The organism is Lysobacter claricitrinus, from assembly GCF_045866565.1.
Taxonomy (GTDB): domain Bacteria; phylum Pseudomonadota; class Gammaproteobacteria; order Xanthomonadales; family Xanthomonadaceae; genus Cognatilysobacter; species Cognatilysobacter claricitrinus.
Window position 1 is genome coordinate 390,332 of the sequence record NZ_BAAFZV010000003.1, and the last position, 46,324, is coordinate 436,655.

Consider the following 46,324-nt stretch of genomic DNA (forward strand, 5'->3'; position numbering starts at 1 on the left):
CACGCCGTCGATCAACATCCCGACGGTGGGCATCAGCGCCGCCGACGGCGCGCTGATCGATGGGCGCATCGCCGCAGGGCCGACGCAGCTCACGTGGGGCAATTTCCATGTGTCGCAGCCGAACCCGACGGGTGGCCTGATCTCGTCGTTCTCGTCGTGGGGCCTGTCGCCGGATCTCACGCTCAAGCCCGACATCGGCGCACCGGGCGGTTCGATCTACTCGACCTTCCCGCTGGAACTCGGCGGCTACGCCTCGCTCAGCGGTACGTCGATGTCGTCGCCGCACGTCGCGGGCGCCGCCGCGCTGCTGCTGCAGGCGCTGCCGCACACGCCGTCGCAGGCCGTCCGCTCGATCCTGCAGAACACCGCGCAGCCGTCGCTGTGGTCCGGTTCGCCGGGCCTGGGCCTGCTGGAGGCCACGCATCGCGCCGGCGCCGGCATGCTGCACATCGATCGTGCGATCGTCGAAGCGACGCGCGTCGAGCCGGGCAAGCTGTCGCTGGGCGAGGGCGAGGCGGGCCCGCAGACCCGCACGCTCACGTTCAACAACGGCGGCTCCACGCCGGTCACCTACACGTTGAGCGGCGTGCAATCGATCGGCACGTACGGCAGCACGTTCACCCCGTCGTACTTCATCGGCGGTGGCGTCAACGTGGCCTTCTCCGCCCCGACCGTGACGGTCGCGCCGCATGGCACGGCGTCGGTCAACGTCACCATCACGCCGGCGCAGACAGGCCTCGGCATCGACGGCGGCATCTACGGCGGCTACGTGGTGATGACGCCGAACGATGGCAGCAGCACGTTGCGCGTGCCGTTCTCGGGCTACATCGGCGATTACCAGACGCGCCAGGTGCTGGTGCCGACGGCGAACGGCTTCCCGTGGCTCGCCAAGCTCACCGGCAACTCGTACTTCAACCAGCCGTCGGGCGCGACGTATTCGATGGCCGGCAATGACGTGCCGTTCTTCCTCATCCACTTCGACCACCAGTCGTCGGCGATCCGCATGGACGTGCGCGACGCCAATACCGGTCGTTCGTGGCACATGGCGCTGTCGACCACGTACTTCGGCCGCAACTCGTCGGCGACCGGCTTCTACGCGTTCTCGTGGGACGGCACAACGACGCAGGGCCGCAACACCTACGTCGTGCCGAACGGTCGCTACACGGTGCTGCTGCAGGTGCTGAAGGCGAACGGCGATCCGGCGAACCCGGCGCATTGGGAGACCTGGAACTCGCCGGTCATCACGGTCGCCCGCTGACCCGGTGAACAGGGCCGGCCAAGGACGGCCGGCCTGAACCGTACAAATTTTGCTGCGCTGCAGCGTGCATTCCCCATCACGTGTCTTTAACGATAGACATGCACCCGACGTGGGGGAGGGAGCAAGGGCCCGCTGGTGGCAACGCCAGCGGGCCTTTTTTCGTCCCGGCTCCGCAGCGGCCGCATGACAGAATGCCGCGCATGAGCGAACCGACCCGCGCCGCGGATGCCGTCGACGCCGCGGTCGAGCGCGCGGTCCATCGTCTCGCCGTCGACCACGCCGCCCGCGACCGCATCGCCGCGATCGCCCGCACCAGCGACTTCGCCATCGACGTGCTTGCGCGCGATGCCGCGCTGCTCGCGCAACTGCTCGCGGACGACGGCGCAACGCCCGTCGCCGAACCGTCGCTCGATCCCGCAATGCCCGGCGACTGGCCGTCGCAGCTTCGCCGCTATCGCACCGCTGCGTCGACGCGCCTCATCTGGCGCGACGTGCACGGCCTCGACGACGTCGACGCGACGCTGGCGGGCAGCACGCAACTTGCCGAGCGTTGCCTGTCGCTGGCGATGGAGGCGATCGAGGCACAGTTCGTCGCGCGCCACGGCCACGTTCGCGACGCCGACGGCCGCGTGCAGCGGCTGGTCGTGTTCGGACTCGGCAAACTCGGCGGCGGCGAGCTGAATTTCAGTTCGGACGTCGACCTCGTCTACGCGTACGAGAACGGTGGCGACTCCGACGGACCGCGTCCGCTCGACGCGGAAGGCTATTTCACCCGCCTCGGCCAGCAACTGGCGAAGCTGCTCGACGAGGTCACCGCCGACGGCTTCTCGCACCGCGTCGACCTGCGCCTGCGGCCGTTCGGTAGCGCAGGGCGGCTGGCCTGGTCGTTCGCTGCGCTCGAGCAGTACTTCCAGCGCGAAGGCCGCGACTGGGAGCGCTACGCCTGGCAGAAGGCGCGGCCCGTCGCCGGCGACATCGACGCGGGCGAGCGGTTCCTCGAAACGCTGCGGCCGTTCGTCTATCGGCGCTATCTCGATTTCGGCGCGCTCGACGGCCTGCGCACGATGAAGGCGTCCATCGCCGCCGAGGTCGCGCGTCGCGAGCTCGTCGACGACATCAAACGTGGCCCCGGCGGCATCCGCGAGATCGAGTTCCTCGTGCAGGCGCTGCAACTGATTCGTGGCGGCCGCGAGCCCACGCTGCGCGGCCGTCGGCTGCTGCCGTCGTTGCGTGCGCTGGTGGGCGCGGGCCATGTCGACGCCGAAACGGGCGATGCGCTCGCATCCGCGTATCGCACGCTGCGCCGCGTCGAAAACCGCCTGCAGATGCTGCGCGACGCACAGACCCATGCGTTGCCGGACGACGAGGTCACGCGTAAGCGCATTGCGACGGGGCTCGGGCATCGCGACTGGGACGAATTCCGCGCCGCGCTGGATGCGGTGCGCTCGCGGGTAACGACCGAATTCAACGCCCTGCTCGCGCCGCGCGAACGCGCCGCAGCGCCCGATGCGCTCGCGACCTACTGGTGCGCGCTTCCGGGTGGTGGCGATGCCGCGACGCTCGCCGACGCCGGTTTTCCCCAGGCCGACGAGGCCGATGCGCTGCTGCGCGACTTTTCGCGGTCGCCGGCCGTCAACGCGCTCTCCGACGCCACGCGCGCACGGCTCGATCGCGTCATGCCTGCGCTGCTGCACGGCGCTGCGCAGTCGCGCGAGCCGCTGCTGGCGATGCGCAGGCTGGTTGCGCTGGTCGCGAACGTGCTGCGCCGAAGCGCGTACCTCGCGCTGCTCGACGAACAGCCGGCGGCCCTCGAACGCCTCGTCGACGTTGTCGCGCACAACGCACTGCTCGCGGAACGGCTCGCGGCCTATCCGCTGTTGCTCGACGAATTGCTCGACGCGCGCATCGCCGGTGCGCTCCCGACGCGCGACGAGATGTGCGCCGCCTGCGCCGCCGCGGTTCACGACATCGACGACACCGAGCACGCACTGCGCGCCCTGAATGAGGTGCGACAGGCGCTGAGCTTCCGCATCGCGATGGCGGTGCGCGATCGTCGGCAGCCGGCGGACGACAGTGCGCGACAGCTCGCGTGGCTGGCGGATGCGGTGGTCGCGGTCGTGGTGCGCATCGCCGAAAACGAAGTGGCGTCGGCGAGCGGCCGCGTTCGGGGCGCACGTTTCGCGGTGCTCGGCTACGGCAGCCTGGGTGGCGAAGAGCTGGGCTTCGGCTCGGATCTCGATCTCGTATTCCTCTACGACGCGCAGTCGGGCGCGGAATCCGACGGCGCGCGTCCACTCGACGCGCAGCGCTGGTTCGCGCGTCTTGCGCAGAAGGTCGTGGCCCTGCTCGGGGCGGCGACCGGTGCGGGTCGCCTGTACGACGTCGACGTCCGCCTGCGGCCCGACGGCGCAAAAGGCCTGCTCGTATCGAGCCTCGCCAGCTTCGCGGGTTACCAGCGCGAACGCGCATGGACGTGGGAGCACCAGGCACTGGTGCGCGCGCGTTGCATCGGTGGTGATGGCTCGCTCTGCGAGGACTTCGAGCGCGTGCGTGCGGAAGTGCTCGGCCGACCGCGCGATACCGCAGCAGTCATGGAGGACGTGGCCAAGATGCGGCAACGCATGCGCGCCGAACTCGATCGCTCCGACGGCGCGAGCTTCGACCTCAAGCAGGGCGACGGCGGGCTCGTCGATCTCGAATTCGTGCTGCAGGCGCTGGTGCTGGCCCACGCGTCGCGCGCACCCGCACTGCTGCATCCACGCAACACGCGCGCGCTGATCGATGCATGCCGCAACGCCGACGCCATGGATGCGACGGTCGCCACGCCGCTCGCGGAGGCGCATGCGTTGATGCTCGCGCGCGGTCTCGATTGCACGCTCGACCGCCGCGCGCGACGCGTGCCGCCCGACGCCGCAGTCGACGCCGCGCGGGCGATCGTCCGCGAAGCCGCGCAGGGCTGCGGCCTTCGTTTCGCGCAATGACCGCGCGAGGTGGAATGATCATTCGCGCCGCCGATGCCAGCGATGCACCGGCGGTGGCCGCGCTATCGGCGCAGCTCGGCTATCCGGTCACGGAGGGCGACATCCGGATGCGGCTCGAGATGTTGACGGCCGACGCCGGAAGCGTCGTCTACGTTGCGGTGCTCGACCGCGATGTCATTGGCTGGATCGCCGCGTCACGACGAATCACCGTGGAATACGGCGTCGCGCACGAGATCACGGGGCTGGTGGTCGACGCGACCCGCCGCCGCACGGGTGCCGGGCGCGCGCTCGTCGATGCCGCGCATCGGTGGGCCGCGGAGCGCGGCGCCGATGCACTGGTCGTCCGCTCGAACGCCGCGCGCGAGACCTCGCACGCGTTCTACGCCGGCATCGGATTCGCGCGGACGAAGACGCAGCACGTCTACCGACGCGCGATCGATCCGGCGTCGGCCTGAGGCCTACTTCGACGGCGAGGGCAGGCCAAAACGTTCACGCAGCAGCGCGGCGACGCGCTGCGTTTCACGCATCGGCTCGGCCTCGAACGCTTCGAGATTTCGCGACAGCGGACGAATGCGTCCCGCATCGCGCAACGCCTTGACGAAGCGCCGCTGCCGTCCGCGCACCTGTCGATCGCCGGCAACGAACACCGGCGCGCGTGTCGCACAGGCTTCGGACAACATGTTCACCGAATCGGCCGTGCAGACGATGCGGTCCGCCCAGCCGAGCAGCGCCGCGTAGGGGTTGCGACCGTCCACCGACCCGGTCCACACCACGCCCGGCAATCCGCGCAGACGCTTCTTCACCCGCGCGACCATCTTCGGCGGCGTGCGGCGCGACGTCGTCGCCAGCACGCTGCCGCCTTCGGTCTCGATCAGCGCGCGCACGTCGCGCAGCCAGCGATCGAGGCGTCGCATCGACATGCGCATGTTCGATGTCGGCCCGCCGATCAGCAGCGTGGTGCGCGGCCCCGGCAGCGGACCGAATGCTGCGAAGGCCGCGCGCGATGCGCCGAGCCATGTGTCCTGCACCGGGTTGAGCGATCCGATCAGTTCGATCGCGTTGGGCGCACGCAGGCGGTCGTGCGCGGGTGCGATCACCACGTCCCAGTGCGACGTGCGGATGCGTGGATCGAGGATCTGCACCGCGTGCGCGCCGCGTGCGCGAAGCAGCCGCGTCGCCAGCGCCGCCTGCCGCCCGCAGCCGACCACCAGCGTCGTTGCGAGGTCGGGATCGCGCAGGCGCTGCTCGAACTCGGCGCCGAACGCACGCTCGGCATCGCCGACGATGCGCGGCGCGAACCAGCGCCACGGCAGCCGGGCGGTGACGACGAGATCCTGCGTCGGCAGCTTCAGTGCATCGGCCAACGCGCGCGCCTGGCGCACGTTGCCCGCATGGCCGTCGGTGACGACGAGGGTTCGGATGGGGGTTGAACGTTGCACGGGTCGGATCGATCCGTTCTGGGGCCGGCCACGGCCGTTTCGCGGGCGTGACTCTACACTGCGCGCACCCCACGTCGAGGAAACGCCGATGTCGCAGCCGCTGTCGCAGGAGGCGCTCGACCAGCTGTTCGTCACCGCCCGCACCCATAACCGCTTCACCGGCACCGTCAGCGACGAGACGCTGCACAGGCTCTACGAGCTGGTGAAGATGGGCCCGACCACCGCGAACGCATCGCCGGCGCGCTTCGTCTTCCTCAAGTCGGCGGAGGCCAAGCAGCGGCTCGCGCCGGCGCTGGACGAAGGCAATCGCGCTAAGACGCTCGACGCGCCGGTCGTCGTCATCGTCGCTTACGACATGGCGTTCTACGAGAAGCTGCCCTATCTGTTCCCGCATACCGACGCCAAGGGCTGGTTCGACACCAAGCCCGAGGCGCATCTGGAAACCATCGCCCTGCGTAACGGCTCGCTGCAGGGCGCGTACCTGATCCTCGCGGCGCGCGCGCTCGGCCTCGATACCGGGCCGATGTCGGGTTTCGACAATGCCAAGGTCGACGCCGAGTTCTTCGCCGGCACCAGGATCCGTTCCAACTTCCTCGTCAATCTCGGGGAAGGCGATTTCAGCCAGGTCTTTGCCCGTTCGCCGCGCCTGCCGTTCGACGAAGCAGCGCAAATCCTCTAAGCGACACCACCACGGAGTTCCCCATGTTCAAGCGCATCGCCCTCGGTCTCGCCCTGGCCGGCCTCGCCGGCGCCGGCTTCGCCGCGCCGCTCAGCTACAAGATGGACGCCAACCACACGCAGGTCACCGCGACGTGGTCGCACTTCGGTTATTCGCATCCGTTCGCCAACTTCGGCCAGGTCGACGGCGTGATCGTGTACGACCCGAAGAACGTCGGCGCGTCGTCGGTCAAGGTGACGCTGCCGCTCGCCGGTCTCGATTCCACCGTGCCCGCGCTCGACGAACACCTGCGCAGCGCCGACTTCTTCGAAGCCGAGAAGTACCCGACCATTACCTTCAACAGCACGAAGGTGGAAGCCGCGGGCGACAAGAAGCTGCGCGTCACCGGCGACCTCACCGTGCACGGTGTCACCAAGCCGGCGGTGCTCGACGTCACCATCAACGGCGCCGGCCCGCATCCGATGACCAAGCGCGAGGCGGTCGGTTTCGATGCGGTGACCACGATCAAGCGCAGCGACTTCGGCGTCACCAAGTACGTGCCGAACGTGAGCGACGACATCCAGATCCGCATCACCACCGAAGCGATGGTGCCGAAGGCCGACGGCGAGCCGACGCCGCCGAAGAAGAAGTAACGCCATGGTCATCGAGCGCCCGGGCGATTCGCGCGGCCATGCGAGGCACGGTGGTTGGCTCGACAGTCACCACACGTTCTCGTTCGGCAGCTATTACGACCCGCAGTGGATGGGCTTCGGGCCGCTCCGCGTGATCAACGAAGACCGCGTTGCCGGCGGCGGGGGCTTCCCGCCGCACGGCCACGCCAACATGGAAATCCTGTCGATCGTGCTAGACGGCCAGCTCGCGCATCAGGACAGCGCGGGCGGTGGCGGCACGATCGGTCGCGGCGAAGTGCAGTGGATGAGCGCGGGCCACGGCGTGCAGCACAGCGAGTTCAACGGCTCGAAGACCGAACCGGTGCACTTCCTCCAGGTCTGGATCCAGCCCGACCGCGTGAACGCCGAGCCCGCCTACGCGCAGCGCCCGCCACAGCCCGGCGACGAGAGCGGTGACTGGGTGCTGCTGGCATCGCCCGACGGCGCCGACGGCAGCATCCCGATCCGCCAGGACGCCCGCCTGTACCGCATCACGCTCGCCGCCGGTGCCAGCGCGCACCAGGCGCTCGACAGCGACCGCCGCTACTGGCTGCAGGTCGCGCGCGGCACCGTCTACGCCGCCGAGCGCGTGCTGCGGGCGGGCGACGCACTGGGCTTCGTCGACGAGGGCGAGCCGATCGCCATCGAGGCCAATGGCGACGCCGAGGTCCTGCTGTTCGACCTGCCGCACTGACGGAGCGTCGCGGGGCGGCTGGTAGAATTCGCGGCCTCACCGCACCGTCCCAGCGTCCATGACCGACCGCATCGCCACCAGCGCCCCGCAGACCGCCGAACCGGCCAATGCCCGCCAGCGCTACGTCGTCGGCCAGAAGGACCTGCCGCTGAGCTGCCCGCTGCCGGAAATGGCGCTGTGGAACTCGCATCCGCGCGTGTACCTGCCCATCGAGGCCGAGCGCGAGTGCCAGTGCCCGTACTGCGGCGCGCACTTCGTGCTGGAGGACTGAGGCGTCCGCGGCCTCGCCCGCATGACGTCCGTCCCGCATCGCCGCCTCACCGTCGTCCAGCTGCTGCCGGCGCTGGAATCGGGCGGCGTCGAGCGCTCCACCCTGGAAATCGCGCAGGCGCTGGTCGAGGCCGGGCATCGCGCCGTCGTCGTGTCGCGTGGCGGGCGGCTGGTGCCGCGGCTTGAAGCGATGGGCGCGGAGCACGTGACGCTGGATATCGGGCGCAAGTCGCCGATGGTCTTTCGCCACGTGGGCGCATTGCGACGCGCGATGGATGGCGCGGACATCGTGCACGCGCGCTCGCGCATGCCGGCGTGGGTCGGGCTGATGGCGCTGCGCGGCATCGATGCGTCGCGCCGCCCGCATTTCGTTACCACCGTGCACGGGTTGAATTCACCATCGCGCTACAGCGCAGTGATGACCCGTGGCGAACGGGTGATCTGCGTGTCGCGCACCGTGCGCGACTACGTGTTGCGCCACTACCTGTCGACCGACACGGCGAAGCTGCGCGTGATTCCGCGCGGTATCGATGCCAGCGCATTCCCGCGCGCACCGCAGCCCGATCGCGACGCACGCGCCTGGGCGGCATCGCAGCATTCCGCGCTGCAGGGTGCCGGCCCGCTGCTGTTGCTGCCCGGTCGCGGCACGCGCCTGAAAGGACATGGCGACGGCCTCGCGCTGCTCGCGAAGCTGCGCGCCGACGGTATCGACGCGCGCCTGTGGCTGCCCGGCGCGCGCGAAGCCGGTCGCGAGGCCTACATCGCCGAGCTCGAACGCGAGGCCGCGCAACTCGGCATCGCCGACGCGATCGCATTTACCCCGCCCACCGACGCCATCGCGCGTGCGTACGCCGCGAGCGACCTCGTGCTGCAGCTGTCGCGCAAACCCGAATCGTTCGGGCGCACGGTGATCGAGGCGTTGTCGGTGGGTCGACCGGTGCTCGGATGGGCGCATGGCGGCGTCGGCGAACTGCTCGACGAGTTCGAGCCGCAGGGCTCGGTCGCCCCATTCGATCTCGACCGCCTGCACGCCGTGGCGCGCGATCTTCTCGCGCAGCCCCCGGTACTGCCGGCTAGCATTCCGCTCACGTTGCAGGCCATGCAGGAGGCGACGCTTGGCGTCTACCACGAACTCGCCGGCTGACGGCGTGCCCGAAACCGGCTGGCGCTGGGCGCCGGCGTGGGTGCTTGCGTTCGTCGCGCTGTGGCCCGCGCCGGGTTACGCCGAGACGGTGCTGGTGCTCGGTGCGCTGATCGCGATGTACATGCTGGTGCGCGCGCGCTTCCGCGGCGGCACGCGGCTGCTGAGCGGGCAGGCCTGGGCGCTGACGACGTTGATGTTCGCGGCCTACTGGGTGCCGCGCCTCGTCTCGGCATTCGACACCTTCGACCCGCCGCGCTCGTTGCTCGACGCCGCCGCCGACCTGCGCCACCTGCCGTTCCTGTGGCTGGTCGCGGCATCGGTCGCGAATGCCCAAAGCCGGCGCATCACGTTCGCGGGGCTCGGCTTCATCGTGCTGGTGTGGGTCGGCGATGCGTTGCTGCAGGCGATGACCGGCGGCAGCCCGATCTTCAACCTGATCGACCATGCCAAGCACGCGATCAGCGGGCACGGCATGTGCCCGGCCGACGCCGCGTTCGCGGTCGACCGGCTCAGCGGTTTCCTCGGGCCGTGCAACCTCAAGCTTGGCCAGGTCGTCGCGAGCCTGTCGCCCTTCCTGCTGTACGAGGCGGCGCGACGTTTTCGCGCGACCGGGTGGCTGGTGGCCGCGGCCGGCGTGGGCATCGTGATCGTGCTCGCGGGTTCGCGCGCGTCGTGGATCACCTATGGCCTTGTGCTGGTGCTGTCGGGCTGGCGCCTGCTGGGCTGGAAACGCCTGATCGGCGTGTTCGCGTTCGGCGCTGTGGCGCTCGCGCTGGCTACGGTGAGCGTGCCGCAGGTGCGCGAGCGCATCGAACGCACCGCGCTCGTGCTCGCGGGCGACCATCGCGACGTCGACAGCGCGCTGTCGGGACGCGGTCGCATCTGGTCGGCGGCGACGTGCATGGTGCGCGAGCATCCGTTCAATGGCATCGGCGTGCGCCGCTTCCGCCAGGCATTCCCGTCCTGCGATCCGCTTCCCGGACAGCGCGCCGAATGGGGCGACGGCCCGGCGCTGCACGCCCACCAGATCGTGCTCGAAATCCTCAGCGAAACCGGCATATTCGGCCTGGTGCTGTGGCTCGCCGGCGCTGCGCAGGCGTGGCGCGCGTGGCGATACGCGGACCCGGAAGCGCGACGGCATGCGCGGCCGGCGATGTATGCGCTCGTCGTCACCGTGTTCCCGCTCAATACGCACCTCGCGTTCTATTCGACGTTCTGGGGTGGGCTTACGCTGATGTTGTTCGCGCTCTACGCCGGCAGCCTGTACGCGACCGATCGCAACGCGACGGCGAACGTCGACGCATGAGCGACGCAGCGAGCCCGACGTCCGCCGGACCGGTGCCACGCGGCGCGCGTCACTGGCCGATGCGTGCGGGCATCGCGCTGCTGGTCGGCCTCGCGCACCTGCCGTGGTGGTTGCAGCGCGCGCTCGGTGGCGCGCTCGGTGCGGTGGCGTTCGTGCTGGCAACGCCGCGACGGCACGCGGCGCGCGTCAACCTGCGCCTGTGTTTCCCCGAGCTCGACGAAACAACCCGCTCGCGCCTGTTGCGCGACACTTTCCGCGACTTCGGCATCGGCCTGTTCGAATTCGCGCGCGCGTGGTGGGGCGGGATCACGCCGATGCGCCGCGACGTCGTCATTGAGGGCCTCGACCAGCTGCGTGCGCTGCAGGCGCAGGGTCGGGGCGTACTGATGATCTCCGGCCATTTCATGACGCTGGAAATGTCCGGTCGCCTGCTGTGCGACCACGTGCCGCTCGCCGGCATGTATCGGCGTTATCGCAATCCGGTGATGGAGTGGGCGGTGAAGCGCGGTCGCCTGCGTTACGCGGCAGCGATGTTCGCCAATGACGAGATCCGCGCGGCGATGCGCCATCTCAAGCAGGGCGGGTTCCTCTGGTATGCGCCGGATCAGGACATGCGCGGCAAGGACACGGTGTTCGCGCCCTTCTTCGGCGTGCCGGCGGCGACGATCACCGCGACGCACCAGTTCGCGCGCCTGACCGGTTGCGCGGTCGTGCCGTTCTTCCATCGTCGCGAAGGCGGGCGTTACGTGCTGCGCATCGCACCGCCGCTCGAGGATTTTCCCTCGCAGGATGCCGCGGCCGACAGCGCCCGCGTCAACGCGGCGATCGAAGCGATGGTGCGCGAAGCGCCGTCGCAGTACCTGTGGATCCATCGCCGCTTCAAGCGTCGCCCGCACGGCGAGGCCGCGCCCTACTGATGGACGCCCCTGTCCGCGATCGCCTCGAGCCGCTGCTGCGTGCGCTGTATTCGCTCGCGCTGTACGTGCTGACGCCGATCACCGTCTATCACCTGATCTGGCGCGGCTTCCGGCAGGCGGCGTACTTCGAGCGCTGGAGCGAGCGTTACGCGAATTTCGGCCCGCCGCGCGACCATCGCGTGCTGTGGGTGCACGCGGTGTCGGTCGGCGAAGTGAATGCCGCGATTCCGTTGGTCGATGCGTTGCTCGAACGTCGTCCCGATCTTCGCCTGCTGGTTACCACCATCACGCCGACAGGCTCCGCGCGCGTGCGATCGCTGTGGGGCGATCGCGTGGACCACGTCTACCTGCCGTACGACCTGCCGGGCGCGGTGTCGCGATTCCTGCGGCATTTCCGCCCATACGCCGCGCTGATCATGGAAACCGAGCTCTGGCCCAACCTGCTGTTCGGCTGCCGCGACCACGGCGTTCCGGCCTACGTGCTCAACGCGCGGTTGTCGGCGCGATCGCTGCGCGGCTACCAGGTTCTGGCACCGCTGGTGCGGCGCGCGGTGCGCACGTTGCGTGGCGTTGGTGCGCAGTCGCACGCTGATGCGCGCCGCTTCGTCGCGCTCGGCGCAGTGCAGGAACGCGTGCACGACACCGGCAACCTCAAGTACGACATGACGCTGCCGGCATCCGTCCACGCATTCGGCCGCGACTGTCGCGCGCGCCGTGCGGGCCGCCTCGCGTGGATCGCTGCGAGCACGCACGTCGATGAAGAAGCCGCCGTCATCGCCATCCATCGACGCCTGCGCGAACGCTGGCCCAATCTTTTGCTGATGTGGGCGCCGCGACACCCGGAGCGCTTCCGCGCCGCGTGCGAGCAGTCGACCGCGGCGGGCTTCCGCACGTCACGTCGCTCTCAGGACCGTTGGGCGACGCCCGATTGCGACGTCTTCGTCATCGATACGCTCGGCGAGCTACTGAACTTCTATGCCTGCGCGGACGTCGCCTTCGTTGGTGGCTCGTTGCAGGCCGTCGGTGGCCACAACCTGCTGGAACCCGCGGCGACGGGAACGCCGATCACGACCGGGCCGCACCTGCACAACTTCGCCGACATCTCGCACCGGCTCGCCAGCGCCGGCGCGCTGCGCATCGCACAGGACGAGGCGGGCGTGGCCGCTGCATTGGAGGCGATGCTCGGCGACGACGGACTACGCGCGTCGATGGCGGATGCAGGGCGCGCACTTGTCGAGTCGGGACGCGGTGCGCTGGAACGCACGCTGGCGCTGGTCGATGCGGACCTGCCGGCAAGCATGTAGACGCAGCCGCGCTGGAAGTTGTTCGGCAAACAAAAAGGCCGTCGTTTCCGACGGCCTTTTCATTGGGGCATACCCGACTGGTTTACGGCGTAACCGGGATCGGCGGCGGCGCACTCACCGTCAGCAGGCGATTCACTTCCTGCAGGTCGTCGATACCGAGGGTGCCGACCGACTGCGCCAGCAGCAGGCGCGCCTGCAGGAACGTGTAGCGGGCCTGCGAGTACAGGCGCTGCGCGACGAACACGTTCTGCTGGTTGTTCAACACGTCCAGCACGGTGCGCGTACCGACTTCAAGGCCGACCTGCGACGCTTCGAATGCCGCGCGTGCCGAGATCAGCGCCGCGCGGCGCGATTCGACTTCGGTGATGCCGGCGGCAAGCGCCTGGTAGGCCGCGTTGGTATTGCGCACCAACGCACGACGCTGCTGCTCCACCTGGTCGGCGACGACGTCGCGGTTGGCGATCGACTGGCGCACGCGCGACGACACCGCGCCGCCGGAGAAGATCGGCACGTTCAACGTCACGCCGACGCTCGGGCCGCGGCTCTGGCTGTCGATCGGATTGGTCGACGACAGGCTGCCCGAGCTGAAGGTGCTGTCACCGGTGGTCTTGCGATCACCGTACGAACCATTGAGGTAGAGCGTCGGCCAGTGGCCCGACCGCGCGGTCTCGATGTTCTCGTTGGCCGACGCGAGCTGTTCCTCGGCCGCGTGCAGCGACGGATTGTTCTCGATGGCGCGGGCGACGAACGACTCCACGCCGCCGTGCTCGGGCAGCGTCGGCTGGAAGTCTTCCGGCAGCGCCTTCAGCGCGCCGACCGGCTTGCCGGTGATTTCGGCGAGCGCCTGGTAGGAATCGAGCACCGCATTGCGGGCGACGATCGTGTTGGCGCGCGCGCTGTCGTACTGGGCGCGGGCTTCGTGCACGTCGGTGATCGGCGCAAGGCCGACTTCAAGGCGCTTCGATGCGGCGTCGAACTGCTTCTTCAACGCGGCTTCCGACGCTTCCGCGGCGGTCAGCGTTTCGATCGCGACCAGCGTGTTGAAGTAGGCGGCGGACGTGCGCGTGATCAGCGAGTCGTCCGCAGCCTCGAGATTGAAGTCGCTGGCGCGGCTCAGCGCCTGCTGGCTCTTGAGGATGGTGAAGCGCGAGCGATCGAACACCATCTGCTGCACATCGACGCCGAGCGAACGCGTGGTCGTGTTGCTCTGGGTGTCGCCGCTGAAGCGCACCGGCTCGCCCGTTGTCGGGTCGAACTGCGTCTGCGACGACGGGCCTTCGCTGCGCGACTTGTCGAGCGACGCGCTTCCGTTGATCTGCGGCAGCAGCGCCGCGCGCGCCTGCACCTCACCCTCGCGCGTGGCGAGCCGACCCGACTGCGAGGCCGCGAGCTGCGGGTCGCTGTCGCGTGCGAGCGCATAGACCTGCAGCAGGTCTTCCGCGGAGGCGGCCGCGGGGGCCAGGGCAATCACGAGGGCAAGGACGAGCGGACGGCGGATCATGTCGGGAGATTCCTGGAAAACCGCGCGTTCGGCGCGGCGTCGTCATGGCAAACCGGGATCCGGCGCCCGCATGGTCCCCCTGCGGGCATCGGACTCAGAACTGGAACACCGGCACCGGCGCGGTGCCGGCGAGGTAGGGAATATCGGTTTCGAACAAGGACTCGATGCGCGCGGTGCCGTTTTCGTTGCGGACGCGCACCGCTTCCATCGCCGGCGAATGGCCGCGGACGATGAACATGCGGCCGCCCGGCTTCAGCATCGCGATGAAACGCTGCGGAATCGTGTCGACCGCCGCATTGACGCAGATCACGTCGAAGTGGCGATCGGTCGTCCACGTCAGCGCGTCGGCGACTTCGAAACGGGTATTCGCGACGCCGACATGCTCGAGGCGCGCACGGGCAGCCTCGACGAGGTCGGCATGCCGGTCGATGCTGGTCACTTCGCGCGCGAGCTTGGCCAGGCACGCGGTGACGTAGCCGCTGCCCGTGCCGATCTCCAGCACGTCGTCGGTGTCCTTCGGACGCAGCGCTTCGAGCGCGCGACCGGCGACAACCGGCTTCAGCATGTATTCGCCGTGCGCCAACGGAAGCGCGACGTCGGCGTACGCGGCGCCGAGATACGCCGTCGGCACGAACGCCTCGCGCGGCACGTCGGCCAGCACGTCGATCACGCGCGGGTCGAGCACGTCCCACGGGCGGACCTGCTGTTCGACCATCATTTCGCGGGCGTGGGCGTAGTCGGGCGTCATCGGCGTGGATCGGTGGGAAAAAGGACGGTAATTCTACCGGGACGGGCCCGTGGCTCCGGGGTGTTCAGGATCGCGTGCGACCGCCGAAACGCCCGAGTGCCGGAAGTCACCGGGACTGCGGTCACGATCGGCGCTCATCGGCGGCCGTATGCGCGAAGGAACATGTCAACGCATGCGGCAACGTGTGCGGTGGGCGTCAGGTTGACCTCGTCGCCACATCCGCAGCCGAACACCATGCGCGCATGCGGCTCGCCCTTGAGTAGCGTGAAGAACTGCGACGACGCGAGCGCGGTGTCGGCAATATCGAGTTCGCCCGTCGCCACGCGGCCATCGAGCAGCGCGGCGAAACCGTCCTGCACGCGGCGCGGGCCGGATTCCCAGAACAGCTGCGGCAGGTCTGAATTCGCGAGCTGCGGGCTGCACAGGATGCGGTGGCCGGCGATGGCCTCGGGCGACGAAATCATCGCGTAGAACGCGCTGGCGATCTCCGTCAGGCGCTCGCGCACCGGCGTTTCAGGGCGGTCCTCGAACAGCGACGACGGCATGCCGTTCGCGCAATGCGACTCCACGGCCGCGGCGAACAACGTCTCCTTGTCGCCGAAGTGGCTGTACACGGTGAGCTTGCTGACGCCGGCCTCGGTCGCGATCTGGTCCATCGACACCGCGTCGAAACCCAATTGCACGAACAGCTTCTTCGACGCCTCGAGGATGGCCTCGCGCTTGGCGAGATCCTTCGGGCGGCCGGGACCCGTAGCGCGGACGGCGGCTTGGTCAGTGCGGCTGGGGCGTGGCGTGGCCATTGGTCGGAATCCTACTCGAAATACTGGACCGTGGCGTTCGGTAATTTTACAGTACCGACCGGTTCATTAATTGCCGCTGAGGCTGCCATGCGTCTGCTCCCCCTCGTTACCGGCCTCGCCGTCGCCGCCTCGACCCTCGCCCTCACCGGCTGTGGCGACGCCCCCGCCGCAGCGGAACATCCGCGCCCGGTGCTGGTCGTCCATCCCGATAGTTCCAACGCCGCATCCACCTCGTTCGCCGGCGAGATCCGCGCGGCCGAGGAGACGGTGCTGTCCTTTCGGGTCGGTGGCAACCTGGTCGAGCGCCGGGTCGACGTCGGCGACCGCGTCCGTCGTGGCGACCTGCTGGCGACGCTCGACGCGGGCGACCTGCAGGCGCAAGCGCGCGCGGCGCAGGCCCAACTGGCCGCGGCGCAGGCGCAGCTCGAGCGCGCGCGGTCCGACCAGGCGCGTTACGCGAAGCTCGGCCGCGACCAGCTCGTCAGCCGTTCGACCATCGACGCCCAGAACGCGGCCGCCGCCGCCGCACAGGGCGAAGTGAACGCGGCACGCGAGAGCCTGCAGGTCGCGCGCAACCAGGCGGGTTACACGCAGCTGCGCGCGCCGCGCGACGGCGCCATCGCGACGCGGCAGGCCGAGGCGGGGCAGGTGGTCGGTGCGGGGCAACCCGTCGTCACGCTGGCGGCGGACGGACGTCGCGAGGTGTCGTTCGCCGTGCCGGAAACCGCAGTGCGCAAGGTCCGGCCCGGCGATCCGGTGCAGGTCGAGCTGTGGTCGGCGCCCGGCACGCGCATCAGCGGGCGGGTTCGCGAGATCGCACCCGCAGCGGATCCCGCGTCGCGCACGTTCGCGGTGCGGGCGACGCTGGACAGCGGCGCGTCCGCCGAGCTCGGCGCCAGCGCACGCATCTACCTGCAGCCCGAGGGCAATTCGACCATGAGCGTGCCGCTCGCCGCGCTGCAACGCAGTGCATCGGGCGGCGACGCCGTATTCGTCATCGACCCCCGGACATCGACGGTGCATGTGCGCCCGGTGCAGGCCGGTGCGTTCGGCAGCGACCGCGTGCCGGTCCTGCGCGGCGTCAATGCGTCCGACTGGATCGTCGCCGCCGGTGGGCACCTGCTTCGCGACGGCGAAGCGGTGATGCCGGTCGATCGCGACAACCGCCCCATCCGCCGGTAAGGACACCGACATGCGCTTCAATCTTTCGGAATGGGCGCTGCGCCATCGCAGCCTCGTCGTCTACGCGATGATCGTGCTCGCGATCGCCGGCACGCTCGCGTACATGAAACTCGGCCGCAGCGAGGACCCGCGTTTCACCTTCAAGGTGATGGTTGTGCGCACGATGTGGCCCGGAGCGACCGCCGACGAAGTCGCGTCGCAGGTCACCGACCGCATCGAAAAGAAGCTGATGGAAACCGGGCAGTACGAGTTCATCCGCTCGTACTCGCGGCCCGGCGAATCGCAGGTCATCTTCATGGCCAAGGACTCGCTGCATTCGGACCAGATCGCGCCGCTCTGGTACCAGGTGCGCAAGAAAGTTGGCGACATCAAGCCGATGCTGCCGCGCGACGTGCAGGGTCCGTACTTCAACGACGAGTTCGGCGACACCTTCGGCAACATCTACGCGCTTACCGGCAAGGGGTTCGACTACGCGGTGCTCAAGCACTACGCCGAACGCGTGCAGCTGCAACTGCAGAAGCAACCGGATGTCGGCAAGATCGAACTGTTCGGCGTGCAGGACGAAAAGGTCTGGGTCGAACTCGACAACACGCGGCTGGCCACGCTCGGCGTCCCGGCGCAGGCCGTGTTCGACGCGTTGAATGCGCAGAACGCGGTCGCGCCTGCGGGCTTCTTCGAAACCGGCTCCTCGCGCATCGCGTTGCGTGTGGACGGACGCTTCGATCGCGTCGGTGACATTTCTGCGTTCCCGATCCGTGTCGGCGACCGCACGTTCCATCTCGGCGACATCGCAACGGTGCGCCGCGGCTTCGCCGATCCGCCCGCGCCGCGCATGCGCTTCATGGGGCAGGACGCGATCGGCCTTGGCGTTTCGATGAAGGACGGCGGCGACATCCTCGCGCTCGGCAAGACGCTGGAAGCCCAGCGCGAGACGCTGCAGAAGATGCTTCCCGTCGGCATGGAGCTGCGCAAGGTCTCCGACCAGCCGGCGGCGGTCGAAGAGTCGGTCGGCGAATTCGTGCGCGTGCTCGCCGAAGCGGTGGCGATCGTGCTGCTTGTGAGCTTCTTCTCGCTCGGCCTGCGTACCGGTCTCGTGGTCGCGTTGTCGATCCCGCTCGTGCTCGCGATGACGTTCGCGGTGATGAGCTACTTCGATGTCGGCCTGCACAAGATCTCGCTTGGCGCGTTGGTGCTCGCGCTCGGCCTGCTGGTCGACGACGCGATCATCGCGGTCGAGATGATGGCCATCAAAATGGAGCAGGGCTACAGCCGCATGAAGGCCGCGGCGTTCGCGTGGGATTCCACCGCATTCCCCATGCTTACCGGCACGCTGATCACCGCCGCCGGTTTCCTGCCGATCGCCACCGCGCAGTCGAGCACCGGCGAATACACGCGCTCGTTGTTCCAGGTCGTGACGATCGCGCTCCTGGTGTCCTGGGTCGCGGCGGTAATGTTCATCCCGTACCTGGGCGACCGACTGCTGCCCGATCACGGCCACGCGGGTCCGCCGAAACCCGGTTCCATCGCGGCGCGCTGGCAGGCCTATCGCTTGCGACTCGCCGATCGCCACGCCGCGTTCGCCGACATCATCGCGCCGCTGCCGAAGTCCGACGACGGCCGCGCGCATGATCCGTACGCGACGAAGTTCTACACGCGCTTCCGCGGCTGGGTGCTGTGGTGCGTGCGTCGTCGCAAGACCGTGCTGGCGATCACCGCGGCTGCGTTCGTCGCATCGATCCTGTTGTTCCGCTTCGTACCGCAGCAGTTCTTCCCGGATTCGGTGCGCAACGAACTGATGGTCGACGTCGAGCTCGCGGAAGGCAGCTCGCTGCGGCAGACCGCGGCGCAGGTGGAGAAGCTCGAGAAGATCCTCGCCACTCGCAAGGACCTCGCGAGCTACGTCGACTATGTCGGCACGGGTTCGCCGCGCTTTTACCTGCCGCTCGACCAGCAGCTACCGTCAGCCAACTTCGCGCAGTTCGTGCTGACGCCGAAGGACATCGCTGCACGCGAAGCCGTGCGCGAATGGCTCATCGACGACGTATTCCCGCGCTTTCCGGACCTGCAGTTGCGCGTGACGCGGCTCGAGAACGGGCCGCCGGTCGGCTATCCGATCCAGCTGCGCGTGTCCGGCGAGCACATCGAGGAGGTGCGCCGTATCGCCGGGCTTGTGCGCGAAAAGGTGCTGGCCAATCCGCACGTCACCAACGTCAATCTCGACTGGGACGAGCCTAGCAAGGTCGTCCGCCTGCAGCTGGACCAGGAGCGTGCACGCGCCCTCGGTATCAGTTCATCGCAGCTCGCGCAGTCGTTGTCGGCAGCGCTGTCGGGCACGAACGTCGGTACGTACCGCGAAGGCACCGAGCTGATCGGTATCGACGTGCGTGGTTCGGCGCGCGACCGTGCCGATCTCGATGCACTGCGCTCGCTGATGGTGCCGACTGCGAACGGTCGCAGCGTGCCGCTGACGCAGGTCGCCACGCTCGACTACGGTTTCGAGGACGGCATCATCTGGCATCGCGATCGCGAGCCGACGATGACCGTGCGTGCCGACATCCGCGACGCGCTCACGCCGCCGACGGTCGTCGAACAGCTGATGCCGGCGGTTGAATCGCTGCGCGCGCAGCTGCCGGACGGCTATTCGATCGACGTTGGCGGAACCGTGGAGGACTCCGAACGCGGGCAGAACTCGATCAAGGCCGGCATGCCGCTGTTCGTGTTCGTCGTGTTCACCCTGCTGGTGCTGCAGCTTCGCTCGTTCTCGCGAAGCGTGATGGTCTTCCTGACCGCGCCGCTCGGCCTGATCGGTGTGACGCTTTTCCTGCTGGTGTTCCGCGTACCGTTCGGTTTCGTTGCGATGCTCGGCACGATCGCGCTGGCCGGCATGATCATGCGCAACTCGGTGATCCTGGTGGACCAGATCGAGCAGGATCGCCACGACGGCCGCGATGCTTGGGAAGCGATCGTCGAGGCGACGGTGCGACGTTTCCGTCCGATCGTGCTGACCGCGCTGGCCGCGATCCTCGCGATGATCCCGCTGTCGCGCAGCGCGTTCTTCGGCCCGATGGCGGTGGCGATCATGGGCGGCCTGCTCGTCGCGACCTTCCTGACCTTGCTGTTCCTGCCCGCGCTGTATGCGGCGTGGTTCCGCGTAAAGGTGCCGGCGAATGCGAGCGTGCGCCAGCCTGCGCTAGGCGACGACGCGATGCCGCAGTCGGCGTGACGGAGACGGCGTCCTTTCGGATGCCTGCAGCAGCAGGGGTTCGAAGGGCGCCGGATTCTCGAGAAGCGTGCGGCGCCGTCCGGCAGTACATACCCCAATGCATCGCTCTGAAGGATTCGCAGACGAGGCAGGCGGTGATGCGTCGATCATGCGCAGCGCTCGCCACACGCTGGCGCTATTTCAGCAACACGTCGACCAGAGCGTCGTACGAGGCCGCCATCGGCTCTGCGTTCGCCGGCCGCGCAAGGCATGCAGCGAGCGCGGGTGGTGGGTCGACGCGACGGCCCAGCCGCGCTTCGACGATCGTTTCGAACTTGGCGGGATGTGCGGTGGCGACGACCGCCCAGGGGCGTGCGTCGCCATTCGCGCGTAGTCGTGCGAGCACGTCGAAGCCCGTTGCGGTGTGCGGGCAGATCGCTTCGTCGTGACGCGCATGATGCGCGTCGATCGCGGCGAGGATCCCCGCATCATCGACACTGACGGCGCGCATCGCGTCCCGCAGGTCCGCGTCGCTTGCGTGTCCATGCCGCAGGCGTTCGAAATTGCTCGGTGCGCCGACATCCATCGCGTTGGCGAGCGTCGCGCGCGTGGGGGCCGGCGTGTAGTCCTCGCCGGCGAAGTAGCGCGGCAGGACGTCGTTCGCGTTGCAGGCGAGCACGATGTCGCCGATCGGCAGGCCCATGCGTCGCGCCAGCCAGCACGCGGTCGCGTTCCCGAGGTTGCCGGTCGGGACCACGACGTTCAGCGGCTGGCCGCGTTCGCGGTGGAACGCCAGCGACGACTGCGCGTAGTAGGCGGCCTGCGGCAGCAGCCGGCCGAGGCTGATGCTGTTCGCCGAACCGAGCGTGATCCGCTCGCGCAACGCGGTGTCGGACAGCGCCTGTTTCACCAGGCGCTGGCAGTCGTCGAAGGTGCCGTCGACGCGCAGTGCGCGGACGTTGTCGCCCCAGCAACCCAGCCCATGCGCCTGGCGCGGCGACACGCGGCCGTCCGGATACAGCACCACGACGCGGAAACCGGGACGACGATGGAAGGCGGCAGCGACTGCGGCGCCAGTGTCGCCGGAGGTCGCGACGAGGATGGTGGTCTCGCGATCATCCGGGCGCCGCAATGCGCCGACAGCGCGCGCCAGGAAGCGGGCGCCGAAGTCCTTGAATGCGGCGGTCGGCCCGTGGAACAGCTCGAGGACGAACGTGTCGTTGTCGAGCCGGCGCAGCGGCGCCGGAAAATCGAATGCGTCGTCGCAGATCGCTGGAAGCGCGGCGGCGATCCTTGAATCCTCGAAATACGGAGCGAGTAGCGCGGCGGCAGTACGCGCCAGGCCGCCGGCGGGATCGATCCCGGTTGTGCGCGGAATCGTTTCGGGAACATAGAGCCCGCCGTCCGGCGCGAGACCTGCGGCAAGCGCGCTGTCGACATCCACCGCCGGCGCGTTGCCGCGCGTGCTCACGTACCTCACGCAATGACCTCGGCGCGCGGTCCGTTCACCGGCGACACATAGGCGTGGCTGTCGAGGCCGGCCGTGCGGAACGCGGCAACCATCGCGGCGCCACCGGCCTCGGCGTGTGCGCGCGTGTCGAACCAGCCGAACACGGTGGGACCGGCGCCGGAAATGCTCGCGCCGAGTGCGCCGGCGTCGAGCGCGGCCTGCTTGACGCTTGCGAAGCCCGGAATCAGCGACGCCCGGCGCGGCTCGACGAGAACGTCGCGCAATCCGTCAGCGATCAGCGCGCGATCGCCGCACGCCAGTCCGGTGAGGAAAAGCGCGAGATAGGAGGTCTGGTGCACGATCTCGGCAAGCGGATATGGCGCGGCGAGCACCGCGCGTGCTTCGCGTGTCTCCAGAACGTGTGCGGGATGCACTGCCGCGCAGAACAGATCGGGTGCGTCCAAGCGGATTGCGCGCGTCTCGGCCGCGAGCACGACGCCGCCGAGCAGCATCGGCGCGACGTTGTCGCCGTGCAGGCTGCCGCTTGCCACGGACTCGCCGGCCAACGCGAACGGATACAGCGCCTCGCGCGACAGCGGCGCGTCGAGCAATGCATTCGCCGCGACCAGCGCCGCCACGCACGACGCCGCCGAACCACCGAGCCCGGATCCGAGCGCGATTCCCTTGTGCAGGGTCACCGCGAAGCCGTGCGCCAGACCGAGGTGGGCACGCAGGTCGATCAGCGCGCGTCCCGCGGTGTTGCGCTCGGCGATGAGCGGAATGCGCGACAGGCCCGGCACGTCGCCGTCGATCGCATCGATGCGGACAACGGGCTCGTCGATGACACGCACCGTCGCCGAATCACCGGGGCCTTCGATCGTGTGGCCCAGCAGGTCGAAGCCGACGCCGATGTTGCCGATGCTGGCCGGCGCGAAGGCGCGCGCGACCCGGTGCGGGCCGGCTGCGTCGGCAGCGTTCGCATCATGCGCGCTCACGTCGGGACGATTCGCATCAGGTGGATTCACAGACGGGCTCCGAGGTACTGGGCGATCGCGAGGACGTCGCCGAACACGCCGGCCGCCGTGACCTCGGGGCCCGCGCCGGGCCCTTGCACCACCAGCGGATTATCCGCGTAGCGGCGGGTGCGGAAGCGGATCAGGTTGTCGGTGAGCCGTCCGTGCGCGGTGGCGTCGTCCGGACCGGGCGTTGAGAGGCCGACGCGGGCGTCGCGACCGTCGAAGCTGGCGACGTAACGCAACGAACGACCACCGGCGCGCGCGGCGTCGAAGCGCGCCTGCATCGGCGTGTCGAGTGCGTCGAGCTGCGCGAGGAATGCGTCGCGCGGCACGTCGCGCAGGTGGGCCGGCACCAGGCTTTCGACATCGACGTCCTCCATCGCGATCGCGTGGCCCGCTTCGCGCGCGAGGATCACCAGCTTGCGCGCGACGTCCAGGCCCGAGAGGTCGTCGCGCGGATCGGGCTCGGTGTAGCCGAGGTCCAGCGCCTCGCGCACCAGATGCGAGAACGGCATGCTGCCATCGAAGCGGTGGAACAGCCACGCGAGCGTGCCGGACAGCACGCCGTCCACCCCGAGCAGCTCGTCACCGGTATCGAGCTGATTACGCAGCGTCTGGATCACCGGCAGGCCGGCGCCGACACTGGCTTCGTGGCGGAAGCGCGCGCCGTTGCGCGTCGCGTCGCGGATCGCGCGCCAGCGTTCGAGCGGGCCGCTGCCGGCGCGCTTGCTCGGCGTGACCACGTGCAGGCCTTGGCCCAGCCAGCGCGCGTAGTGGCCCACCACGTCGTCGCTGCCGGAGCAATCGATGACAACGGCCTGCACGCGGCCTTCGTCGACCAGGTGAGGGCCGAAGCGGTGGACATCGGGTGCGGGCGACGCGTCGAAATCGTGGATCACGGTGTCGATATCGCCGCGCGCGGCGCCGAGCCACAGGCGGCGCCGATCCATCACGCCGCGAAGCACCAGGTCGATGCCCTGCGCGCGCAGGCGCGGTGCGACCTCGGCCCACTGCGCGAGCAGCGCGCGGCCGACCTTGCCCGGGCCGACCAGGCCGAGCGCCAGCGTCGTGGTGGACGTACGGGCGCACGCGCCACGCGGCGCGTGCTGCGGTAGAGGAGCGGGACGGCGGCGTTCGGTCAGGATGGCGGACATGGCAGGGCACTCCTTGGCGGGAGCCCCGTGTCCGTTCGGATGCGTTACCGCCGCATCCGGATCGGATGCGGGGCGGGTGGCGGACGCTTAGTCCGGAATCACGCGCAACCGCATCCGCCACGACGTCGTGGTGGTGCGGGTGGTGGTACCGAGGCCGTTGCGCGTGCAGACGTCCGCCGCTCGCGGTGCGAGGGTCTGGACGGCGGCAGGGGCGATGCGGCGGCTCATGGCCCGAGTAGACGCCTGGACGCCGCCCGAGTCAAAGCCGTTCGTCGACGCCCGCGCGCTACGGCCGGTGGCCCCGCCGCGCCCCGCGTGGTGAAATGCGCGACGAAGCGGGGGTACCGGCCGGGCCGGTTGAGAGAGTCCCTTCGAACCTGATGCGGTTGAGACCGCCGTAGGGAAGCTTCGCGGGGCGCATTGCGCCTGCGCGCCGCCCGCTCGAACGCACGCCGCATTGCCGGCGCTCGCCTCCTTTGCAGCGGACGAACGAATGAACGCAGTCGCCACCGAACTCCTCCAGCAGGCCGAAAAGCTTTCCGCCGACGTCGTCCGCCCGATTCCGGGCTCGCGCAAGATCCAGGTCGAAGGCTCGCGCCCCGACATCCGCGTGCCGATGCGCGAGATCGCGCTGGCGCGCACGCCGACGCTGTTCGGCGGCGAGGAGAACGCGCCGCTGGCGGTCTACGACTGCTCCGGCCCGTACACCGACGAGACCGCGACGATCGACCTGTCGACCGGCCTGTCGTCGCTGCGTGCGCAGTGGATCGCCGAGCGCGGCGACACCGAAGTGCTCCCCGGCCTGTCGTCCGACTACGGCCGCGCGCGCGAGCACGATCCCAAGCTCGCGCACATCCGTTTCGGCAACCGCGCGCTGCCGCGTCGCGCGGTGAGTGGCGCGAACGTCACCCAGATGCACTACGCGCGTAAGGGCATCGTCACACCGGAGATGGAGTTCATCGCGATCCGCGAGAACCAGCGCATCGAGGCGATCCGCGAGGCGCACCTGCTGCGCCAGCACGCCGGCGAAGCCTTCGGCGCGAACATCCAGAAGCTGATCACGCCGGAATTCGTGCGTGACGAAGTGGCGCGCGGCCGCGCCATCATCCCGAACAACATCAACCATCCGGAAAGCGAGCCGATGATCATCGGGCGCAACTTCCTCACCAAGGTCAACGCGAACATCGGCAATTCCGCGGTGTCGTCGGGCATCGCGGAAGAAGTCGAGAAGCTGGTGTGGTCGATCCGCTGGGGCGCGGACACGGTGATGGACCTGTCGACCGGCAAGCACATCCATGAAACGCGCGAGTGGATCATTCGCAACTCGCCGGTGCCGATCGGCACGGTGCCGATCTACCAGGCGCTGGAGAAGGTCGACGGCCGCGCGGAAGAACTCAACTGGGAGATCTTCCGCGACACGCTGATCGAACAGGCGGAGCAGGGCGTCGACTACTTCACCATCCACGCCGGTGTGCTTTTGCGCTACGTGCCGCTGACCGCGAATCGCGTGACGGGCATCGTCTCGCGCGGCGGTTCTATCATGGCGAAGTGGTGCCTCGCGCATCACAAGGAAAACTTCCTCTACACGCACTTCGAGGACATCTGCGACATCATGAAGGCGTACGACGTCGCCTTCTCGCTCGGCGATGGCCTGCGTCCGGGCTCGATCGCCGACGCCAACGACGCCGCGCAATTCGGTGAACTCGAAACGCTCGGCGAGCTCACGAAGATCGCGTGGAAGCACGACGTCCAGACCATGATCGAAGGCCCCGGCCACGTGCCGATGCAGCTGATCAAGGAGAACATGGACAAGCAGCTGCGCGAGTGCGGCGAAGCGCCGTTCTACACGCTCGGCCCGCTGACCACCGACATCGCGCCCGGCTACGACCACATCACGTCGGCGATCGGTGCGGCGATGATCGGTTGGTTCGGCACCGCAATGCTCTGCTACGTCACGCCGAAGGAGCACCTCGGCCTGCCGAACAAGCACGACGTGCGCGAAGGCCTGATGGCCTACAAGATCGCCGCGCACGCCGCCGACCTCGCGAAGGGCCACCCCGGTGCGCAGGCGCGCGACAACGCGATGAGCAAGGCGCGCTTCGAGTTCCGCTGGGAAGACCAGTTCAACCTCGGCCTCGACCCCGAACGCGCCCGCGGATACCACGACGAAACGCTGCCGAAGGACGCGCACAAGGTCGCGCACTTCTGCTCGATGTGCGGCCCGCACTTCTGCTCGATGAAGATCACCCAGGACGTGCGCGACTACGCGAAGGAGCACCCGGAGTCGGTCGCGGACATCGAGCAGGGCATGGCGGAGAAGTCGGCCGAGTTCCGCGCGCAGGGCGCGGAGGTCTATCGCAAGGCCTGACCCGTTCAGGCGGGACACCCGGCCCGGTTCCACGCGACGGGCCGGGCCTAGAATGGCCGGGACCGCGGTCCGGACGTCCCGATGAAGCTCGAGCATCCTTTTCTGCAACTGCCGGTGTCGTTCGACGCCGGCGTCCTCGCGCGCGAGATCGAAGCGCTCGGCCCCGATGTCTGGCGCCCGCACCCGCAGGGCTTCGCCGGCAACGACGCGCTCACGCTGATCAGCGTCGACGGTGATCCCGCCAGTGATGACGTGCACGGCCCGATGCGGCCGACGCCGCACCTGCTCGCGTGTCCATACCTGATGCAGGTGATGCACAGCCTGGGCGCGGTGTGGGGACGCTCGCGCCTGATGCGCCTCGCCGGCCAGGCCGAAGTCACGCCGCACGTCGACATCAATTACTACTGGCGCGAGCACATGCGGATCCATGTGCCGATCGTGACGCAGCCCACGGTGCGCTTCGTCTGCGATGGCCAGGAACTCAACATGCGCGAGGGCGAGTGCTGGACGTTCGACACCTGGCGCCGGCACAACGTGCACAACGACGATCATCGCCAGCGCATCCACCTGGTCGCGGACACCGTGGGTGGCCCGGGATTCTGGGAGCTGATGCGCGATGCGCGTCCACATGACGAACAGCGCGAAGGCTGGACGCCGCGACTTGTCGCGCCGAGGCCGGAGCCCGTCGCGCTGCAGCTGGAGTCGTACAACCTTCCGACGGTCATGACGCCGTGGGAAGCGCGCACGCACTTCGAGTTCCTCGTGGGCGAAGCCGCTTCGTCGGAGTCGCTCGATCGTTTCGTTCGCGACGCGATGCAGCCGTTCCTGCGCGAATGGCAGGCGTTGTGGGCGCTGCACGGCGACAGCGGCCGCGGCCTCGATGCATATCGCGCGGCTCGCGATCGCATGCGCATGGCAGCGACGCCGTTCGACACGATCCGCATGCGCAACAACGTGCTGCTCACGAAGGCGCTGCACGCTATCGTGACGATGAATCTCGTCGCTGCATCAACGCGAGCCGCAGCACCCGTTGCGGCAGCCGCGCGGCCCCAGGCACAGGCACCGCGAGCGGCTGCGCCCGCGGCTACGCGGAGCATCGGCGGCAACTTCAATCCGATGTTCCAGTTCGGCCCGACATCGACGCCGCGCCCAGCTGCAAGCGCGGGTGCGGTCGCAGTCGCGCCACGACCCACCGCGCCAGCGCCTCCCGCACCGGCGGCCCGCTCGAACATCCGCTTCGATCGCCCGGTCATCGTGCTCAGCGCGCCGCGCTCGGGATCGACCCTGTTGTTCGAAACCCTTGCGCGCGCGCCGGACGTCTACACGATCGGGCGCGAAAGCCATCGCACGTTCGAAAGCCTGCCCGGTCTCAAACCTGCCGATCGCGGCTTCGATTCGAACCGCCTCACTGGCGACGACGCGACGCCTGCGGTGATCGAGGCGCTGAAGGCCAATTTCGCTGCCGAAATGCGCGATCGGGACGGCGTTCCGCCGCGTCACGATGTCGTCCGGCTGCTGGAGAAGACGCCGAAGAACAGTCTGCGCGTTCCTTTCCTGCGCCGCGCGTTTCCGGACGCCCACTACGTGCTGCTGTATCGCCGTCCGAACGAAGTGCTGGCGAGCATGATCGAGGCATGGCAGTCGGGGAAATTCCGCACGTATCCGACACTGCCGGGTTGGAATGGGCTTCCGTGGTCGATGCTGCTGGTACCGGGTTGGCGTTCGCTGGACGGGAAGCCGATCGAGGAGATCGCGGCGTATCAGTGGGCGTGCACGATGAACACGCTGCTGGACGACGTCGCCGACCTGCCACGCGATCGTGTCACCACCGTGCGCTACCACGAGTTCCTCGCGAATCCACAGGCCGAAATGCAGCGCGTCACTGCATCGGCCGGGCTCGGTTGGGACGTGGTGCTCGACGCGCTGCCACTGTCGAAGACCACGTTGACCAAGCCCGACCCCGACAAGTGGCGCAAACACGAAGCCGCCATCAGTCGCGTGCTGCCGGGTCTGCAGTCCACCATCGAACGCGCCGAACGCTACTTCGGATCGGAACCGTCCGCATGAAGCTTCCCGCACCGTTCCTGCAGCTGCCATTGCGGTTCGACGCCGCGGCGCTCGCGCGCGAGATCGATGCGCTGGGCGAGGACGCGTGGCGGCCGCATCCGCAGGGTTTCGCCGGCAATTCCATGCTTCCGCTGGTCGCGGTTGGCGGCGATCCTGCGAACGAGGCATTTGCGGGTGCGATGGCGGCGACGCCTGCCTTGCAGCGCTGCCCGCGGCTCGTTCGTGTGCTGCACGCGATCGGCGCGACCGTCGGGCGCACACGACTGATGCGCCTCGCCGGGCAGGCCGAGGTGAAGCGCCACGTCGACCAGGGCTACTACTGGGCCGAGCGCGTGCGCGTGCACGTGCCGATCGTGACGCAGCCGACCGTGCGCTTCGAATGCGGCGACGCCACCATCAACATGGCCGCCGGCGAGTGCTGGATCTTCGATACTTGGCGGCAGCATCGCGTCTTCAACGACGCGACCGCGTCGCGCATCCATCTCGTCTGCGACACGGTGGGCGGTGAGCGCTTTGCAGCGCTGGTCGACCGCGCGCGTCGCCATGACGAGCCGCGCGAGGCGTGGCCGGTCGCCGATGTTCCGCTCGACGGCGTCGTGCCGCCGGTGCTGCCGTTCGAAACGCGCAACGTGCCGGATGTCATGACGCCCTGGGAACTGCGACATCACCTCGAGTTCCTGCTCGGCGAGGCGCTGCCGCACCCGCAGCTCGACGCACTTCGACAGCGAACCGAACGCCTGTTGCAGGCCTGGCAGGGGCTGTGGGCGCAGCACGGCGACGCCATGCCGGCGCGACCCGCGTTCCGCGCCCTGTTCGACGGCTACATCACCGACGTGCGCCCCTGGGCGGCGGACGTGGCGCTGCGCAACGAGACTCGCTGGATCGACGGCGTGGCGATGATGCTCGGCCGCTCCACGGTGCGCGTGCCCGGGGGCGGACGGCCGATGCCGGCGATGGCGTAAGAAAAAGGCCGCCCGAAGGCGGCCTTTTCGCATCACGCGCCGGACCCGCGCGATCAGTAGTTCGGCTTGTCCGCCGCATCGTCGTAACGCTTGATCGCGTCGACGATGATCGCCTTGGCTTCGGCGGCGTTGCCCCAGCCTTCGATCTTCACCCACTTGCCCTTCTCGAGATCCTTGTAGTGCTCGAAGAAGTGGCCGATGCGCTCGAGCCAGTGCGTCGACACCTGCTCGATGTCCTCGAGCTGCGCGTAGCCGTTGAACACCTTGGTGATCGGCACCGCGAGGATCTTCTCGTCCGAACCCGCTTCGTCGGTCATCTTCAGCACCCCAACCGGGCGGCAGCGGATCACCGAGCCCGGCACCAGCGTCAGCGGCAGGATCACCAGCACGTCGGCCGGGTCGCCGTCGCCGCAGACGGTGTGCGGGACGTAGCCGTAGTTGCACGGGTAGCGCATCGGCGTGGACAGGATGCGGTCGACGAAGATCGCGCCGGTTTCCTTGTCCACTTCGTACTTGACCGGCTCCGAGTCCTTCGGGATCTCGATGATGACGTTGATTTCGTCCGGCGGATTCTTGCCGGTGGGGACGAGGTCCAGGCCCATTGCTTGGTGCTCCGACGTGCTGGTCCGGGCCCGGAGGGCCGCGGTGGGGTTGGGGGGAGGGCGCGGATTATAGGCGGCGCGAACGGTGCGCGTGCCCGGGTGGTCCGCCGTCAGCACGGCGGACGGCGCATGAACAGGGCGCCCGCCGCGGCGGCGCGCGTCGCGCAAAAAGAAGACGGCGGCCTGTTGGCCGCCGTCCCGAGGTTCCGCATGAGGACGATCAGTTGCCGAGCAGCGGCACCAGCAGCAGCGCGACGATGTTGATGATCTTGATCAGTGGATTGATCGCCGGGCCCGCCGTGTCCTTGTAGGGATCGCCGACGGTGTCGCCGGTGACCGCGGCCTTGTGCGCCTCCGATCCCTTGCCGCCGAAGTGGCCGTCCTCGATGTACTTCTTGGCGTTGTCCCACGCGCCGCCGCCGGTGGTCATCGAGATCGCGACGAACAGGCCGGTGACGATCGTGCCGATCAGCAGGCCGCCGAGCGCCTTCGGGCCCAGCACGAGGCCGACCACGATCGGCACCGCGACGGGCAGCAGCGACGGAATGATCATTTCCTTGATCGCCGACTTGGTCAGCATGTCGACCGCCTTGTCGTACTGCGGCTTGCCGGTGCCTTCCATGATCCCGGGGATATCGCGGAACTGCCGGCGCACTTCCTCCACCACCGCACCGGCCGCGCGACCCACGGCCTCCATCGCCATCGCGCCGAACAGGTAGGGGATCAGGCCGCCGATGAGCAGCCCGATGATCACGTAGTGGTCGGAGAGGTCGAACGTGATCGGCACCGCCGCCACGCCCGCGGCCAACGCGCGCGCCGCGTTGGCGACGTCGAGGTTGTGCGTGTAGTCCGCGAACAGGACCAGTGCCGCGAGCGCGGCCGAGCCAATCGCATAGCCCTTGGTCACCGCCTTGGTCGTATTGCCGACCGCATCGAGCGGGTCGGTGACCGCGCGCACTTCGCTCGGCAGCTCGCTCATTTCCGCGATGCCACCGGCGTTGTCGGTGATCGGGCCGTAGGCGTCGAGCGCCACGATCATGCCCGCCATCGACAGCATCGACGTCGCCGCGATCGCGATACCGTACAGCCCCGCGAAGTGGAACGCGCCCCAGATCGCCGCGCAGACCGCGATCACCGGCATCGCCGTCGACTTCATCGACACGCCGAGGCCCGCGATGATGTTGGTGCCGTGGCCGGTGGTCGACGCCTGCGCGACGTGCCGCACCGGCTTGTACTGCGTGCCGGTGTAGTACTCGGTGATCCAGACGATCGCGCCGGTGAGCGCCAAGCCGATCAGCGCGCAGTAGTAGAGCGACATCGCGCCGTACTTGGTGTCGCCCATCAGCTGCTGCGTCACGAAGAAGAACGCGATCGCGGCGAGCACCGCGGACACGATCACGCCGCGATACAGCGCACCCATGATCGAACCGCCTTCCTTCACCTTGACCACGAACGTGCCGAAGATCGACGCGATGATCGACACGCCGCCGAGCACCAGCGGATACAGCACCGCGTTGCGACCGGCGTCCGCCGCCATCAGGCCGCCGAGCAGCATCGTCGCGATCACCGTGACCGCGTACGTCTCGAACAGGTCGGCCGCCATGCCTGCGCAGTCGCCGACGTTGTCGCCCACATTGTCCGCGATCACCGCCGGGTTGCGCGGATCATCCTCGGGGATGCCCGCTTCCACCTTGCCGACGAGATCCGCACCGACGTCCGCACCCTTGGTGAAGATGCCGCCGCCCAGGCGCGCGAAGATCGAGATCAGCGAGCTGCCGAACGCGAGCCCCACGAGCGCGTGCAGCGCCTGATCCTCGCTGTAGCCCATGTGCAGGTGGAGCACCGCGAAGTAACCCGCGACGCCGAGCAGGCCGAGGCCGACCACCAGCATGCCGGTGATCGCGCCGCCCTTGAACGCGACGTCCATCGCCGGACCGATGCCGCGACGCGCGGCTTCGGCCGTGCGCACGTTTGCGCGTACCGACACGTTCATGCCGATGTAGCCGGCCGCGCCCGAGAGAACCGCGCCGACCAGGAAGCCGATCGCCGTCGGCCAGCCGAGGAAGATGCCGATCAACGCGAACAGCACGACGCCTGCGACCGCGATCGTCATGTACTGGCGATTGAGATAGGCCCGCGCGCCTTCCTGGATCGCGCCCGCGATCTCCTGCATGCGTTCGTTGCCGGCGGGCTGCGCGCTGATCCAGCGCGCCGAGATGATCCCGTACAGGATCGCGACCACGGCGCAGACGAGCGCCAGTGTCAAACCGTACTGCTCCAGCATGAACCCCTCCCCAAACTAGAAAGTGGACATCGGACAACGGTGTTTTGAGCCCCTGGCGGCCTCGACCGCACGGACCGCCGGACTATGGCACAGGCATTGCGACAAGAAATGTTGCGCTGCGTGATCGGTGCGGCAGCGCGTGGTGAACGCCCGGTTCAGTGCGGGCATGCGAGGCTCGCCGCCATTCGACCGGAGACCGAATCCATGCGCGCAGCCGTCCTTTCGTCGTTCCTCGTGCTGGCGACGGGCCTTGCCGCCGCCGCGACGCCGGAGATCAAGCGCCCGGTAGGCGCGCCGCAGGCGAATGGCGTCACCCATCTCGCCCGCGCCATCCCCGAAGCTTGTGCGTGGCTCGAAGGCACGTTCACCGGCGACGCCGCCTCGCCCTACAAGTTCGTTCCCGTGCGCAGCAGCCCGACCTGCCAGGCGCGCGCGCGCCTGTTGAATCCGGAGAAGGCCAAGCCGAGCGAGTCGACCGGCTGGAAACTCAACGATGTGGTGCGCATTCCGTCGAAGGATTGCCCCGGCCTGCAGGCCGTCGTCGAGATCTGGCGCCTGCCGTCGGACGGGAAGTCGATGCAGCTCGACGCCCAGGGCCGCGCGCGGCTCTACCTGCAGGATGCGAAGGCCAACGCCGCCAAGGCAGCGCCGACGCCGGCGTACACGGCGAAGGTGGCGATCGAGGGCAAGGCGTGCGGTTGATGTTCGACCGGTGAAACGAAACGGGGCCGCGATGCGGCCCCGTTCTTCTATGCATAGGCAGCAACCAGTCAGCCGTTGCCGTTTTCCTTTGCAGGCTGTGCTTCCGGGGCGACCCCGGCGTCGGGCGTTGCGGCCGGCGCGGCGGCGCCTTCGGTTCCCGTAGCTGCGGGCGTCGCCGCCGGCGCTTCGGACGTTGCGGCTGCCGTCGGCGTCGGTGCCGCCGGCGTGCGTGCGGCGAGCGCGTCGACAAACGCGGCGGGAGTGGCAGCGACGTGGCCGGTCGCCAGTGCGAACTGATCGTGCGCGAGCAACTGCACGCAGGTCCAACCCAGGCCCGTGGTGACGTCCTTCAGAAGCTGCGCGTTGTTCGCAAGCAGCTCTTCGCGGCTCGGTGGGTTTGCGTGGTCGTGCGTATTCGCGTTGCACGCCGCGTTCGATACCTGGCGTCCGGTCTTCGCGTCGACCAGCTGCACCTGCACGCTGTAGCCGACCCAGTAGGTACCCCAACTGGTGGGGAAATACGCGAAGTTCCAGCCGCCCGAGCGCACGTCGAGGACGTAGTCGGCGTCGGCGTGCAGTGCTGCAAGATCCTTGGCCTTTTCCGATTTCGTCGGCGTGGCGTCGATCGGCAGCAGCTTCGCGCCGTACTCGGTCTGCAGCGCGTTGCCCAGCTGCTCCCTGACGACCACGGCCGGGTCCTGCACGTGATTGTCGTCAACCAGCTTGTTGCCGGCGCCGACCATGGCGGCCACGCCGAACAGCCCGAACGTCGCCTTGCCTGCCGTCATCGCGACGAAGCTCGGCCTCTCGTGCACCGTCAGCGCGATCGTCTTGTCTTTCAGCAGCGCAGCGTCGGCTGGCGCGAGCGTGATCAGCTTGTCTTTGGCATGGGCCGAGCCGGCCGCGAACAGTGCCGCGGCCAGCAGCATGGTCTTCTTCATGAAATCCCCTGATTGGATGGTGGCGATGTCTCGCCCCGCGCTCCCCAGCGCGGACGCGAAGCCTAACCGATGAGATCAGGCGGACGACGGTGCGAGCTTCTTCTCGACCATCACCGCATCCACCTGCGCGTACTTCGGTATGCCGTTGCGTCCGTACGGCGGCGGCGCTTCGCCGCGAATCAACGGTTCGAGGTAGCGACGCGCTGCATCGGTGATGCCGTAACCGTCGTCGCGGATGAAGTCGTCCGGCATCGTGCGTTCGTGGTTCGCGATATCCGACAGCGCGGCGGGCGCGACGGTCCAGCGATACGGACGATCCTTCATGCGCACGATCACCGGCATCACCGCGTTTCGTTCCTTCATCGCGTAGTCGACCGCCGCGCGCCCCACTGCGAGCGCCTGCTTCAGATCGGTTTCCGACGCGAGGTGTCGCGCGGAACGCTGCAGATAGTCGGGCAGCGTCCAGTGCACCTTGTAGCCCAGCGCGTCCTTGACGCGCGCGGCGAGCAGCGACGCAACGCCACCCAACTGCGTGTGACCGAACGCATCCTTGCCGGCGCCCGCGTCGGCGACGAACGTGCCGTCGGCAGTGCGGATGCCTTCGCTGGCGACGACGACGCAATAGCCGACGCGTTCGACCACCTCGCGCACCTTCGCAAGGAACGCGGTTTCGTCGAACGCACGCTCCGGAAACAGGATGAGATGCGGCGCGTCGTCGACACCGCGGCCTGCAAGTCCACCTGCCGCGGCGAGCCAACCCGCATGCCGGCCCATTGCTTCGTAGACGAAAACCTTCGTCGACGTTTCGGCCATCGCCGCGACATCGAGCGCGGCTTCGCGCACCGACACCGCGGTGTACTTGGCGGCCGAGCCGAAACCCGGGCACGTGTCCGTCACCGCGAGGTCGTTGTCGACCGTCTTCGGCACGCCGACGCAGGTCAGCGGATAGCCGAACTCGGCGGCGAGCTGCGACACCTTGAGCGCGGTGTCGGCCGAATCGTTGCCGCCGTTGTAGAGGAACCAGCGCACGTCGTGGGCGCGGAACACGTCGATCAGCCGCTCGTACTTCGCGCGGTCGGCGTCGAGCGACTTGAGCTTGTAGCGGCAGGACCCGAACGCGCCGCCCGGCGTTTGCGCCAGCGCCTTCACCGTCGAGGCGGACAGCGAGGTCGTGTCGACCAGTTCCTCCCGCAGCACGCCGAGGATTCCGTTGCGACCGGCGAGCACGCGGACCCCGTGCTGGCGGCCGGCCTGGATGACGGCCGAAGCGGTGGCGTTGATGACGGCGGTGACGCCGCCCGACTGGGCGTAAAGCAGGGTTCCAGCGGCCATGGGAGTCGAGGATTCGGGGTGGTATGCGGTAAGCTGCCGCCATCATGCCGGTAACGGCGTCGGGCCGCGTGCAGCGGCCGCGAACGTGCCGGAGAGATCCTTCAGGAGCGACGAATGCGATTGGTACTTCTGGGAGCCCCGGGCTCGGGCAAGGGCACGCAGGCCGCGAGGCTCAGGGAGCACCTGCAGGTACCGCACATCTCCACCGGCGACCTGCTGCGCGGGGAAGTCGCCGCCGGCACCCCGCTCGGCCTGGAAGCCAAGGCCGTCATGGCGCGCGGCGAGCTCGTCAGCGACGCCATCCTGCTCGGCATGCTCGAAGACCGCTTCTCGCGCCCGGACACCCGCGGCGGCTTCATCCTCGACGGCTACCCGCGCAACCTCGCGCAGGCCGACGCCATGGGCACGCTGCTCTCGCGCATCGGCCAGCCGATGGACCACGCCGTATTCCTCGACGTGCCGACCGAACTGCTGGTCGAGCGCATCGCCGGCCGCGCCAAGGCCGAAGGCCGCGAGGACGACTCGCCGGAATCGGTGCGCAAGCGCCTGCAGATCTACAACGACTCGACCGCGCCGGTCGTCGAGTACTACCGCCAGCACGGCCAGCTCAAGGTCGTCGACGGCGTGGGTTCGCTGGACGACGTGTTCACCCGCATCGTCGAGACGATCGCGCCGGTGAAGGAAGTCGGCTGATTTTTCACAAGGAGATGCACATGAAAGGATTCATCGCCGTCGCGCTGTTCGCCGTGTCCGGCGCCGCATTCGCCAATTCGGCCTGCGACCGCGTCAGCAATGATTTCGACGGCCTGTACTGCCTCAACAAGGTTTACCAGCAGGCCGACGTCGACCTCAACGCCGCGTACAAGGCGCTCAACGGCAAGCTCGACGCAGCCGGCAAGTCCGCGCTGAAGAGCGGCCAGCTGGCGTGGATGCGCCAGCGCAACGACGAATGCTCGCTGCACAAGGACGACGGCTTCTATGTCGACCTCGACTGCGCGACGCGGACCACCATCGAGCGCACCCGCTTCCTGCAGGATCGCGTGCGCGAATGCGTGAGCTCGGGCTGCCGCAACAGCCGACTCGCCACGCCTTGACCCGTCCCCGCGTCGCCGGGGACCGCATGACGGATTCCCTATGAAGCTCCATATCCTCGCCATCGCGGGCACGTTCATGGGCGGCGTCGCCGCGCTCGCCCGCGAGCTCGGCCACGACGTGCAGGGCACCGACCAGGCGATCTATCCGCCGATGTCGACGCAGCTCGAGCAGCTCGGCATCCAGCTCGCCCAAGGCTATTCGCCGGAATGGATCGACGCAGACTGCGACCAGGTCGTCGTCGGCAATGCGCTGTCGCGCGGCAACCCGGCGGTCGAGCACGTGCTCGACGCGCAGATGGACTACACCTCCGGCGCGCAATGGCTGGCCGAGAACGTGCTGCCGGGCCGCGAGACGATCGCCGTCGCCGGCACGCACGGCAAGACCACGACCACCACCATCCTCGCATTCCTGCTGGAAGCCGCGCATCGCGACCCGGGCTTCCTGATCGGCGGTGTCGCCGAGGATTTCGGCGTGTCAGCGCGCATCGGCACCGGCAAGGAGTTCGTCGTCGAAGCGGACGAATACGACACCGCGTTCTTCGACAAGCGCAGCAAGTTCGTGCACTACCGGCCGACGGTCGCGATCCTCAACAATCTCGAGTTCGACCACGCCGACATCTTTCCGGACGTCGCCGCGATACAGCGCCAGTTCCACCATCTGGTGCGCACGGTGCCGCGTCGCGGCCGCCTGATCGTCAACGGCGAAGACGCGCGCATTTCCGAAGTGCTGGAGATGGGCTGCTGGACGCCGGTGGAAACGTTCGGACTGGCCGATGCGGACGTCAACGCGAAGCCGTTCGACTGGACCGCGCGCCTGACCGAACCCGACGGTTCGAAGTTCGTGGTCCTGCACCAGGGCAAGGAGCAGGGCGAGGTGCACTGGTCGCTGCTCGGTCGCCACAACGTCATGAATGCGCTGGCGGCGCTCGCTGCCGTGCATGCGGTCGGCGTCGAGCCGCGCAAGGTGATCCCGGCGCTCGCACGCTTCAAGAGCGTCAAGCGCCGAATGGAAGTCGTTGGTGTCGTCGGCGATGTCGCGGTGTACGACGACTTCGCGCATCACCCGACCGCGATCGAGACCACGCTCGAAGGCCTGCGCAGCAAGGTCGGCGACGCGCGCATCGCCGTCGCGATGGAGCCGCGAAGCAATTCGATGCGCCTCGGCGCGCATTCCGACGCACTTGCGCCATCGTTGGCGCAGGCGGACGTGGTGGTGTTCCTGCATCGCCCTGAACTGCCATGGGACGCGACCAAGGTGGTTGGCGCCCTGCGTGGCGATGGGCTCACGGTGCCGGACGTCGACACGCTGATGCGCGAGCTGCGCGGCCGCGTGCATCCCGGCGACCACGTGGTGTTCATGTCGAACGGCGGCTTCGACGGCGCGCCGCGTCGCTTTGTCGAACTTCTGCGCGCGGAAGGCGTATTGCCGGCCGGCTAGGTCGTTGCGTCGCTCCGTCGACGCTCAGCGCGTTGTCCGCACCCGGAGGACAGTGGTGCCATCGGCGGCCGTCTGCGTCTGCGCCGGCAGCGTGCTTAGCGCATCGAATACGGGTTGCGCATCCGCCGGCACGAACGGTTGCGGGCGCCACAACGCGAACGCGTCGAACGGACGTGTCAGCACCAGGCGCTGCGCACTGCCCACCCACAGCGGCGTGCCATCGGCCAGGCGTGCGGGCGCGGGCCAGATGTGCAGCACGAAGCGTTCGTCGAAACGCGTGCCATCGCGGACCATCAGCAGGGTTTCGGCACGCGCGCCGTAGCTCGCCGGCAGTACGGGTTGGCGCTGCGGCGTGATGTCGTCGTCCAGCAGGCCGAGCACCGATTTCCAGTCCGCCTGCGGTTGCGCGCGCCAGCCGCCTGCCTGCAGCGCACGCTGCACCGGCGCGAGATCGCCGGCCACCTGCACGTTCAGTGGCCAGCCGCTGCGTCCCGCGTTGTCGTCGCGCGTCGCGGGCAGCAGGCGCCAGTCACGCGTCCACCATCCGTTTCCGTCAAGCACCAGCGTCGCCTCGGGGGGTGTGAAGCGCGCGAGCAACGGGGCCGATGCGCGCGGCGCGTGCCACAGCGCGGCGACCAGCAGCGCGACGTAGAACAACGTCGCGAGCGGGCGCATCCAGAATGAACGCGCGACGTGGCGTCGATACGCAAGGCCCAGCACCAGCAGCCATACAATGCCGAACACCGTGCCGCCGACGATGTCGCTGGTCCAGTGCGCGCCGAGGTACAGCCGCGCGAAGCCGACCAGCGTGGTCAGCACGCCGGCGAGCAGATAGGGCCAGACGCGGCGACGGCCCGGCAGTTCGCGCGCGATCAGCACCGCGAAGAAGCCGAGCACCACAGTCATCATCGTGACTTCGGCGGACGGGAAGCCGAATCCCGGCGGCGCGGTCGGCGGACGCGGCATGTCGACCACCGCCTGCAGCATCGTGGTCAGCGCGAGGCCGAACACCACCGCCGCGAGCCAGTGCGCAGCCGCCATCCAGCGACGTCGCCACGTCAGGTAGAGCAGTGCGACCGCCGCCGCCGGCCCGAGCACCTGCGCGTCGCCGAGGCTCGCGAGCGCGGCCATCAGGCGATCGGCCAGCGGATTGCGCAGCGACATCATCAGGTCGTGCACGCGGTAGTCGATGCCGAGCGGGCCGCCGTTCGCCAGCAGCAGCGCCACCAGCGAAAACCACACCCAGCTGATGCCGAGCAGGCACGCGGCGAGCATCAGCAGCGACGGCGATTCCGGCCGGTTCGGGTCGACCAGCGCGACGGCGTAGCGACCCAGCAGCGCATGCCGCCGCGACCACGACAGCAATCGCGCCAGCAGCGAATCGGCGTGCCCCGCAAACCAGCGCCACGTGTACAGCACGACGGCCCACGCGACCGCGACCGCGACCAGCAGCGCGCCGAGCACCAGGGCAAGACGATCCGCGACCGCCTCCACCGCCTCGTACGACGCACCCAGCAGCCAGCCTGGCGCGAGGAACGCGATCGCCCAGCCGACGCAGGCGATCGCGCTCGGCACCAGGTAACGGACCGTCGGCACGTGCAGCATTCCCGCGATCGCCGGCACGAACGGCCGCACCGCGCCGATGAATCGCGCGATGAAGATGCTCTTGGTGCCATGGCGACGGAACATCGCTTCGCCACGCTCGAGCCACTGCGGCCAGCGCGCGAACGGGCCGCGCGTGCGCAGCTGCGGCCCCCAGCGTCGGCCGATCCAGTAGCTCATGCCATCGCCGACGAAGGCGCCGATCGCCGCGCTCGCCACCGCGTACGGCCCGTTGACATGGCCGAGCCCGATCAGCGTACCGACCGCGAACAGCAGCGGCAGCGCGGGCACCACGATGCCGAGCACGATCACGGCGTCGCAGAACGCGACGAGGAAGATCAGCGCACCCGCGGCGAGCGGATGCGCGCTGATCCAGGCGGTGGCGGAGCTGAGCCAAGCAGACGTCATCCGGCCGATTATGGCGAGCAGCCGTGTGATCGGAAGCGGCCGCGACGACGCGACCCGTACACTTCGCACGATGGATGCCGCATCAACCACCGTCGCGCCGGTCGAAATCGCCGCGCTGAAGGCCGACAGCTTCGGACGCATCGCGCTCATGCGCGACGGCGAGCGCGTGTTCGTGCGCCGCGACCTCGCGCATGTGCCGCTATGGCTGCGGCTGCCGGCGTGGTGGCTGGCGCGACGCGAGGCGCGCGGTCTCGAGGCGGTGCGCGGACTCGACGCCGTGCCACAGCTGCTGCGCTGGGATGGGCGACGGCTCGATCGCAGCTACATGAGCGGCGCCGCGATGTACCAGCGGCCGCCGCGCGGCGACGTCGTCTATTTCCGCGACGCAAGGCGCCTGCTGCAGCGGCTGCATCGTCGCGGGCTGGCGCATAACGACCTCGCCAAGGAAGCGAACTGGCTTGTGCTCGACGACGGCTCGCCGGCGGTCATCGATTTCCAGCTCGCCAGCCGCGGCTACGCGCGATCGAAGTGGATCCGCCTGCTGGCGCGCGAGGACCTGCGCCACCTGCTCAAGCACAAGCGCACGTACTGCCCCGACGCGCTCACGCCGATCGAGCGTCGCGTGCTCAAGCGCCGCTCCTGGGTGCGCGAATTCTGGTTCGCCACCGGCAAGCACGCGTACCGCTTCATCACACGCCGCGTCCTGCGCTGGGAAGACAACGAAGGGCAGGGACCCAAGCCCTGACGTCCCGCATCCATGATCCCGGTGCACTGCGGCAGCCGGGCCACGCTCTCCGTTTCGACGACACCACGATGACCATGACCCTCTCCGGCAAGACCGTCTTCATCACTGGCGCCTCGCGCGGCATCGGACGCACGATCGCACTGCGCGCCGCACGCGACGGCGCCAACGTCGCGATCGTCGCCAAGTCCAACGTCCCCAATCCCAAGCTGCCGGGCACCATCCACACCGTCGCCGAGGAAGTGGCGCGCGCCGGCGGCCAGCCACTCGCGCTCCAGTGCGATATCCGCGAGGAAGACGAGGTGCGCGCGGCCGTCGCCGCCACTGCCGACGCGTTCGGCGGCATCGACATCCTCGTCAACAACGCCAGCGCGATCTGGCTGCGCGGCGCGCTCGACACGCCGATGAAACGCTTCGACCTGATGCAGCAGGTCAACGCGCGCGGCACGTTCCTCGTCACCCAGGCCTGCCTGCCGCAGCTGCTGCAGTCGCCGGATCCGCACGTACTCACGCTCGCACCACCACCGAGCCTCGATCCGAAGTGGTGGGGCCCGCATGCGGCGTACACGCTGGCGAAGATGGGCATGAGCTTCGTCACGCTCGGCCTGGCCGCCGAGTTCCGCGAGCAGGGCGTCGCCATCAATGCGCTGTGGCCGAAGACGATCATCGCGACGGATGCGATCAACATGATCCCGGGCGTCGATCCCGCGAAGTGCCGTCGCCCCGAGATCGTCGCCGACGCGGCGCACGCGATCCTGACGCGCCCGGCGCGCGAGGCCACCGGCCGCTTCTTCATCGACGAAGACGTGCTGCGCGATGCCGGCGTCACCGACTTCGCACGCTACGCCGTCGATCCTTCGCAGCCCCTGTTGCCCGACCTGTTCCTCTGAGGTGAGCCCATGAAATACCTGCACGCCATGGTCCGCGTCCGCGATCTCGACGCCTCGCTGCGTTTCTGGTGCGACGGGCTCGGCCTCGTCGAGAACCGCCGTCGAGACTATCCGCAGGGCCGCTTCACGCTGGTCTATCTCGGCGCGCCGGAGAACCCGGAATCGGAGATCGAGCTGACCTGGAACTACGACACCGAGGACTACGGCACCGCGCGCAATTTCGGCCACCTCGCGTTCGCGGTCGACGACGTCTACGCGACGTGCGCGCACCTGCAGTCGATGGGCTACACGATCAACCGCCCGCCGCGCGACGGCCACATGGCGTTCGTGCGCTCGCCGGACTTGATCTCGGTGGAGTTGCTGCAGCGCGGCGAGCGCCTCGCGCCGCAGGAGCCGTGGGCATCGATGGCTAACACCGGCGTCTGGTGACGCACGCAGCGCGGGACGCTGTGTAGCGGCGGAACGCGGTCTGCGTCGCGCCGCCGTCCGCGCCGATCGACGACAATGCCGGCGCGCCGAGTGGGCGTTCCGAAGTCCATACCGATGTCCGATTCCGATTCGCTGCTCGGCCTCGCCGACCGCTACTACGTCCCCGTCTATCGTCCGCGCCGCATCGTGCTCGACCACGGTCGCGGCGCACGCGTCTGGGATCGCGACGGCCGTGAGTACGTCGACTTCGGCGCCGGCATCGCGGTCAACGCACTCGGCCATGCACATCCGCCGCTGGTCGAAGCGCTGACCGCGCAGGCGTCCAAGCTTTGGCACACCAGCAATGTCTTCGTGTCGGAGCCGCCGCTGCGACTGGCGGAAGCGCTGGTCGAAGCCTCGGGGTTTGCCGAGCGCGTATTCCTGTGCAACTCCGGCGCGGAAGCCAATGAAGCGGCGATCAAGCTCGCGCGGCGCTGGGCGACGTCGAAGGGGCGCGAACCGTCGCGCCGCACCATTCTTACCTTCGAGGGGAGCTTTCACGGCCGCACGCTCGCGACGGTCACCGCGACCGCGCAGCCGAAATACCAGGAAGGCTTCGAGCCGCTGCCGCCGGGCTTCCGCTACGCACGCTTCAACGACATCGACGCCGCGCGCGAAGCGATGTCTGCGGGCGACGTCTGCGCGGTGCTCGTCGAGCCGGTGCAGGGCGAGGGTGGCGTCATGCCGGCGACGCCGGAATTCCTCGCCGCGCTGCGCGAGCTCTGCGACGCGCACGGCGCGCTGCTGATGTTCGACGAGATCCAGTGCGGCATGGGGCGAACGGGCAGGTTGTTCGCGTGGCAGGACTACGGCGTGCGGCCGGACGTCGTATCGCTCGCCAAGGCGCTTGGCAGCGGCTTTCCGATCGGCGCGATGCTCGCCGGCCCGGATGCCGCGGAGACGCTCCAATTCGGCGCACACGGCACCACGTTCGGCGGCAATCCACTCGCGGCCGCGGTCGCGCTCGCTGCGCTGCGCGAGCTGTCGTCCGACGCCGTGCTGGGCAACGTCGCGAAGCAGGCGACCGCGATTCGCGACGCGCTCGCCGCATGCGACCGTGAATTCGGCCTGTTCGACGACGTGCGTGGCCGCGGCTTGATGATCGGCGCGCAATTGCGACCGGCCTTTGCTGGTCGCGCGTCGGAAATCCTCGACCGCTGCGTCGACCACGGTCTGCTGCTGTTGCAGGCGGGGCCGGATGTGCTGCGTTTCGTTCCGGCGCTGAACATCGGCGATGAGGATGTTGCCGAAGGCCTGAATCGCCTCGGTCGCGCGTTGCGCGACTTCGTCGTCGCTCAGCCGAGGCCGTAAGCGGCGAGCACGCCGGCGAGGACGTTCGGCGCAGCTACGTGCGCGGCCTGCAATCCCGCGCGTCGCGCGCCTTCGACATTCGCGATCGAGTCGTCGACGAACAGCGTCGACGCCGGCGCATGGCCGAGCGACTCCACGGCGTCGAGATAGACGCACTCAACCAGTTTGCGCGCACCGAGCCGCGCACTGCACAGCACGCGGTCACCGAACGCGGCAGCGAGCGCAGGCGCGATCTCCCGCAGCAGGTCGACGAGCAGGCCGCCGTTGTTGGTCAGCACTGCGATGTCGCAACGCGCGTGAACACGCGCGAGCAGTGCAGGCAGCGCCGGGTCCATCCGCATCGCGACACGGCGCGCGTCGGCCCATACCGCGCGATTGACGCTGGTACCCAATGCCCCACCGAGCGCGTCAAGGTAGTCGTCGGCTTCGATCGAGCCCGCGTCGAAGCGATCTTCGAGGCCGCTACCGAACAGCGCGGCCCACACCGCACCATCCTCGACGCCGATCGCGCGCGCCAGATGCGTAACGCGCGCGGCGCGGTCGTAATCGACGAGTACGCCGTCGAGGTCGAACAGCACCAGCGACGGCGTCGAACTCACAGCGTCGCGAACGCTTCGCGCGCGGCAGCGAGGGTATGCGCGATCTCCGCGTCGCCATGCGCGCTCGATATGAAGCCTGCTTCGAACGCCGACGGCGCGAGGTAGACGCCGCGTTCGAGCATCGCGTGGAAGAAGCGGTTGAAGCGCGCGGTGTCGGAAGCCTTCGCGTCCTCGAACGTTTCCACCGGGCCTTCGCGAAAATACAGGCCGAACATGCCCGGTGCGCGCGTGGTGTGGAACGCGATGCCGGCATCGCGCGCGGCCGCTTCGAGCCCGTCGCACAAGGCGTGTGTGCTGCGTTCCAGTGCATCGTGGAAACCGGGCGCCTGGATGAGATCGAGCGTCGCAAGGCCCGCCGCCATCGCGACCGGATTGCCGCTCAGCGTACCGGCTTGGTAGATCGGACCGGCGGGCGCGATCTGCTGCATCAGGTCGCGGCGACCGCCGTACGCACCCACCGGCATGCCGCCGCCGATGATCTTGCCGAACGTCGACAGGTCCGGCGTGATGCCGTAGCGCTGCTGCGCGCCGCCGAGCGCGACGCGAAAGCCCGTCATCACCTCGTCGAAGATCAGGATTGCGTCGTGCCGGCTGCACAGCTCGCGCAAATGCTGCAGATAGCCGTCGCGCGGAAGGATGCAGTTCGCATTGCCGACGATGGGCTCGATGATGAGCGCGGCGATGTCGTCGCCCGTGCTGTCGAACAACGCGGTCGCGGCGTCGAAATCGTTGTAGGGCAGCGTCAACGTAAGATCGGCGAGTGCGGCGGGAACGCCCGGCGAGTTCGGCAGGCCGAGTGTCATGACGCCGCTGCCGGCTTTCACCAGGAAGCTGTCGCCGTGGCCGTGGTAGCAGCCTTCGAACTTGACGATGCGTGTGCGGCCCGTCGCGCCGCGCGCAAGGCGGATCGCGGACAGCGTCGCTTCCGTGCCGGAGTTGACCATGCGCACCATTTCGCAGCTCGGCACGATGCGCGTGATCGCTTCGGCCATGTCGACTTCCAGCGGATTCGGAACGCCGAAACTCAGGCCGTTGCGCATCGTGCTTTCGACTGCCTCGAGCACGCGCGGATGCGCATGGCCCGCGATCATCGGCCCCCACGACCCGACGTAGTCGACATAGCGGTTGCCGTCGACATCGAACAGATACGCACCTTCCGCGCGCTGCGCGAAGAACGGCGTGCCGCCCACCGAGCGGAACGCACGCACGGGCGAATTGACTCCGCCCGGAAGCAGCTCGGATGCGCGCGCGAACAGGCGCTCGGAAATCGTGTGGTTCATGCGGGATCCTCGAAGCAGTCGATATAGGCGCGCGCCGCGGCCTGCGGGTCGCGGGATTCGAAAAGGCCGCCGATCACGGCGATGAGATCAGCGCCGGCGTCGATCACGGCGCGCGCGTTTTCGGGGGTGATTCCGCCGATCGCGACGCGCGGCAGGCCGAGTGTGGCGCTGTCACGCAGGAGGTCGGGCGACGCACGGCGTGCGTTGGGCTTGGTGCCGGACGGAAAGAACGCGCCGAATGCGATGTAGCTCGCGCCTGCACGCGCCGCGTGTCGCGCACGGTCGAGGCTGTCGTAGCAGGACGCGCCAACGATGCCGTCGTCGCCGAACGCGCGTCGCGCGTCGCGCAGGTCGCCGTCGTCACCGCCGAGATGTGCGCCGTCGGCGCCGATCTCGACGGCGAGTCGCCAGTCGTCGTTCACCACCAATGGAATGTCGTAGTCGCGACACACTGGCAGCAGCGCGAGCGCCTGTTCGCGACGTAGCGCGGCGTCCGCGGTCTTGTTGCGGTATTGCAGGACTGCAGCACCGGCAGCGAGCACCGGCGCAACGCGCGCGATAAGGCGTCCGGTGTCCGGGTCGTCGGGCGTGATCGCATACAGGCCGCGACGCGGCCACAGCGGCAGGATGGGAGACATGCTTTCCGCGAAGAGGAGCGGGTGGGACAATGCGGGCCCGCAAGCCACGCATTATCAGCCCATGTCGACGCCCGCAGAAAACGCCCCGTTCCGCACCTGGATGTGCGTCGTCTGCGGCTTCATCTATGACGAGGCGAAGGGGCTGCCGGAAGAAGGCATCGCACCGGGCACGCGCTGGGCGGACGTGCCGGACACGTGGACGTGCCCGGATTGCGGCGTCACCAAGGACGACTTCGAGATGACCGAAGTCTGATCGTTACTTGAGCGGGCTGATCGCGGGCCCGAGCTTCAGCTCGGCACCGTTCTCCAGTTTCAGCTGCTCTGCCTGCCCGGCATTGAGTTCCAGCACGTAACGCGCGGGCGTGCCGCTCGGATACGGCGGGCATGCGTCGCCGAGCGTGCAGGGAGGTACGTCGCGCTGCTGCGAGACGAGCTTGCGGCCGGTGTCGAAGTACAGGATGTCGAGCGGAATCTTCGTGTTCTTCATCCAGTACGCGAGCGGCTCCTCGCGGTCGTGGAGGAACAGCATGCCGTGGTCTGCTGCCATCTCGTCGCGGAACATCAGCCCGCGCTCGCGCGATTCCTCGGTGTTGGCCAGTTCCACCGCATACCGCTTGCCGTTGAGCTCCACCCACGCGTCGCGGCCGCTCGCGCAACCCGTCGCCAACAGTAGTACGAGCGACAACATCCATCCCTTGTTCATGGCATCGCCTCCGAAAAGTGCGGACGACGTTCCGGTACGCGCCCGCAACGGTCAAGTGGCGATGAATGCGTCGTACGCGAGCGCAAATTGCCTCTTCCCAAACGTCGAGGCCATGTGCACAATGCGCGGCCCCGCTGAAGGGCGCGCCGCGAACGCGGCACGCTTCGGAAGCGAAGAGAAAAAAGTCGATCACCGGGT

Annotated in this window: 43 protein-coding genes and 1 riboswitch (1 of these 44 only partly in view); of the genes, 26 read left to right on the forward strand and 17 right to left on the reverse strand. The window is 68.7% G+C overall.

The window, feature by feature from the left end; genetic code table 11:
• The 3 genes from ACKTTN_RS13715 to ACKTTN_RS13725 form a co-directional block, all read left to right on the forward strand.
• On the forward strand, positions 1–1,258 hold the end of the coding sequence (locus ACKTTN_RS13715; protein WP_407910457.1) for a S8 family serine peptidase. Its footprint begins 1,295 nt before the window's first position; only the last 1,258 of its 2,553 coding nucleotides appear in the window; its start codon lies off the left edge, out of view; the stop codon is at positions 1,256–1,258.
• A gap of 191 nt (positions 1,259–1,449) precedes the next feature.
• A complete protein-coding gene (glnE, locus tag ACKTTN_RS13720; protein ID WP_407910458.1) occupies positions 1,450–4,239 on the forward strand; it encodes a bifunctional [glutamate--ammonia ligase]-adenylyl-L-tyrosine phosphorylase/[glutamate--ammonia-ligase] adenylyltransferase in 2,790 nt (929 codons plus the stop codon).
• A 14-nt stretch (positions 4,240–4,253) separates the two neighbouring features.
• Positions 4,254–4,694, forward strand: coding sequence for a GNAT family N-acetyltransferase (locus tag ACKTTN_RS13725; protein ID WP_407910459.1), 441 nt, complete (start codon positions 4,254–4,256; stop codon positions 4,692–4,694).
• A 3-nt stretch (positions 4,695–4,697) separates the two neighbouring features.
• Here the strand turns inward: ACKTTN_RS13725 and ACKTTN_RS13730 are convergent, their stop codons facing one another.
• Entirely contained in the window at positions 4,698–5,678 is a 981-nt protein-coding gene (locus ACKTTN_RS13730; protein ID WP_407910460.1) for a mitochondrial fission ELM1 family protein, read from the reverse strand.
• Positions 5,679–5,766: 88 nt separating this feature from the next.
• Here ACKTTN_RS13730 and ACKTTN_RS13735 point away from each other — a divergent pair, with 88 nt between their 5' ends.
• The 8 genes from ACKTTN_RS13735 to waaA are packed head-to-tail and all read left to right on the forward strand — an operon-like array spanning position 5,767 to position 12,642.
• Positions 5,767–6,357, forward strand: a complete 591-nt coding sequence (locus ACKTTN_RS13735; protein WP_407910461.1) for a malonic semialdehyde reductase — start codon at positions 5,767–5,769, stop codon at positions 6,355–6,357.
• 23 nt (positions 6,358–6,380) lie between these two features.
• Positions 6,381–6,989, forward strand: coding sequence for a YceI family protein (locus tag ACKTTN_RS13740; protein ID WP_407910462.1), 609 nt, complete (start codon positions 6,381–6,383; stop codon positions 6,987–6,989).
• Between the two features lie 4 nt (positions 6,990–6,993).
• Complete coding sequence (locus ACKTTN_RS13745; protein ID WP_407910463.1) at positions 6,994–7,701, forward strand: pirin family protein; 708 nt, start codon at positions 6,994–6,996, stop codon at positions 7,699–7,701.
• A 58-nt stretch (positions 7,702–7,759) separates the two neighbouring features.
• Positions 7,760–7,972 (forward strand): zinc-finger domain-containing protein, encoded by a 213-nt coding sequence (locus ACKTTN_RS13750; protein ID WP_407910464.1) that lies wholly within the window; start codon positions 7,760–7,762, stop codon positions 7,970–7,972.
• A 21-nt stretch (positions 7,973–7,993) separates the two neighbouring features.
• Positions 7,994–9,115 carry a glycosyltransferase gene (locus ACKTTN_RS13755; protein WP_407910465.1) on the forward strand — a complete coding sequence of 374 codons (1,122 nt, stop codon included), beginning with the start codon at positions 7,994–7,996 and terminating at the stop codon, positions 9,113–9,115.
• Positions 9,087–10,421, forward strand: coding sequence for an O-antigen ligase family protein (locus ACKTTN_RS13760; protein ID WP_407910466.1), 1,335 nt, complete (start codon positions 9,087–9,089; stop codon positions 10,419–10,421). The genes ACKTTN_RS13755 and ACKTTN_RS13760 overlap by 29 nt, the downstream gene beginning before the upstream one ends.
• Positions 10,418–11,338, forward strand: coding sequence for an LpxL/LpxP family Kdo(2)-lipid IV(A) lauroyl/palmitoleoyl acyltransferase (gene lpxL / locus ACKTTN_RS13765; protein ID WP_407910467.1), 921 nt, complete (start codon positions 10,418–10,420; stop codon positions 11,336–11,338). Before ACKTTN_RS13760 ends, lpxL begins: the two co-directional genes overlap by 4 nt.
• Positions 11,338–12,642, forward strand: a complete 1,305-nt coding sequence (gene waaA / locus ACKTTN_RS13770; protein WP_407910468.1) for a lipid IV(A) 3-deoxy-D-manno-octulosonic acid transferase — start codon at positions 11,338–11,340, stop codon at positions 12,640–12,642. Before lpxL ends, waaA begins: the two co-directional genes overlap by 1 nt.
• 82 nt (positions 12,643–12,724) lie before the next feature.
• Here waaA and ACKTTN_RS13775 read toward each other — a convergent pair whose 3' ends face one another.
• From ACKTTN_RS13775 to ACKTTN_RS13785, 3 genes are all read right to left on the reverse strand, one after another.
• Complete coding sequence (locus ACKTTN_RS13775; protein WP_407910469.1) at positions 12,725–14,143, reverse strand: TolC family outer membrane protein; 1,419 nt, start codon at positions 14,141–14,143, stop codon at positions 12,725–12,727.
• Between the two features lie 94 nt (positions 14,144–14,237).
• The gene (locus tag ACKTTN_RS13780) at positions 14,238–14,891 is read right to left on the reverse strand and encodes a protein-L-isoaspartate O-methyltransferase family protein (RefSeq protein ID WP_407910470.1); all 654 of its coding nucleotides are present in this window, start codon (positions 14,889–14,891) and stop codon (positions 14,238–14,240) included.
• Positions 14,892–15,025: 134 nt separating this feature from the next.
• On the reverse strand, positions 15,026–15,691 hold the full coding sequence (locus ACKTTN_RS13785) for a TetR/AcrR family transcriptional regulator (protein WP_407910471.1): 666 nt from the start codon (positions 15,689–15,691) through the stop codon (positions 15,026–15,028).
• Between the two features lie 87 nt (positions 15,692–15,778).
• On the opposite strand from ACKTTN_RS13785, the gene ACKTTN_RS13790 reads away from it, so the two are divergent.
• Positions 15,779–16,873, forward strand: a complete 1,095-nt coding sequence (locus ACKTTN_RS13790) for an efflux RND transporter periplasmic adaptor subunit (RefSeq protein ID WP_407910472.1) — start codon at positions 15,779–15,781, stop codon at positions 16,871–16,873.
• A gap of 10 nt (positions 16,874–16,883) precedes the next feature.
• Positions 16,884–20,096, forward strand: a complete 3,213-nt coding sequence (locus ACKTTN_RS13795) for an efflux RND transporter permease subunit (RefSeq protein WP_407910473.1) — start codon at positions 16,884–16,886, stop codon at positions 20,094–20,096.
• A 175-nt stretch (positions 20,097–20,271) separates the two neighbouring features.
• Here ACKTTN_RS13795 and thrC read toward each other — a convergent pair whose 3' ends face one another.
• From thrC to ACKTTN_RS13815, 4 genes are all read right to left on the reverse strand, one after another.
• Positions 20,272–21,555, reverse strand: a complete 1,284-nt coding sequence (gene thrC, locus ACKTTN_RS13800; protein ID WP_407910474.1) for a threonine synthase — start codon at positions 21,553–21,555, stop codon at positions 20,272–20,274.
• Positions 21,552–22,520, reverse strand: coding sequence for a homoserine kinase (locus ACKTTN_RS13805; protein WP_407910511.1), 969 nt, complete (start codon positions 22,518–22,520; stop codon positions 21,552–21,554). Before ACKTTN_RS13805 ends, thrC begins: the two co-directional genes overlap by 4 nt.
• Positions 22,521–22,546: 26 nt before the next feature.
• The gene (locus ACKTTN_RS13810) at positions 22,547–23,695 is read right to left on the reverse strand and encodes a homoserine dehydrogenase family protein (protein ID WP_407910475.1); all 1,149 of its coding nucleotides are present in this window, start codon (positions 23,693–23,695) and stop codon (positions 22,547–22,549) included.
• 87 nt (positions 23,696–23,782) lie between these two features.
• Positions 23,783–23,923 (reverse strand): hypothetical protein, encoded by a 141-nt coding sequence (locus ACKTTN_RS13815; protein ID WP_407910476.1) that lies wholly within the window; start codon positions 23,921–23,923, stop codon positions 23,783–23,785.
• A 99-nt stretch (positions 23,924–24,022) separates the two neighbouring features.
• Positions 24,023–24,117, forward strand: a riboswitch (TPP riboswitch).
• Positions 24,118–24,188: 71 nt separating this feature from the next.
• Between ACKTTN_RS13815 and thiC the strand changes: the two genes are divergently transcribed.
• From thiC to ACKTTN_RS13830, 3 genes are all read left to right on the forward strand, one after another.
• Positions 24,189–26,063, forward strand: a complete 1,875-nt coding sequence (thiC, locus tag ACKTTN_RS13820) for a phosphomethylpyrimidine synthase ThiC (RefSeq protein ID WP_407910477.1) — start codon at positions 24,189–24,191, stop codon at positions 26,061–26,063.
• A gap of 81 nt (positions 26,064–26,144) precedes the next feature.
• Positions 26,145–28,130, forward strand: a complete 1,986-nt coding sequence (locus tag ACKTTN_RS13825) for a sulfotransferase (RefSeq protein ID WP_407910478.1) — start codon at positions 26,145–26,147, stop codon at positions 28,128–28,130.
• Entirely contained in the window at positions 28,127–29,092 is a 966-nt protein-coding gene (locus tag ACKTTN_RS13830; RefSeq protein ID WP_407910479.1) for an aspartyl/asparaginyl beta-hydroxylase domain-containing protein, read from the forward strand. The genes ACKTTN_RS13825 and ACKTTN_RS13830 overlap by 4 nt, the downstream gene beginning before the upstream one ends.
• A gap of 53 nt (positions 29,093–29,145) precedes the next feature.
• Here ACKTTN_RS13830 and ppa read toward each other — a convergent pair whose 3' ends face one another.
• Together ppa and ACKTTN_RS13840 are read right to left on the reverse strand one after the other, a co-directional pair.
• The gene (gene ppa / locus ACKTTN_RS13835; RefSeq protein ID WP_407910480.1) at positions 29,146–29,694 is read right to left on the reverse strand and encodes an inorganic diphosphatase; all 549 of its coding nucleotides are present in this window, start codon (positions 29,692–29,694) and stop codon (positions 29,146–29,148) included.
• A gap of 220 nt (positions 29,695–29,914) precedes the next feature.
• On the reverse strand, positions 29,915–31,978 hold the full coding sequence (locus ACKTTN_RS13840) for a sodium-translocating pyrophosphatase (RefSeq protein WP_407910481.1): 2,064 nt from the start codon (positions 31,976–31,978) through the stop codon (positions 29,915–29,917).
• A 204-nt stretch (positions 31,979–32,182) separates the two neighbouring features.
• Here ACKTTN_RS13840 and ACKTTN_RS13845 point away from each other — a divergent pair, with 204 nt between their 5' ends.
• A complete protein-coding gene (locus ACKTTN_RS13845) occupies positions 32,183–32,680 on the forward strand; it encodes a hypothetical protein (RefSeq protein WP_407910482.1) in 498 nt (165 codons plus the stop codon).
• Positions 32,681–32,748: 68 nt separating this feature from the next.
• Here ACKTTN_RS13845 and ACKTTN_RS13850 read toward each other — a convergent pair whose 3' ends face one another.
• Complete coding sequence (locus ACKTTN_RS13850; protein ID WP_407910483.1) at positions 32,749–33,621, reverse strand: hypothetical protein; 873 nt, start codon at positions 33,619–33,621, stop codon at positions 32,749–32,751.
• Positions 33,622–33,696: 75 nt separating this feature from the next.
• On the reverse strand, positions 33,697–34,953 hold the full coding sequence (locus ACKTTN_RS13855) for a 6-phosphofructokinase (protein WP_407910484.1): 1,257 nt from the start codon (positions 34,951–34,953) through the stop codon (positions 33,697–33,699).
• Positions 34,954–35,067: 114 nt separating this feature from the next.
• On the opposite strand from ACKTTN_RS13855, the gene ACKTTN_RS13860 reads away from it, so the two are divergent.
• From ACKTTN_RS13860 to mpl, 3 genes are read left to right on the forward strand one after another with little or no spacing between them, the layout of a single operon-like run.
• Positions 35,068–35,646 carry an adenylate kinase gene (locus ACKTTN_RS13860; RefSeq protein ID WP_407910485.1) on the forward strand — a complete coding sequence of 193 codons (579 nt, stop codon included), beginning with the start codon at positions 35,068–35,070 and terminating at the stop codon, positions 35,644–35,646.
• 20 nt (positions 35,647–35,666) lie between these two features.
• A complete protein-coding gene (locus ACKTTN_RS13865; RefSeq protein WP_407910486.1) occupies positions 35,667–36,047 on the forward strand; it encodes a lysozyme inhibitor LprI family protein in 381 nt (126 codons plus the stop codon).
• A 40-nt stretch (positions 36,048–36,087) separates the two neighbouring features.
• Entirely contained in the window at positions 36,088–37,485 is a 1,398-nt protein-coding gene (mpl, locus tag ACKTTN_RS13870; RefSeq protein WP_407910487.1) for a UDP-N-acetylmuramate:L-alanyl-gamma-D-glutamyl-meso-diaminopimelate ligase, read from the forward strand.
• A 24-nt stretch (positions 37,486–37,509) separates the two neighbouring features.
• Here the strand turns inward: mpl and ACKTTN_RS13875 are convergent, their stop codons facing one another.
• Positions 37,510–39,495, reverse strand: coding sequence for a bifunctional DedA family/phosphatase PAP2 family protein (locus tag ACKTTN_RS13875; RefSeq protein ID WP_407910488.1), 1,986 nt, complete (start codon positions 39,493–39,495; stop codon positions 37,510–37,512).
• Between the two features lie 70 nt (positions 39,496–39,565).
• On the opposite strand from ACKTTN_RS13875, the gene ACKTTN_RS13880 reads away from it, so the two are divergent.
• From ACKTTN_RS13880 to ACKTTN_RS13895, 4 genes are all read left to right on the forward strand, one after another.
• Positions 39,566–40,240, forward strand: a complete 675-nt coding sequence (locus ACKTTN_RS13880) for a protein kinase family protein (RefSeq protein ID WP_407910489.1) — start codon at positions 39,566–39,568, stop codon at positions 40,238–40,240.
• A gap of 74 nt (positions 40,241–40,314) precedes the next feature.
• A complete protein-coding gene (locus ACKTTN_RS13885; protein WP_407910512.1) occupies positions 40,315–41,127 on the forward strand; it encodes an SDR family oxidoreductase in 813 nt (270 codons plus the stop codon).
• Positions 41,128–41,136: 9 nt separating this feature from the next.
• Positions 41,137–41,556, forward strand: coding sequence for a VOC family protein (locus ACKTTN_RS13890; RefSeq protein ID WP_407910490.1), 420 nt, complete (start codon positions 41,137–41,139; stop codon positions 41,554–41,556).
• Positions 41,557–41,670: 114 nt separating this feature from the next.
• Positions 41,671–42,906, forward strand: a complete 1,236-nt coding sequence (locus ACKTTN_RS13895) for an aspartate aminotransferase family protein (protein ID WP_407910491.1) — start codon at positions 41,671–41,673, stop codon at positions 42,904–42,906.
• On the opposite strand, the gene ACKTTN_RS13900 is transcribed toward ACKTTN_RS13895, so the two are convergent.
• Genes ACKTTN_RS13900 through thiE form a run of 3 tightly spaced genes read right to left on the reverse strand, consistent with a single transcriptional unit; the run spans position 42,891 to position 45,423 of the window.
• A complete protein-coding gene (locus ACKTTN_RS13900; protein ID WP_407910492.1) occupies positions 42,891–43,505 on the reverse strand; it encodes an HAD-IA family hydrolase in 615 nt (204 codons plus the stop codon). The two genes, ACKTTN_RS13895 and ACKTTN_RS13900, sit on opposite strands and share 16 nt — an antisense overlap.
• The gene (gene hemL, locus ACKTTN_RS13905) at positions 43,502–44,785 is read right to left on the reverse strand and encodes a glutamate-1-semialdehyde 2,1-aminomutase (RefSeq protein ID WP_407910493.1); all 1,284 of its coding nucleotides are present in this window, start codon (positions 44,783–44,785) and stop codon (positions 43,502–43,504) included. Before hemL ends, ACKTTN_RS13900 begins: the two co-directional genes overlap by 4 nt.
• Positions 44,782–45,423: a thiamine phosphate synthase gene (gene thiE, locus ACKTTN_RS13910; protein ID WP_407910494.1), complete on the reverse strand. Its 642-nt coding sequence runs from the start codon at positions 45,421–45,423 to the stop codon at positions 44,782–44,784. The genes hemL and thiE overlap by 4 nt, the downstream gene beginning before the upstream one ends.
• A gap of 61 nt (positions 45,424–45,484) precedes the next feature.
• Between thiE and ACKTTN_RS13915 the strand changes: the two genes are divergently transcribed.
• Entirely contained in the window at positions 45,485–45,676 is a 192-nt protein-coding gene (locus ACKTTN_RS13915; protein WP_407910495.1) for a rubredoxin, read from the forward strand.
• 3 nt (positions 45,677–45,679) lie between these two features.
• Here ACKTTN_RS13915 and ACKTTN_RS13920 read toward each other — a convergent pair whose 3' ends face one another.
• Positions 45,680–46,126: a DUF192 domain-containing protein gene (locus ACKTTN_RS13920; protein WP_407910496.1), complete on the reverse strand. Its 447-nt coding sequence runs from the start codon at positions 46,124–46,126 to the stop codon at positions 45,680–45,682.
• On the opposite strand from ACKTTN_RS13920, the gene ACKTTN_RS13925 reads away from it, so the two are divergent.
• The coding region (locus tag ACKTTN_RS13925; RefSeq protein ID WP_407910497.1) for a hypothetical protein at positions 46,125–46,324 on the forward strand (200 nt) is incomplete at its 3' end. The genes ACKTTN_RS13920 and ACKTTN_RS13925 overlap by 2 nt on opposite strands.

What these genes read in the sequence shown, in the direction of transcription:
- ACKTTN_RS13745 (WP_407910463.1), top strand. Translation starts at nt 6,994, where the DNA reads ATGGTCATCGAGCGCCCGGGCGATTCGCGCGGCCATGCGAGGCACGGT.
- ACKTTN_RS13725 (WP_407910459.1), top strand. Translation starts at nt 4,254, where the DNA reads ATGATCATTCGCGCCGCCGATGCCAGCGATGCACCGGCGGTGGCCGCG.
- ACKTTN_RS13875 (WP_407910488.1), bottom strand. Translation starts at nt 39,495, where the DNA reads ATGACGTCTGCTTGGCTCAGCTCCGCCACCGCCTGGATCAGCGCGCAT.
- ACKTTN_RS13830 (WP_407910479.1), top strand. Translation starts at nt 28,127, where the DNA reads ATGAAGCTTCCCGCACCGTTCCTGCAGCTGCCATTGCGGTTCGACGCC.
- ACKTTN_RS13880 (WP_407910489.1), top strand. Translation starts at nt 39,566, where the DNA reads ATGGATGCCGCATCAACCACCGTCGCGCCGGTCGAAATCGCCGCGCTG.
- ACKTTN_RS13895 (WP_407910491.1), top strand. Translation starts at nt 41,671, where the DNA reads ATGTCCGATTCCGATTCGCTGCTCGGCCTCGCCGACCGCTACTACGTC.
- ACKTTN_RS13860 (WP_407910485.1), top strand. Translation starts at nt 35,068, where the DNA reads ATGCGATTGGTACTTCTGGGAGCCCCGGGCTCGGGCAAGGGCACGCAG.
- ACKTTN_RS13735 (WP_407910461.1), top strand. Translation starts at nt 5,767, where the DNA reads ATGTCGCAGCCGCTGTCGCAGGAGGCGCTCGACCAGCTGTTCGTCACC.
- ACKTTN_RS13775 (WP_407910469.1), bottom strand. Translation starts at nt 14,143, where the DNA reads ATGATCCGCCGTCCGCTCGTCCTTGCCCTCGTGATTGCCCTGGCCCCC.
- ppa (WP_407910480.1), bottom strand. Translation starts at nt 29,694, where the DNA reads ATGGGCCTGGACCTCGTCCCCACCGGCAAGAATCCGCCGGACGAAATC.
- ACKTTN_RS13825 (WP_407910478.1), top strand. Translation starts at nt 26,145, where the DNA reads ATGAAGCTCGAGCATCCTTTTCTGCAACTGCCGGTGTCGTTCGACGCC.
- ACKTTN_RS13920 (WP_407910496.1), bottom strand. Translation starts at nt 46,126, where the DNA reads ATGAACAAGGGATGGATGTTGTCGCTCGTACTACTGTTGGCGACGGGT.
- ACKTTN_RS13890 (WP_407910490.1), top strand. Translation starts at nt 41,137, where the DNA reads ATGAAATACCTGCACGCCATGGTCCGCGTCCGCGATCTCGACGCCTCG.
- ACKTTN_RS13740 (WP_407910462.1), top strand. Translation starts at nt 6,381, where the DNA reads ATGTTCAAGCGCATCGCCCTCGGTCTCGCCCTGGCCGGCCTCGCCGGC.
- waaA (WP_407910468.1), top strand. Translation starts at nt 11,338, where the DNA reads ATGGACGCCCCTGTCCGCGATCGCCTCGAGCCGCTGCTGCGTGCGCTG.
- ACKTTN_RS13815 (WP_407910476.1), bottom strand. Translation starts at nt 23,923, where the DNA reads ATGAGCCGCCGCATCGCCCCTGCCGCCGTCCAGACCCTCGCACCGCGA.
- hemL (WP_407910493.1), bottom strand. Translation starts at nt 44,785, where the DNA reads ATGAACCACACGATTTCCGAGCGCCTGTTCGCGCGCGCATCCGAGCTG.
- ACKTTN_RS13840 (WP_407910481.1), bottom strand. Translation starts at nt 31,978, where the DNA reads ATGCTGGAGCAGTACGGTTTGACACTGGCGCTCGTCTGCGCCGTGGTC.
- glnE (WP_407910458.1), top strand. Translation starts at nt 1,450, where the DNA reads ATGCCGCGCATGAGCGAACCGACCCGCGCCGCGGATGCCGTCGACGCC.
- ACKTTN_RS13915 (WP_407910495.1), top strand. Translation starts at nt 45,485, where the DNA reads ATGTCGACGCCCGCAGAAAACGCCCCGTTCCGCACCTGGATGTGCGTC.
- mpl (WP_407910487.1), top strand. Translation starts at nt 36,088, where the DNA reads ATGAAGCTCCATATCCTCGCCATCGCGGGCACGTTCATGGGCGGCGTC.
- ACKTTN_RS13780 (WP_407910470.1), bottom strand. Translation starts at nt 14,891, where the DNA reads ATGACGCCCGACTACGCCCACGCCCGCGAAATGATGGTCGAACAGCAG.
- ACKTTN_RS13885 (WP_407910512.1), top strand. Translation starts at nt 40,315, where the DNA reads ATGACCCTCTCCGGCAAGACCGTCTTCATCACTGGCGCCTCGCGCGGC.
- ACKTTN_RS13755 (WP_407910465.1), top strand. Translation starts at nt 7,994, where the DNA reads ATGACGTCCGTCCCGCATCGCCGCCTCACCGTCGTCCAGCTGCTGCCG.
- thiE (WP_407910494.1), bottom strand. Translation starts at nt 45,423, where the DNA reads ATGTCTCCCATCCTGCCGCTGTGGCCGCGTCGCGGCCTGTATGCGATC.
- ACKTTN_RS13850 (WP_407910483.1), bottom strand. Translation starts at nt 33,621, where the DNA reads ATGAAGAAGACCATGCTGCTGGCCGCGGCACTGTTCGCGGCCGGCTCG.
- ACKTTN_RS13810 (WP_407910475.1), bottom strand. Translation starts at nt 23,695, where the DNA reads ATGTCCGCCATCCTGACCGAACGCCGCCGTCCCGCTCCTCTACCGCAG.
- ACKTTN_RS13750 (WP_407910464.1), top strand. Translation starts at nt 7,760, where the DNA reads ATGACCGACCGCATCGCCACCAGCGCCCCGCAGACCGCCGAACCGGCC.
- ACKTTN_RS13795 (WP_407910473.1), top strand. Translation starts at nt 16,884, where the DNA reads ATGCGCTTCAATCTTTCGGAATGGGCGCTGCGCCATCGCAGCCTCGTC.
- lpxL (WP_407910467.1), top strand. Translation starts at nt 10,418, where the DNA reads ATGAGCGACGCAGCGAGCCCGACGTCCGCCGGACCGGTGCCACGCGGC.
- ACKTTN_RS13855 (WP_407910484.1), bottom strand. Translation starts at nt 34,953, where the DNA reads ATGGCCGCTGGAACCCTGCTTTACGCCCAGTCGGGCGGCGTCACCGCC.
- ACKTTN_RS13790 (WP_407910472.1), top strand. Translation starts at nt 15,779, where the DNA reads ATGCGTCTGCTCCCCCTCGTTACCGGCCTCGCCGTCGCCGCCTCGACC.
- ACKTTN_RS13865 (WP_407910486.1), top strand. Translation starts at nt 35,667, where the DNA reads ATGAAAGGATTCATCGCCGTCGCGCTGTTCGCCGTGTCCGGCGCCGCA.
- ACKTTN_RS13785 (WP_407910471.1), bottom strand. Translation starts at nt 15,691, where the DNA reads ATGGCCACGCCACGCCCCAGCCGCACTGACCAAGCCGCCGTCCGCGCT.
- ACKTTN_RS13845 (WP_407910482.1), top strand. Translation starts at nt 32,183, where the DNA reads ATGCGCGCAGCCGTCCTTTCGTCGTTCCTCGTGCTGGCGACGGGCCTT.
- thiC (WP_407910477.1), top strand. Translation starts at nt 24,189, where the DNA reads ATGAACGCAGTCGCCACCGAACTCCTCCAGCAGGCCGAAAAGCTTTCC.